Consider the following 57,538-nt stretch of genomic DNA (forward strand, 5'->3'; position numbering starts at 1 on the left):
CGCACCGTAACGGCAAACCGCTTTATCACCAACATGATCTTCGAACCCCATGGCAAGGTCGCCATCGCGGTGGAGAATGGTCGGATCGAGGTCGATACGATCGATTGCGACGTGATGGAGCAGGAATCCATGGACGGCGGCAGCATCGCGCTCGTCGTTTCTCCGGCCCTCCCACGGCACGAGGGCGCGCTGCAGTAACGCGAGAAAACCCACGGCGGCCGATCTTCAATTCCCGCTTCGGAACTGCGGTCTTTCCGTATGCGGCTATGCACAATTTCGAGATTCGTGATACCGTTCATGCGTTCGTCAAGAACATGTTCTCGGGGCGGGGTGCAATTCCCCACCGGCGGTAATCGCCTTTGACACGGCGTAGCCCGCGAGCGCTCCGCCATCGCAACCCGCTTCGCGCGATGGCGGAGGTCAGCAGACCCGGTTGGATTCCGGGGCCGACGGTATAGTCCGGATGAAAGAGAACGGGACGGTTTGCGTCCTTCGCTGCGTGCGAGGACGCTGGCCGTCCTACGCCCTGTTCACACAAACAGGCTGAAGTCCATGAACACCACTACTTCCATCGAAACTCAAGCAGTCGCTTCCTCCGCCGGCAACCGTCCTCGCATCGCGTTCGTCCAGGCCTGCTGGCACCGCGATATCGTCGACCAGTGCAAAACCTCCTTCCTGCAGGCCATCCAGAAGTACGGCTATGTCACCGAAGACATCGACCTGTTCGAGGTGCCTGGCGCCTTCGAAATTCCGCTGCACGCGAAACGGCTGGCACAAAGCGGCCGTTATGCCGCGGTCGTGGCCGCCGGCCTCGTCGTCGACGGCGGTATCTACCGCCATGAATTCGTCGCTCAGGCCGTCATCAACGGCCTGATGCAGGTGCAGCTCGAAACCGGCGTGCCCGTGTTCTCCGCCGTGCTCACGCCGCACCACTTCCACCATGGCGACGAACATACGGGCTTTTTCCGCGAGCACTTCCTCGTGAAGGGCGCCGAAGCCGCTCATGCGTGTGCGGACACGGTGAGCAAGCTGGCTGCGCTGCCGGTGTCGACGCGCTAAGTCACGCGTTTCGCAAGCAGTCCTGCTGACTGCCGGCTACCTTCGTTGCGTAGCCAGCGGTCAGCCTCGGAGCGTACGCGCCTGCGCGGTGCGCTCCATCGCATAGTCACGACATGAACATGCCGCCATCGACGTTGATGGTCTGCCCCGTGATATACGCGGCATCGTCGGAGGCCAGGAACGACACGAGCCCGGCCACGTCCTTGCCGGTTCCCGCGCGCTTCATCGGAATGTTCTCGACCCATTCGGCCATGAGTTCGCCCGGCTTGTAGTCGCCGAGCAGCTTGCCCCAGGCTTCGTCGTTGTAGGCCCACATGTCCGTGCTGATGATGCCCGGGCAGAACGCGTTCACGGTGATGCCCGTAGGCGCCAGTTCTTTGGCGAGGCTCTGCGTGATACCCACCACGCCGAACTTGCTGGCCGCGTAGTGCGGCGTATAGACGAAACCCTGGCGCGCCTGGCCCGACGCCGTATTGATGAGCCGCCCGGCCTTGCCTGCGCGCAGCATGCGCGTCGCCGCTTCCTGGCAGCACAGGAACACGCCCTTCGTGTTGACGGCCAACACCTTGTCCCATTCCGCTTCGCTCAGATCCTCCAGCCTGGCAATGGTGATCACGCCCGCGTTCTGCACGGAGATATCGACCTCGCCGAGCTTCGCGGCCACTTCGTCATAGAGCGCGACGACTTCTGCCTTCTGCGTCACGTCCGCTTCGACGGCGATCGCGTCGAAGCCCGCTTCGCGCAGGTGCGCCGCCGCGTCGTGCACGCTCTTCTCGTTGGCCGATACGCACACCTTCGCGCCTTCCTGCGCAAAGCGCTCCGCGATACCGAGCCCGATACCCCGGCTGCCGCCTGTCACGACCACGACCTTGTTGACGAACCGCTTTGCTTCGTAGACCACGTTGCACTCTCCTGTCACCATCGATTTAAAGACGTCCAATCCACTGCAGCCATTGCGCGTGATTCTGCGCCGCGGCCTGCACGCCGTTGCCGGGCTCCACGCGCCGCGCGACCACCCGCTTTGCCGCCCAGGCATCGAGCGAAGCGATCAGTCCGGCTTCGAGCGATGCCAGCGCGGCAGCCCCCGCAGCCGAAATCTCGCTCAGCGCCAGCGTGCTGACCGGACGGTTCAAGGTATCCGCGAGATATTGCAGCAGGAAGGGACGCTGCACGAGGCCGCCATCCAGATGCAGTTCGCGCAGCGGAATATTCGAGGCCCGCTCCATCACCGTGATCACGTCCTTGATCTGGTACACGATCGATTCGTAGGCCGCTCGCACCACGTTCCGCCACGACGAAGAGAAGCTGAGCCCGACAATCTGGGCTCCACCCGGATACTTCCAGTGCGGGCAGCCGATGCCGGAAAACGCCGGAATCACGAACACGCCGCCGTTGTCGCATTCGGTGAACGCCGCTTCGGCCTCAGCGAAATCGTCGAACAGGCGCAGCTTCTCCTTCAGGAAGGCAGGCGTGGACCCGGCGCTGATGATGATGCCCTCCAGCGCATAATCCACGCGCGCCGCCGTGGCAAAGCACAAGGTCGAGACAAGACCCTGCGCCGCCGTCTGCGGCTGGCTGCCCACGTTCATCATGATCGACGAACCCGTGCCCATGGTGGCCTTCGCGACGCCCGGCATCAGGCATCCTTCGCCCACAGCGGCTGCGTGCGAATCGCCGATCATCGAAACGATCGGGATGGGCTGCGCCAGCAGGCCATCGAAATCGGTCGCCCCGAAATACGCGGCAGACGGCTTGAGTTCGGGCAGACGCAGGCCCTGCAAGCCGAACGCCGCGATCAGCTCGCGATCCCATTCGCGCGACCCGAGGTTGAACAACATCGTGCGCGACGCGTTCGTATAGTCGGTGCAGTACGCCGCCCCCTTCGTCAAGCGATAGAGCAGCCAGCTATCGACCGTTCCGAAGCGCGCGTTGCCCGCCGCCATTTGCGCGCGCACGCGCTCGTCGTTCTCGTTGAGCCAGATGAGCTTGGTGCCCGAGAAATACGGATCGATCAGGAGTCCGGTCCTTGCGGCGATCATATCCGCCAGGCCGTCTCGCTTCAGACGCTCGCAGATCGCGAGCGAGCGCTGGCATTGCCACGACACGGCCGGCGCGATGGGCTTGCCTTCCGCGTCCCACAGCACCACCGTTTCGCGCTGGTTCGAAATGCCGATACCCGCGATCTCGCGAGTCTCGCCCGCAAATTCGGCGAGACACATCGCAACCGACTTCAGCACCGATTCGTAGAGTGCGTCAGGATCCTGCTCGACAAAACCCGTGCGTGGATGCGTGCACGGCACGGCGGCAAACCCGCGCGCATGAACCTGCCCGTGAGCGTCGAAAACTAGCGCCTTCGTGCCGCTGGTTCCCTGATCGATGGCCAGAACGTATTGCATGTGACATTCCACTGAGGAGGGCTGCGTGCCGGCTCACGCGGTCAACGAAACCATGCGCGACTGCAGGCGCTGCTGCAACTGGTCGATGACGACGGCGAAGATGATCACGAGACCCTTGATCACCATCTGCCAGAAGTCGCTGATCCCGCACATGACCATGCCGTCGCCGAGAATGCTGATGACGCAGGCGCCCACGACCGAACCGAACACCGTGCCGCGCCCGCCCATCAGCGCTGTGCCGCCCAGCACCACGGCGGCGATCGCGTTCAGCTCGAAGGTCTCGCCGGTCAGCGGGTGAGCGGTCTGCAACTGCGCGGTAATGACAAGGCCGACAATCGCGGCACAGAAGCCCGAAAACATATAGACGAAGAGTTTCACGCGATGCGTGCGGATGCCGGAAAAGCGCGCGGCCTGCTCGTTGCCGCCGATGGCGTAAATGCGCCGGCCAAGCGGCGTCTTGCGCGCGATGAAGATAGTCACCGCCGCCAGCAGCAGCATGATCCACACCGGCGTGGAAAGCCCCAGAATCGTACCATTGCCGATGAACTCGAAGCCCGTGTTGCCGAGCGCCGCATTACCCTCCAGATCGGCATAGGTGCTGCCGTTGTTGACGAGCAGCGCCGCGCCGCGCACCACGTAAAGCATGCCGAGCGTCGCAATGAACGGCGCCACGTTGAGCGCGGTGATCAGATAGCCGTTCACCGCACCGATCAGCGCACCCAGTACGCAGGCAAGCAAGGCGACGCCCCACGGATTGAAGAACACGACGTAATGGCCAACGTGGACGCCCTCCAGCAGCAGATAGCCGGCGGCCATACCGCTGATGCCCACGATGGAGCCAACCGAGAGATCGATCCCGCCCGTGAGGATCACGAGCGTCATGCCGATGGAGAGAATCGCGACGATCGTCACGTGCTTGGCCATGATCAGCAGGTTGCCCGTCGAGAGGAAATTGTCCGCCGTGATCGAGAACACGATGATGATCGCGAAGAGCGCGATGAAAATGCGCAGCTTGAGCAGGTTCACCGCGATGCGCGAAGCCCTGTAGGCGCCTTGCCGGTTGTGCTTCGCGTGAGCCGGGTGCAGCGATGGATTGCTGCTGTTGGGAGTATTCATGGTGTTGACCTCGGTTGCCTCAAACCACGGCGGTATCGGGTGTCGACGCGCGCACGATGCGCTCGCTGTCGAACTGGGAGCGTTCCAGGACGGCCGTGAGCTTCCCGCTGGCCATCACGAAGACACGATTGGAAACGGCCATTGCCTCGTCCAGCTCGGAAGTGGCGTAGATGACGGCAATACCCGATTGCGCGAGCAGGCTGATGGTCTTGTAGACGTCTTCTTTCGCGCCGACGTCGATGCCGCGCGTAGGCTCATCCATCAGGAGTACTTTCGGCGCGGTGAGCAGCGCCTTGCCGATCACCACCTTCTGCATGTTGCCGCCCGATAGCGACGTGATGGGCGCATCGACCGAAGCGGCCTTAATCGCGAGGCGCTTGACGATATCGTTGGCGGCCTCCACCTGCCGCTCGCGCCTGAGTGCGCCCAGCGCGAAGCGGCTTGCGAATTTGCCGAGACTCGAGAGTGTCATGTTTTCGAGTATCGACATGAGCTGCACCATGCCCTGCTTCTGCCGGTCCTCGGGCACGAGCGCGATGCCGGCTTCGATGCGCCCGGGAATCGGCAGGTCTTCAATGGCTTTGCCGGCCAGCTCGATTTCGCCCAGTGCGAGCGGCTGCGCGCCCAGCAGCGATTCGAGCAGTTCGGTGCGCCCGGCGCCCATCAGCCCGTAGATGCCGATCACCTCGCCGGCGCGCACCGAGAAAGACACATGATCGACCGCATAGATGCCGTTCGGCCGCTTGAGCGCGAGGTCCGTCACCTTCAGAACTTCGGCGCCGATCTTGTGCTGCTCGAAAGCGAAGCGCTTCTTCGACGAGCCGACCATGGCTTCGATGATCCACGGAATGTCGATCCGGGCGATATCGTCTTCCGCCACGAGCCGCCCGTTGCGCAGCACCGTGATGCAGTCGCCGATCGCCATGATCTCTTCGAGACGATGCGAGATATAGATCACCGTCACGCCCTCGTCCTTGAGCTGGCGAATGATTTTGAAGAGGATTTCAACCTCGTTGCGCGACAGCGCCGAGGTGGGCTCATCCATGATGAGCACCTTGATGTGCTTCGAGAGCGCCTTCGCGATCTCCACGAGCTGCTGCTGGCCGACATAGAGGTCGCCAAGACGCGTGCGCGGAGGGATAGGAATCTGCAGACGATCGAGCAGCGCCTTGGCCTGCCGGTTCTCGTCCTTGCCGCGTATCACGCCCGCGCGCGTCGGCTCGTTGCCGGCGAAGATGTTCTCCGCCACGCTCATGTCGGGAAAGAGATTCAGTTCCTGGAAAATGATGCCCACGCCGTGCGCTTCGGCGCTGCGCACGTCGCTGATCTGCGCCACGGCGCCGTCGATGCGGATCTCGCCGGAAGTCGCCGTCTCGGCGCCGGCAAGCAGCTTCATCAAGGTGGATTTTCCCGCGCCGTTCTCGCCGATCAGCACGTTGACCTTGCCGCGGCGCACCTTGTAATCCACCTCCACGAGCGCCGCGGTGCCGGGATAGATCTTCGAGAGCCCGCGCGTCTCGATGACGTTCGCGGAGTTCGTCCCCGGGTTGATCCCCGGGTTGATCCCTTGCAATGCGTTCATTTCCAGGCCACCGGTATCGCGCGAATTTCGCCGGAAGGTTCGCTCCAGCCGCTGTAGACGGCCGCCACGTCCACGCTCTCGCCCACCTGGAGCTTGAGCGACTGCTCCGCACGGGCCACCACGAGCTTGTTGAGCGCCTGGCCGAAGGCGGCAAAGCGCGTCTGATCGTCGAAGTCGCTGTATTTCACGCCGGGGAAGCCGTCGCGCACGCCCGTGCCGATCACGACGGGCCCCGTTTCCAGCGCCACGTGTATCGCGTCGCCGCCGCCCGGCGGGCTCACGTCCACATAGGCCTTGCCCACGCGCGAGGCGGTGTCGATGCGCGTGACCTTGCCCTGCACGCGTATCCAGAAGTTGCACGGAAACGCGGCACTCTGGCGAAAGCCGTACTGCTTGCACGCGTCGTCGAAATTCTGGCTGAGCGCGCCGATAACCTGCGCCGCCGGCTTCGCGTTCTTTTCCGCGTAAGGGATCACCTGCTCGCTGAAGATCTTCGCCGGATCGGGGCCGTGATGCTGGCCCTGGCTGCGAATCGCGGCCAGCTCCTGATCGGTCACGACGTGGCAGCCTCCGGCCGAGACGATTTCCAGCAGCACCAGCGCGCCAATCGCCGCGATGAAAACAGAGGAGCGCAAAGCGCTAAGGGATGAAACCATGACGACCTCACTTGAAGACTTCCACGGGCGCGCGGTGCCGGCGGCGCGCCCGTAGCACACCCAAAGACCGTTACTTGGTGTAGTAGAAGTCGTTCACCTTCGAGGCATTGTCCTTCGTGATCAGGATGCCGCGGAACAACTGACGCTCGGGCTCGCCGGTCTTGCCGGTACGAATATAGCGGTCGAGCAGGTCGACGCCATGAATGGCGATCGTCTGCGCCTGCAGCATGACGGTCGCCTTGAGCTTGCCCGCCAGAACCGAATCGCGCTCGTCGTTGCTGCCGTCGATACCCATCACGACCACGTCGCTGCGGCCCGCCGAATCGAGCGAGGCGATGGCGCCGAGCGCGACGGGACCGTTACCGCAGATCACGCCCTTGATATGCGGGTGCTCCTGCAGAATCGAATCCATCGCCTGCTTGCCCGGCAGCAGCGCACCCTTCGCGTCCTGGCGCGCGACCATCTTCAGGTCCGGATACTGGTCCAGCACCTGGTGGAAGGCCTGCGAGCGCGTCACGCAGTTCTTGTCCGCAAGGTTGCAGGTCAGTTCCACGTATTCGCCCTTCTCGCCGATCGTGTCGACAAAGCGCTGCGCAACCTCGGTGCCGGCCTGCAGATTGTTATGGCTGAGCTGTGCGATGGCGATGCCGTCCTTCGGGATCTCGCGGTTGATCAGCACCACCGGCACATGCTTTTCCTGCGCGGTGCGCACCGTGGCAACGCTGCTGTTCGAATCCGCGTTATCCAGGATGATGCCCTTCACGCCCTTGCCGATCACGAGATTGACCAGTTCGTTCTGCTTGTTGACGTCCTCGCCATGCGACAGCACGATGGTGTCGTAGCCAAGCTTCTTCGCTTCCGTGTCCGCCCCCTTCGCTTCCGCGGCGTAGTACGGATTATCGAGCGCGTTCACGAGAATCGCGATCGTGCCTTTACCGGCTGCCAGCGCATCGGCCGGCTGCAGGGCCATCACGAAAGACGCGGCAACCGCTGCCGTGACTGCAAGCTTCTTCCACATGTTTGTCTCCGGGTTCACTTTCTATTTCTTCGATGAAGATGAAACAAACGGCCCCCGCCACCGCGAAGGCCGCACGAGCACAACGAACTCAGCAAATGGTGTAACCGCCGTCGATCATGATGTCGGCGCCGGTGATCATGTCCGCGCCGTTCGAGAGCAGGAACAGAATGGCGGCGGCAATCTCGTCGGTATAGGCGAAGCGGCCCACCGGAATCAGCTTTTTCATGGCTTCGCCCTTCTCGCCTTCCCAGGCCGCCGCACCCATGGGCGTCAGCACGACGGTGGGCGAAACGGTATTGACGGTGATGCCGCGGCCGGCCCACTCTTTCGCGAGAACCTTCGTCATCCCGATCAATCCGGCTTTGGCCGAGGTGTAGGCACAATGCTGGTCGATCGCGACGGTCGCGGCCTGCGAGGCAATATTGACGATCTTGCCGCCGTGCCCGCTCGCGAGCACGTGACGGGCGAAATGCTTCGCGCAGAGAAACGGTCCGGTGAGATTGACGCCAATCTGCTTCTGCCACTCGTCGAAGCCGATCGCCTCGGCCGGCGTGAGCGTAATGCAGCCCGCCGCGTTGACGAGCAGATGCAGATCGCCGAAATGGGCAATGGCCGCCTGCATGGCGCGTTCGACGTCGGCCTCGCTGGCGACGTCGCAGGCAAAAGCCTTCGCGTTCTGCGCCCCCAGTTCTTCGATCGCGGCCTGCACGCGCGGCGCCTCGAAGCTCGGGTAGAAGATGGCGACGCGCACGCCCTTCGCGATCAACGCGGCGTTCGTGGCCATGGCGATGCCGCCAAGGCCGCCGGTCACGACCGCCACCTTGCCGTCCAGCCGAAAATCGAAATCGACGCCGTGACGCAGCGTCATGTCGTACTGAATGCTCATCCTGTCTGTCTCCGTGATAGGGCCTGGTGCGCCTGCCGCCGCGCTTTCAGCGCGCGAGCTGGGCGCGCACGGCCGCTACGATGCCCTCTGCGTCGATGCCGTAGTGGCGGCGAATTCCCTTGCGCGTGCCGTAGCGTGCGAACTCGCCTTCGGTCACGCCCAGCGTGGTCAGGCGGCGGTGGATCTGGCGCCGCGCCATCAGGAGCGCGACCGTCGCGCCCACGCCGCCGTGCAGCGAGTGCTCTTCCACAGTCACCACCGCGTCGTGGCGCTCGACGATCGACGCCAGGGCATCCTGATCGAGCGGGCGCAGCGACGAAAGATTCACGAGCGTCGGATGGATATCGTCCTGCTGCAGTTGCTCGCAAGCGTCGAGCGCTTCGCCCACCACCGACCCGAGCGCGATCACCGCCACGCCGCTGCCCTGAATCAGCACGTCGGGACGGCCCGGCTCGAACCGGTACGTGGCGTCGTGCACGACGGGAAACTTCGCGTTGTCGAGGCGGATGTAGACCGGCCCCTCCATCGCCGCTGCGTAGTCGATCATCTGCACGACTTCCACCTCGTCGCACGGCGCAAAGATCTGCACGTTGCCAAAGCCGCTCATGATCGAAATGTCGTCGATCGCGTGGTGGGTGGAGGCAAGCGGCCCATAGGCCACGCCCGCGTTGAGCCCGAGCATCTTCACGTTGGTGGCGCTGTAGCAAATGTCGTTCTTGACCTGCTCGTTGGCGCGTCCCACAAGAAACGGTGCGGCATTCGCCGTAAAGACGACATGCCCGCCCAGCGCGAGGCCGGCAGCCATGCCGACCATGTTTTGCTCGGCAATGCCAACGTTGATCACGCGCTCCGGGTAGCGGTCGAGGAAAGGCGCGATCTTCGCGGTCGAAGTGGAATCGGCCACCATCACGACAATGTCTTGCCCCTCTTCGGTCAGACGGCTCAACGCGCTCACCGCACCGTCGCGCAGATCCGCGAAGTTACGCATGGTCCAGCTCCTTCAATGCCTGCTTCAGTTGTTCTTCGTCCGGAAACTTGTGGTGCCAGGCGGGAACGTTCTCCATGAACGAGACGCCGCGCCCCTTGACCGTATGGGCGATCACCACCTTGGGCTTTCTATTTTTGTAATCCAGACTTTCTATTAGTTTCCAAATAGCGTCAGAATCGTTTCCATTGACGTCGTGAACTTCGAAACCGAAAGCCCGAAACTTCTCGTCGAGCGGATCGAGATCCATGATGTTGTGCGTGAAGTCCGCCAGTTGCAGACGATTGCGGTCGACGATCGCGACGAGGTTGGCGACCTCGAAGTGCGCCGCCGACATGGCGGCTTCCCAGTTGGAACCCTCTTCGAGCTCGCCGTCGCCCGTCAGCACGAAGACCCGGCCCGGCACGCCTTCGGTGCGCGCCGCATGGCGCTGTTTCGCCATCGCAAGACCGGCCGCGATGGGCAGGCCGTGGCCGAGACCGCCCGTGTTGACCGTCACCCAGCCAGGCAGCTTCTGGCGGACCGGATGACCCGGCAACCGAGAATCGTCCCGCAGATAGGACAGCAACTCGCGCTCCTCGAGCCAGCCCAGTTCCGCGAAACACGAGTAGAGACCGCCCACGCCATGACCCTTGCTGAGAATAAATTCGTCATGCCAGGTGACGGCGCCGTTGCCGTCCCGGTTCGCGTTGACTTCATAGCGCAGCACGTGGAAGTACAGCGCAGCCAGAATGTCCGCCTCGGACATGTCCCCGCCCGTATGGCCGCTCTTCGCCGCCGCGTTCATGACACAGATCTTCTTGCGGATCTCCTGCGCGCGCCGGTGAAGCGCCTCGCCGGACTGCTTGAAGGGATTTTCCATTCCCTGCTCCCGGGCTTCCTGTTTGCTTGAATCGTAGCTTCCTTTTCTTTCTTTAGAAAGTCAAAGAGAAATTAAAAGAAACAGGGAAAATACCAGGGAGCGCCGCCGGGCGTCCGAATCGGGCAAAATACAGCCTGCAATGTCTAATGCCCGCCAACCTTGGCGGTTTGCGGGGAAATGGGAATGGATCAAAGGACCAGAACAGAAAAGATTCTCGAAAGGGTGCAGGCCGCAAGGCTCGTCAAGCTCTCCGAGCTTTCGAACGAATTTGGCGTATCCATGCCGACCATCCGGAAGGACATCGACGAACTGCAACGCCTCGGCCGGGTCGAGCGCGTGCATGGCAATGTGCGCCTGAAGTCCGAGCCTGCCCCAACGGCGCGTCGCCCCTACGACGCCCACATTCTTCCGACCAGCGAGGAAAAGGCGCAGATCGGACGCATGGCGGCCGGCCTCATCGAAAACGGCGACTCCGTCATTCTCGACTGCGGCGCGACCACCACGGAACTCGCGAAGAATCTGCTGGAGCGGCAGAACCTGCGTATCGTGACCAACGCGCTGAACATTGCGATTCTGCTGGGCGCGGAGCCGACCAATCGCGTCATGCTCACAGGGGGCATCTTCAAACCGGAGACGATCGCGGTTTCCGGCGAAAAGGCGTCGACTTTCTTTGAAGGCATGTTCGTCGACAAGCTATTTCTGGCGGCCGGCGGCGTCTCGATCGAGTCCGGCATTTCCTATCCGGACTTCATCGACCTGCACGTCAAGCGCGCGATGATCGATGCGGCAAAGACGGTCTGGCTATTGGCCGATTCGAAGAAGTTCGGCAAGCGGGAGTTTGCGACCTTCGGCGCGATGGACCGGGTCGACTTCCTCGTGACCGACAGGGGATTGAGCGCGGAGCACGCCGCCTGGCTGCAACGCCTCGGCATCGAAATCATTTATGCCGAGGCAGCAGGGAGCTGAGGCGCACGCGGTCTGGGCAGCGTTGCGCCGTACGTCTTGCGGTACGTCTATTTCGCGGCGTTGAGCGCCTGCACGGCGTCCAGCGCGCCGCCCACCATTTCGCGCAGCACGGGCTGCACCTTGTCCGCCAGCGCCGGTGCATAGTCGAACGGCGCGGTCTCGTTCATATAGGCCGACTGGCACATTTCGAGCTGGATGGCATGCACGCCGTCCCGCGGCGCGCCGAAGTGGCGCGTGATGTAGCCGCCCTTGAAGCGCCCGTTCGCCACCCACGTATACGCGCTCGCCGCCGCCGCGTCGACAGCGGCCGCCTGCACGTCCGGAGCCGCCGTGCGCCCGTCCTGCGTGCCGAGGTTCAGGTCCGGCAGCTTGTTCTCGAAGAGCCGCGGCAGCACGCTCGCAATCGAATGCGCTTCCCACAGCAGCACGTTTGCATGCTGCGCGCGCAGGCGCTGCAGTTCCGCGCGCAAGGTGTCGTGATACGGCTGCCAGTACGTCGCCACGCGGCGTTCGCGCTCCGCCGCATCGGGCGCGCAACCCTCGCGATAGATAGGCTCGCCGCGAAAAGTTTCGGTCGGGCACAGCGACGTGGTCGTCTGCCCCGGATAGAGGCTCTCGTCGTTCGGCGGGCGGTTCAGGTCGATCACATAGCGCGACACGCGCGCACCGAGTATCGTCGCGCCCAGTTCCTTCGCGAACGCGTAGAGACGGTCGAGATGCCAGTCGGTATCCGCGACGGTCAGGGCAATATCGGTGTACTGATCACGCAGCGCGTCGGGAATCCGCGTGCCGAGATGGGGAATCGAAATCAGCAGCGGCGCGGTGCCGCGTTCGAGCGTATAGAGGTCGGTCATGGTTCGTCGAAATCGGAAGGGCGGATCGGCTCAGGCGTTGGACAGCAGACGCGCAAGCGCCTTGCGGTAATCCGCATACAGGCGGTCTTCGTGACAGTGGCGACGCTGCTTCACCACGCGTTCGCCGCCCGCGTATACGTCGAGCACGGGCGTCTCGCCATGCTCGCAGAACACGGCCGACGAAAGCCACGTACCGACGGCCTGCTCCGCGAGGTTCGGGTGCTGCGGATCGAGCACGATCCAGTCCGCGCGCGCGCCCTCGACCAGCGCACCCGTGCTGCGCCCCGTGGCACGGGCGCCGCCCGCGAGCGCGCCTGCGAACAGGCGGTCGGCGACCTGCACCGTCTGCGGCGACGCGAGCACGTTGCGCTGGCGCCGCACGAGCCGCTGGCCGTATTCGAGCAGACGCAGTTCGGCGCGCCAGTCCACGCCGATGTGGCTATCGGAGCCGATGCCGAACGCACCGCCCGCGTCGAGATAGTCGTGCGCAGGGAAAATGCCGTCGCCGAGATTGGCCTCGGTCGTGAGGCAGAGCCCCGCAACCGCCCCGCTCTTCGCGAGCGCGCCGGTCTCGGCCGGGTCGACGTGCGTGGCATGCACGAGGCACCAGCGCGCGTTCACGTCGAAGCGCTCCAGCAGCCATGCTACGGGACGCGCGCCCTCGGTCGCGAGGCAAGCTTCCACTTCGGCCGTCTGCTCCGCAATGTGGATATGCACCGGCGCGCCGGGCAGCATGGCGTCGAGCCCTTCCAGCATCGCGCGCAGCGAGGCCTGCGAAACGGCTCGCAGCGAGTGCGGCGCCACGCCATAGCGCAGCGCGCCGTGCTCGGGCCGTGCGGTTCGCAGCGTATCGATGAGCGCGAGCAGTTGCTCAGGCGTATTGATGAAACGCCGCTGGTCGTCGCGCGAAGGCTGCGCGCCGAAGCCGCTGTACTGATAGAGCACAGGCAGCATCGTCATGCCGATGCCGGTCTCGCCCGCCGCATCCACCACGCGCTGCGCCAGCTCCGCGGGGTTGCCGTACCGGCGGCCGTCCTCGGCGTGATGGACGTAATGGAATTCGCAGACGGACGTGTAGCCCGCTTTCAGCATCTCCGCATAGAGCCAGTGCGCGATCGCTCCCAGGTCGTCGGGCGTGATGCGCGCCGCGAAACGGTACATCAGGTCGCGCCAGCTCCAGAAACTGTCGGTGGGGTTCGCGCGATATTCGGTCAGGCCCGCCATCGCACGCTGGAACGCATGCGAATGAAGATTAGGCATGCCAGGCAGCAGCGGACCGGCCGCGTGCGTCACGCCCTCGGGCGCCTGCACGAGATCGGGCGTAACGGCACGCAAGGTGCCCGTTTCGTCCCATTCGAGCAGGACGTTGCGGCGCCAGCCGCCGGGCAGATACGCGTGCGCCGCGAAGAGCGCGCGTGAAGTCGGATTCAGGGTCATGATGGAGTTCATGCGTTCGGACGGCGCTCGAAGACGGTCTCGCCGGCACGCACGACCCGCTCGCACAGCGGGCGTCCGATCCAGTAGGCCAGCTCCGCGAGCGATTGCACGCGCCAGACCGCGAAGTCGGCGGGACGGCCCGCCGCCAGCGTGCCGTGCCGTTCGCTGTCGCCGAATGCGCGCGCCGCGTGTTGCGTTACGCCCAGCAGCACCTCGGGCACGGTCATGCGGAACAGCGTGCTCGCCATGTTCATCATGAGCAGCAGCGAGGTCGTGGGCGACGTGCCCGGGTTGCTGTCGGTCGAGATCGCAATGGGCACCTCATGGCGCCGCAGGAGTTCGAGAGGGGGCAACTGCGTTTCGCGGATGAAGTAGTAGGCGCCCGGCAGCAGCACGGCCACGGTGCCCGCGGCTTTCATGGCGGCTACGCCCGCTTCGTCCAGAAACTCCAGATGGTCGGCGGACAAGGCGCCGCAGCGGGCCGCCAGCGCCGTGCCGCCGCTGTTCGAAAGCTGCTCCGCGTGCATCTTGACGGGCAGGTTGCGCCGCGCCGCGGCCTCGAACACGCGCTCGCTCTGCGCAAGCGAGAAGCCGATGCGCTCGCAGAACACGTCGACGGCGTCGACGAGGCCCTCGTCGGCGAGGGCGGGGAGCATGTGCTCGCAGACTGCGTCGATATAGGCGTCCGCGCGCCCCGCGAACTCCGGCGGCAACGCGTGGGCGCCGAGGAAGGTCGTGCGCACGGTCACGGGATAACGTTCGCCGAGGCGCCGCGCCACGCGCAGCATCTTGCGCTCGGCCGCGAGTTCGAGGCCATAGCCCGACTTGATCTCCACGGCGGTCACGCCTTCCGCCAGCAGCGGTTCGAGGCGCGCGGCCGACTGCGCGAACAGTTCGTCCTCGCTCGCGGCGCGCGTTGCGCGCACGGTCGAAACGATGCCGCCGCCCTGGCGCGCGATCTCCTCGTAGCTCGCGCCCGCGAGCCGCTGCGCGAATTCGTCCGCGCGCTGGCCGCCGTAGACGAGATGAGTGTGGCAATCGACGAGGCCCGGCGTGACCCACGCGCCGCCGAGATCCTCGCGCGGCCACGCGGCATGGTGCGCAGGCACCTGCGCGGCGGTGCCGAGCCAGGCGATCCTGCCGTCCTCGACGGCGATGGCCGCGTCGTCGAGCGTCTCGCGCGGGTCGCCCTGCGCGCACAGCTTGAGGTTGTGCCAGAGAGTCTGTTTCATGGGGTGCTTCGTTGTGTATCGAGTGCGATGGCCAGCACCGCGCCTTCGCCCTGCGTTTCGATGTCGATGGGTTGTACCGCGTCGATGCGCAGCGTGTCACCGGCTGCAAGCGTCACTGGCTCGGCGTTATCGACTCGCGCCTCGACGTGCCCACGCGCGCAGTACAGCAACACTGTCTGCGCCGTGAAGCGATGCTCCGTTGCCGTGCGCCACACGTCGAGCGTGCCGCACGCCGCGCCACGGCGCACCATCAGATTGAAATCGCGCGTGGGCCCGTCCACGAGCCGCGCCTCGATCGCCGCTTCGCCCGCGAAGCGCGCAACGTCCAGCGGTTGCGTAAGCGCATGCGTGCGCGCGGCCGGTCCGGCCTCGTCGAGCAGCATGCCCGCGCCTTCGAGCAGCACCAGCGTGCGGTCCACGTCCTCGAAGCGCGAGAACGGGCCGGCTTGCGCAACGTCGGCCACACTCACGCGCCATGCAAAGGCGTCGAGCCCGGCACCCGCCCCGCCGGCGGGCGCCGAACCGACCACCACCGCGCCGGCAGACGCCGCCGCGATCTCGCGCGTGACGCCGCCGCCGTTCTTCCACGGCGACGCCACCAGGTCCGCACCACGCAGAAGCGCGACGCGCGTGTCACCCTGCAATGCGTGCGCGCCGCTCATCGGCCGAGCATCGGCAGCTTCAGGCCCGCCTCGCGCGCGGTCTGCTGCGCGAGTTCGTAGCCGGCGTCCGCATGGCGCATCACCCCCGTCGCCGGGTCGTTGTGCAGCACCCGGCCCAGACGCTCGTGCGCCGCCGCCGTGCCGTCCGCCACGATCACCACGCCCGAGTGCTGCGAGAAGCCCATGCCCACGCCGCCGCCGTGATGCAGCGACACCCACGACGCGCCCCCCGCCGTGTTCAGCAGTGCGTTGAGCAGCGGCCAGTCGCTCACCGCGTCCGAACCGTCCTTCATCGCTTCCGTCTCGCGATTCGGGCTCGCCACCGAACCCGTGTCGAGGTGATCGCGGCCGATCACGATCGGCGCCTTCAGCTCCCCGTTCTTCACCATCTCGTTGAACGCCTGGCCCAGACGATAGCGGTCCTTCACCCCCACCCAGCAGATCCGCGCCGGCAGCCCCTGGAACGCAATGCGCTCGCGCGCCATGTCCAGCCAGTTATGCAGGTGCGGATCGTCGGGGATCAGCTCCTTCACCTTCGCGTCGGTCTTGTAGATATCCTCAGGATCGCCCGAGAGCGCCACCCAGCGGAACGGCCCCTTGCCCTCGCAGAACAGCGGGCGGATATACGCCGGTACGAAACCCGGGAAGTCGAAGGCGTTTTCGACGCCCATCTCCAGCGCCATCTGGCGGATGTTGTTGCCGTAGTCGAGCGTCGCCGCGCCGCGCGCCTGCAGCGTGAGCATCGCGCGCACCTGCTGGGCCATCGATGCCTTCGCGGCCTGGACGATGCTCTCCGGCGCCACCTTCTGCGCCTCGCGCCACTGTTCGACCGTCCAGCCCTGCGGCAGGTAGCCGTGGATCGGGTCATGCGCGCTGGTCTGGTCCGTCACGCAGTCCGGCACGATGCCGCGCGCCACGATCTCCGCGAACACGTCCGCCGCGTTGCCGAGCAGGCCCACCGAAACCGGCCTGCCGGTCTGCTTCGCTTCCTCGACGATGGCGAGCGCCTCGTCCAGCGTCTTCGCCTTGCGGTCCACGTAGCGCGTCTTCAGGCGGAAGTCGATGCGCGTCTCGTCGCATTCCACCGCGATCATCGAAAAGCCCGCCATGGTCGCCGCGAGCGGCTGTGCGCCGCCCATGCCGCCCAGTCCGCCCGTGAGGATCCAGCGGCCCTTCGGGTTGCCGTTGAAGTGCTGGTTCGCCACCGAGTAGAACGTTTCGTAGGTACCCTGAACGATGCCCTGCGAGCCGATGTAGATCCAGCTGCCCGCCGTCATCTGGCCGTACATCATGAGGCCCTTGCGGTCCAGTTCGTGGAAATGCTCCCACGTGGCCCAGTGCGGCACGAGATTGGAGTTCGCGAGCAGCACGCGCGGCGCGTCCGCGTGCGTGCGGAACACGCCCACCGGCTTGCCCGACTGGATCAGCAGCGTCTCGTCCTCGTTCAGGTCCTTCAGCGACGCGAGAATCTGGTCGAAGCATTCCCAGTTGCGCGCGGCGCGGCCAATGCCGCCGTACACCACGAGCGCGTGCGGATGCTCGGCGACTTCCGGATCGAGATTGTTCTGGATCATCCGGTAGGCCGCCTCGGCCAGCCAGGTCTTGCAGACCTTCTCACTGCCGCGCGGCGCGCGGATCGTGCGGGTGGGATCGAGGCGGGGATCGGCAAATTTCGGATTGTTCATGGCGTCGGTGCGTAACGAGGTGAGTCGGTGCTGAGGGCAACGCCAGCGCGGAATCACACGGCCGCAAGTCTGGTGTTGCAACGTGGACCCAGTCTAACGCCACCAAGTTGTATATACAACTCGTTTATAGAGATTTCTCGTAGGGGATTACCCTGAATGATTTCCCTAAATAGACGAGCGATTACTGACGGGACACGCACGCGTATTCATTGGCATGTTGACTAGTCAACGCAGCCCAAATGAACTCATCAAGTAGAAGCTCGCGCGGCATCTCGTGCGCGCCTGAACAGAAAGCGGCGACGCCCGCCTGCCCAGGCCGGCGCGCCGCTCGAAGCGGGAAAGAACGGATGCGGGCCCGGAGAACCCAAAGGACCCGAAGGACTCAGACGGTCCCGGCGAGATGAAAGCGCGACGACGGATGCCACAGCCGCACCGAGGTCGCCACATGCGGGCCCACCCAGGTGCGCCGGATCAGCAGCAGGCAAGGCTCGCCAATCTCCATTTCGAGGTACTGTCGCACGCGCGCCTCGGGCTTCTGCGCGTAGATGCGGAACTCGGCGCGCTGCACGGGCGCGACGCGCACCATGTAGTGCGTCGGCGTCTCCTGCATGAAGTCCTGCTGGAGATACAGCGGAAACACCGCCGGATTCACGTAACGGTCCTCGTACTGGATCGGCTCGCCCTCTTCGCTGTGTACGATGCGCGAATGGAATACCGGCCCCGATTCGACTTCGAGGGCGGCGAGCGCCTGCGGATCGTCGCTCTCCTCCAGCGAGAGGATGCGCGCCGTATGGTGGTGGCCGCGTGCGGCGATCTCGTCGGCGATATTGCGGATCTGCAGCACCGTCGATTCGTACTGCCGCGGCGCCACGTACGTGCCCGATCCGCGCACCCGGTTCAGCACGCCTTCGGCCATCAACTCGCGCAGCGCCCGCGAGACCGTCATGCGCGCCACGCCGAATTCCTTGACCATCTCCGTTTCCGAGGGCACGACGTCCCCCGGGCGCCAGGCGCCCTTTTCGATCTGCTCGAGGACGTAACGCTTGATCTGTTCGTAGGCGGGCAACGCGGTGCTGCGGGCCAGTTTGTTTTGCATGGGTTCGTTCTGGGCAAAGGCAAATGAGGGCAGATGAGCGGCCGACCGGATCCAGCCGGCCCTCATTTTACCGTCGCCGCGCGGCCGTGCCTCCCCGTACCGTTCCGGATGGCCCGCCCCGGCTCACTTCGGCTGCGCGACGTAGCGCAGGTAGGGCTTCAACGTTCTGAACCCTTGCGGATACTTCGCTTTCGCGGCCTCGTCCGAAACCGAGGGCGGGATGATCACTTCGTCGCCCGGCTTCCAGTTCACCGGCGTCGCGACCGTGTGCTGCGCATTCATCTGCAATGCGTCGAGCAGGCGCAATACTTCGTCGAAATTGCGTCCCGCGCTCATCGGATAGACGAGCATGGCCTTGACCTTCTTGTCGGGTCCGACGATGAACACCGAACGCACGGTGGCATTGTCGGCCGCGGTGCGGGGACCGCCGCCGCTCGCGCTCGGGTGAATCATGTCGTAGAGCTTCGCGACCGTGAGATCGGCGTCGCCGATGAGCGGATAGTTGATGGCCGCGCCCTGGGTTTCCTCGATATCTTTGACCCAGTTGCGGTGATCGCTCACCGGATCGATGCTTAGCCCGATGATGCGCGTGTTGCGGCGGTCGAATTCGGGCTTCAGGCGCGCCATATAGCCAAGCTCCGTGGTGCACACGGGCGTGAAGTCCTTCGGGTGGGAAAACAGAATGGCCCAGTGATCGCCAATCCATTCGTGAAAGCGGATCGTGCCTTCGGTCGTTTCCGCCGTGAAATCGGGTGCGTCTTCACCTAGACGAATCGTCATATCAAGCCTCCAGTTGGGCATTGAGGGCGCGAGGCGCGCCTCGCGCAAGCGTGCCTTGCTGTTGCATTGTAGACATCGCGCGCCGGGTTACAGGCATTACAGGCGGCATTACAAGCTATAGGCCGCCCTGCTATCGTTTGTCCCGGGCGCCGCGTTCGGAGCTGAAAACGTTATGAAACATCGTTCTGCGAAACGACTCGGGAGAGTGAGCGGGCTCACAGGTCTCGCGCCGCCTCTCGCCCCCTCCGCGGATTTCCGGTTCAGCGCCGACGGCCGCGATTTTCTGCTGCGCGGCGAGCCATTCCAGATCCGCAGCGGCGAACTACATCCCGCGCGCATTCCACGCGCCTACTGGGCGCACCGCATTCGTATGGCCAAAGCAATGGGCATGAACACCATCGCCCTGTACGTGATGTGGAATTACCACGAGGCACAGCCCGGTGTCTTCGACTTCGCGAGCGAGAACCGCGACATCGAAGCATTCATCCGCCTGTGCCGGCAGGAAGAACTTTGGGTGCTGCTGCGCCCAGGGCCGTACGTGTGCGCCGAATGGGACCTGGGCGGCCTGCCGCCGTGGCTGCTGGCCATCCCCGATATCCGGCTGCGCTCGGCAGATCCGCGCTACTTGCAGGCCGTCTCGCGCTACCTCGCCGAACTCGCGCGTCGCGTCACGCCGCTCTTGATCGCGAATGGCGGTCCGATCCTGATGATCCAGATCGAGAACGAATTTGGCTCGTATGCGCACAACCCGACGTATCTCGAAGCGCTCTGCGCGCTATGGCGGCAAAACGGCATCGGCGGCCCGTTCTACACCGAGGACGGGCTCATGCAACTGCAGCAGAACCGCTCGAACGTGTCCGGCGGCGCGATTGCGCTCAGCAACGGCAACGCGGAACAGATCGCACAGGCGCGCAAGGCGTATGCCGGCGTGCCCGTCATGGCCGGCGAGGTTTACCCGGGCTGGCTCACGCACTGGGGCGAGCCGGCGCTGCAGGGAACGGCCGTCGATCTTTGCGCGACGCTGCACGCCTTCATGCGGGAGCAACTCTCGTTCAATCTCTACGTCATCCACGGCGGCACGAACTTCGGGTTCCATGCCGGCGCGAACGTGGATCCGCAAACGCGGGATTACCAGCCCGACATCACGAGCTACGACTACGCAGCGCCGATCAGCGAGCAAGGCGTGGCGACCGCGAAGTTCCATGCGTACCGGCACATCATCGCGTCGTATCTGCCGTCCACACCGCCCACACAGCCGCTGCCCACCGTTCCCGCGCCGATCCCCACCTTCTCGCGCAGCGGTGCCGATGCCCTGCGTCCCGCTCCCTGGGCCTCGCTGTGGGACAACCTGCCCGCGCCGCTCGCGCTCGAACCCGGCAACGCTGCGCTGCCGTTCGAGCACTACGGCCTTTCGTATGGATTCGTGCTCTACCGGAAGCGGCTCGATCATGACGACGGCGGCGTGCTGTCGATCGATGCGGTCCATGACTACGCAACGGTATTCATAGGCGGACGCTATGTGGGCGCGCTCTCGCGCGCTCGCGTGCAGGAGGCATTCGCGCGCGAGCTGGGACTGGTTCACGGCGCAACGCTCGCCTTGCCGCCCGCGGAGCCCGATACGAACGGCAGCGTGCTGCTCGAAATCCTCGTGGAAGGCATGGGCCGCGTGAACTACGGCCCCGAACTGGCGGACCGCAAAGGCCTGATTGGCGAAGTCGCGCTACACGATCGCGCGGGCAGGCGCCGCGTTCTGACCGGCTGGGACGTCACGCTGCTGCCGATGGATCGCGATTACGTCGCGCAGTTGCCGGCTGCCGCCACGACGCAACGCAACGCGGCAAAGCCAGGACGGTTCTATCGGGCAACGCTGCAACTGGACGGGAACGCGCCCGCCGACACCTACCTCGACATGCAGCACTGGACCAAGGGGCTCGTCTGGGTCAACGGGCATGCGCTCGGGCGCTACTGGCGCGTCGGTCCGCAGCAGCGCCTCTTTTGCCCGGCCCCGTGGCTCGTGGCGGGCGAGAACGCCATCACGATCTTCGATCTACACCAGCTCGAACCGATGCCGGTTGCACTCGAACGTACGTTGAACTGAATGTCGCTTCAGCCCGTGGAGGCCCGCGCCTGTAGCTCCAGTACCAGCACTTCGAACGGCGCGAGCCGCACGGCCTGCGGACGGTCGGCGTCGAGCTGCGCAGGCAGGTCGCCCGCGTGCGAGCCCCACGGATCGCGCACCGCGAATTGGCTCGGCGCGCACGCCGGCAAGGCCAGCTCGCGCCGCAGATCGAGAACGAAGGTCTGCGCGCGCTCGTGCGGATTGCGCAGCGCGACGATGGCAGCCGTCTCCGTCCACGCAGCCCAGCCGTAGACTTCAAGCGCATCGGGCGCGCCGCCCACCCAGTGAGTGTCGCGCAGGACCCGCGCCCGCGAGCGCGACCAGCGCGCCGCGGCCGCGAGCACGTCCCAGTCGTCGGCATCGAGCAGTGCGGGCGTGATATAGAGCTCCTGCAATTGCGTCCCGCTCGCGAAATACGAGCGCACTTCATGGCGGAACGCCTCCCCCTCGCGCCGGTTCAGCCGCGCATTCCTCTGCGCGAAGATCACGCCGTGCAGCATCAGCGAGTTCAGCGGAAAAAGCGGACTTGCGCGCACGACGTTATGCCAGGTCTGGGCATCGCGATACGTGATCCAGCGCTCGCGCGCGTTGCCTGCGCCGGCTTCGCCATTGTCGGCACCGCCGCGCCAGACCGAATCGACGTGGCGCAACCAGAACGGCGACGGCACCGTGCCGGTCGAGAGATTGACGAACGTGGCGGGCCGCACCGCGCGAATCGCATCGATCAGGTGAATCGCCGCGTCCCAGTCGCTGTCGAAGGCACTGTCCGGTACGACGCAATCGGCGTTGCCCGTGCCGTCGAACTTGAAGTGGTTCACGCCCTGCCTCTCCAGCAGGTCCATGACGACCTCGCAAAAGCGCCGGTAATAGCGCGGACCTGAGAGCGCGAAGCCGTTCCCGACCGTTTCGTAGCCGAGCGCGCGACCGTGCGCGACGCGTGTCTCGCGCGGCTCGCAATAGCCGCCCCACGGCGAGAGCCAGACGCCCGGCGCCGCGCCGAAACGCGCGGCCGCATCGCGCAGCGGCACGAAGCCCTCGGGAAACGCCGCGCTGAAGCGCCAGTCGCCGCCAAGATCGTCCCAGCCGTCGTCGAAGAGAAACGAATCGATTTGCACGCCACGGCGCTCATGGAGTTCGCGGCCCACGGCCGCGATGCGATCGAGCGCCTCCCCCTGCGTATAGGGCGTGAGATAGCCGATGTCGTACCAGGAGTTGTAGTGCAGGAAGGGGGCATACGGCCGGGCACGCGTGGCTTCGAGGTAGCGTGCGAAATCGCGCCGCAACTGCCCTGCGCGCGCCACGCCCACGACGGCTGAAAGTACGATGTGCTTGCCGCGCGACAGCGGCAATGCGCGCCTCAGCGTGAAGCGCGTGCCCGCGTCGGCAGTCTCTGCCTGCGCAAGCGGGCTTTCGATGCCCAGATAGAGATCGCCCACGACAACCGGCACGCCCGCATGAACGCCGCACACGCGCGCCTGCGGCGCTTCGGCGTGCAGCATCGTCACGGCCGCCAGAGACGCGTCGCTCGCAAGGGCCGTGATTTCGAGGCTCATGCGCAGCCAGGCTTCGCCGTCGCGCTGTTCCGCATGCCACCCGATCTGCAGGCGACGCGTAGCATCGACGAGCGTCGCGCTCACGCGCAAGCCCGGCTTGCGCGCTTCCAACCGCGTGGCACCCGCATCTGCCGCCAGTGGCACCGCGCGATAGCCGTCGAGCAGATCGAGATCGGCGAAGCCGACCGTGGCACCGTCGGCAAACGTCAACTGGAACGCCGCGACGAGCGGCACGGTACGCCCATGGGCACGATCGATCAGCGCGAACGCGCCGGCGCGTCCGTTCTCGACTCGCCAGGTCAACGCCACGGCGGCGTTGCCGAACGCCAGGCCCTCGCCGTTCTGATCGAATCCAGCCGCCCCGGGCTCCACCAGCGCCGCTTCGTCTTTCGTCAGCATGAACTCGACCTCCCGATCGAAGCGCGACGCGAGCTTACGAACATACATCGCGCCGGCGCCGTCAGGAAGCGTCGGCCACATGTCTTTCACAATGCTTTCGTTTTCATCGCACAGGAAACCGCAGCCAACCTCCCGGCTCATTGCGTTACGATCTTGACATCCTTCAGGCAGGCGACGAACATTGCGCGGTTCGATTAACGAAACGATGTTCTAATTTCGAACATTCGATAAAAAAGCAGGCCGTCTTCCCCCCGCGAAGGCACGACATGAACCGCTGCGCCGTGGCCAACCCGTCGCCGCACGCGACCAGAACACAAGCATGAAACGAGACAGCTATTCCACCCCCAACACGCCGTCCACCGGCGGCCGCGGCATCGTCGCCGCCCTCGTCTACCTCTTCGAGCGGGTCATGCCCGACCCGTTCGTGCTATCGGTCGGCCTCACGCTGCTCGTCGCGCTGCTGGCGCTCGCCGTCGCACCGCACGGCAACGTGCCGACGCTGCTCGACGCCTGGTACACCGGCACCTTCGGCATCCTCGGTTTCGCACTGCAGATGATCCTGATCCTCGCCACGGGCTACGCGATCGCCAACGCGCCTGTCGTGCAGCGCGGTCTGCGCGCGCTTGCGTCCCGGGCCCAGACTCCCGCGCGCGCCGCGCTGCTGGTGTTTCCGGTGGTCGCCGTGGCGGCATGGCTCAACTGGGGGCTCGGCCTGATCGTGGGCGCGCTGCTCTCGCGCGAGATCGCGCGGCGCGTACATGTGGATTTCGCGTGGCTCGTCGCCGGCAGCTACTCGGCCTGGTCGATCTGCAACAGCGGCCTGTCCAGCTCGATCGCGCTCTCCCAGGCCTCGCACGGCAATGCGCTCAATCTCGTCGAGAAAGCGACGGGCCAGGTCGTGCCGCTTTCCGCCACGATCTTCGCGCCGTTCGTGTTCATCCCCACCGTGCTCGTGGTGGTCGTGATGACGTTCATCTTCATCCGCATGCATCCGCAGGCGGACCAGGTCGTCTCGTTCCAGCAGACGGCCGAAGCCGAAAGCGATGCGGGCAACGACGACCCGCACGCGAAAAGCGGCAACACGCCCTCGCTCGCGACGCGCCTCGAACAATCGATGCTCGGCACGCTCGTTCTGCTCGTGCTCGGCGTGGGCTATCTCGTGATGGAGTGGAGCGAAAAAGGCTTCGATCTCGACATCAACACAACGATCCTGATCTTCCTGCTGATCGGCCTCGCGCTGCAGCGCACACCGATCGCCTACGCGAACGCCATTCGCGGCGCGGCGCGGCAGACCGGCTCGATGCTGCTGCAGTACCCGGTCTATGGCGGCATCATGGGCATCATGAAGGGCACGGGACTCGCCTCGATGATCGCCAAAGCGTTCGTCACCATCGCTACACCGCTCTCGCTGCCGCTGTGGAGCTATCTGAGTTCGCTCATCATCACGCTGCTCGTGCCGAGCGCGGGGGGCCACTGGGCCGTGCAGGGACCGTTCGTGCTGCCGGCCGCGCTGAGCCTGCATGCCTCCGTGCCGCGCACGGCGATGGCCGTCGCGATGGCCGAGAACGTCTCGAACATGCTGCAGCCGTTCTGGGCCGTGCCCATCGTCGCCATCGCGGGCATCCGCATTCAGCGCGTGATGGGCTACACGGCTGTCACGTTTGCCGTGTCGCTCGTGATCTACGCGGCCGCGCTCTGGCTCGTGCCCTGATCGAGCCCCGAAGCCGGGCTCGTGCTGCGGTGCAACCACGGCGGGCCTGCCTGGCTGAAACAGCAGTGAAACGGCAGGCCGCCCGGCAAGCTACCGCTCCCCGGTAGTCATTCGGCCTCCCTGGCAATTCGCCGCGCATGACACGGGCTCCGCGGCGCGCCCGTTCCTGGTGTCAGTCCTGATTGGCGCGCACACGCGAGCCAGGCGACGCTATTCCTGCCACCCGCGTTTGCGCCGCCATTCGGGGGGCGGAATTTTTGCGCGCGACGTGGTATCGTTCAATCGTCGGAGTCGAACGTTCTGGCTTGCCCGTCCATCGACCGCTGTTACTTTCGCGAGCGTCGCCATGAGTGATGTACGCCAATACCTGAGTCCGCGCGACCGCGTGGAACTGCTCTGCTGGCTCACCTGCGGGAGCCTCGGAGCGTACTACCTCAACGAAGCCTGGCCGAATGCGGCTTTCCACGTCCAGGCTGCGCACAAGTGGCTGGACCGCCACAGCCGCGAAGCCGACTGGCTCGCCATCGCGAAGCTCACCGCGCTCGCGCAGGGCATTGCGCAGCAACACGCGTGGTTCGTCGACGCCGCCTGGGCGCGCGACGCCGTCGAAGAAATTCTCGATACCGACGACCTCAATTACCAGGCCAAGCTCGTCCTCCAGGTGCTGGCCGACTGCGAGCGCGCGCTGGCCGACCGGCGCCCCGCCGATTAAGCGGTGACTGCGTCCTGATCGCGCGCGCCAGGCGAAAACCGGCTGGGGAAAGGGCACGAGCAGACACAGCCAGGTCCCAGCACGCCCAGCCGCGATCGTTCCCTGCTATGACTGTGCCGCGCTCGCGGCAGCCGGAGCCGCCGGCCCCGGCTGGCCCGTATTGGCCTTTGCATCGACGGCCGGCGTCCAGCCGTAACCCAGCGCCTTGTACAAGGCGACAATCTGCGCGAGTTCCTGATCCTGCAGCGCCGATTGCTGAAGCTGCGCGGTAAAGAGACTGCGTTCGGCATCGAGCACTTCCAGATAGCTCGTGTACCCGCCCTCGAACAGATCGCGCGATAGCGACGTGTAGTCCGAAAGCGCAGCCACCTCGCGCGTGGTCGCCTGCAGTTGTTCGCGCGTCTGGGTAATGCCCACCAGCGCATTCTCGACGTCGGCAAATGCCTGCTGGATGGTCTGCTGATAACTGAGCAGCGCCTCCTGGTGCACCGCTTCGGCTTCATGCACCGAACCCCAGATCGCACCGCCCTCGAAGATCGGCTGCGTAATCGAGCCCGCGAACGACCACACCCGCGCCGGCCCCGTCCACAGCCCCGTAAGCGCCGTGCTGGCCGCACCAAAAAGACCCGTGAGCGAGATATCCGGGAAGTATTGCGCGCGCGCCGCGCCTATCGATGCATTCGCCGCGATGAGCGTCTGCTCGGCCTGCAGGACGTCAGGCCGCCGCTCGAGCAACGACGAAGGCAGTCCCGCCGGAATCGCCGGCGCCGTAAGCTCCGTGATCGGCTTGCCGCGCGGAATCGGGGCCGGATTCTGCCCGAGCAGGAGCGAGATCGCGTCTTCCTGCTGCGAAATCTGCTGCTGGATCGAATGGACCGAAGCCAGCGCCGATTCGTATTCCGAACGCGCCTGGCTCAGTTGCAGCTTCGACACCACGCCGCCGCCGAAGCGCTCCTCGAAAAGATGCACAGCGTCGTCGCGGCTCTTGAGTGTCTCCTGCGCAATGAGGAGCTGATTGTCGTAGTCGCGCAGTTGCAGGTAGGCCGTGGCGACGTTCGCGATCAATGCGATGCGCGTGGCCTCCTGCGCGGCCTGGGTGCCCAGATAGTTCGCGCGCGCCGCTTCGGTCAAACGCCTGAGACGTCCGAACAGATCGAGTTCCCACGACACCGTGCCTTCCAGTTGCACCTGATTGCCGACCACCGGCGGATAGCCCGGCGCCAGCACGCCACGGCTGCGCGAGGCGCCGAAATTCGCGCCCACCTGCGGGAAGAGCCCCGCACGCGTGACGACATAGCTTCCGTAGTACTCCTCCACGCGCGCCGCCGCGATGCCCAGATCCTGGTTCTGTGCGAGCGCCTTCACGATGAGATCGTCGAGCACGGGATCGTTGAACTGTTTCCACCAGTCGAGGGAGGTATCCACGACTTCGGCATTGGACGCGGCAAACCGGAACGTGGACGGCGTATCGACGCTCGGACGATGATAGTCGGGCCCCACGGTACAGGCCGCGAGCCACGCACAGCAAGCGGTCAGAACGAGCGGACCGACGCTTCGGGTGATGGCGGGCTTCATCGTTCAGCCCTCCTGCGAAGGAGGAGCGGCGGGCGGCAGCGCCGCGGGAGGCGGTGCGGCGGGTCCAGCCTTCGCCTTGCTGCGCGAGGATAGCGTCTCCAGCCCCCAGAAGAACATCGGAATGAAGAAGAGTGCGATCAGCGTAGCGCCGAGCATGCCGAAGATCACACCCGTACCCAGCGAGCGGCGGCTCGCCGCCGACGCCCCGCTCGCGATAGCGAGCGGCACGCAGCCCAGGATGAACGCGAGCGAGGTCATGATGATCGGACGCAACCGCAGCTTCGCGGCGGCCAGCGCGGCATCGTAGGGCGTCATGTTTTCCTTCTCGCGCATCTCCACGGCGAACTCGAAGATCAGGATCGCGTTCTTCGCCGCCAGGGCGATCAGCACGGTCAGGCCGATCTGGAAGTACACGTCGTCTTCCATGCCGCGTATGAGAATGCCCACCAGCGCACCGAAGATCGCGAAGGGCACGGCGAGCAGCACGCCGATCGGCAGCGACCACTTTTCGTACTGCGCCGCGAGAATCAGGAACACCATCAGCAGCGCGAACGCGAACACCATGCCCGCGGTCGAGCCGGCCTTCTTCTCTTCGTAGGCCTGACCGCTCCATTCATAGCTGTAGCCCTCGCCCAACGTCTCCCGCGCGATTTCCTCCATCGCCGCGATCGCTTCGCCCGAGCTGTGGCCCGGCGCGGCATCTCCCGTGATCTTCGCCGCCGGGAAATTGTTGAAGCGGTTCACGATGTCCGAACCCGGTACGAACCGGAACGTCGTCACGGCCTTGATCGGCACCATCTGGCCGCTCATGTTGCGTACGTAGAGCTGCTGGATGTCGTCGGGTTGCGTGCGGTATTGCGGCTCCGCCTGCACGATCACCTGGAAGAGACGGCTACCCTTCGGAAACTGGCTCACGTACGACGAACCGAACATCGTCTGCAGTGCCGAATAGACGTCCTGAACCGGCACGCCCAAGGTTTCGCAGCGCTCGCGGTCCACTTCCACGAGCAACTGGCGCGAACGCGTATTGATCGTGGAATTCACCCCGCGCAATGCCGGATTCTGGCGCGCTTTCGCGATCATCTCGCGCACCTTGCCTTCGAGCTGCTGATAAGTACCGTCACCGGTGCTCTGCAGCCAGAACTCGAAGCCGCCTGTCGTGCCGAGACCAGGAATCGAAGGCGGATTGAGCGGCACGACCACACCGTCCTTGAAGCCCGAGAACGCTTTGCTCGCGTCGCGAATCAGGTCCTGTGCGGTGCCGTCCTTGCCGCGATCGCCAAAGCCCTTGAGCGTAATGAAGAGCGTGCCCGCATTCGACTTGTACTGCGAATCGATCAGGCTGTAGCCGATCGGCGCCGCTACCGATTTCACGGCGGGCTGCTTCGCGAACCAGTCTTCCGCCTTCTTCGAAAGGTCGCCCGTGCGGTCGAGGCTCGCCGCGTCGGGCAGCACGACCGCGCCGAGCAGATAGCCCTGGTCTTCCACCGGCACGAACGACGTGGGGATGTGCTTGAAGAGGCCACCGGTGGCGAGCACCATCACCAGGATCAGGCCGATGGAGAGCATTACACGCCGGATCGCGCTTTGCACGCCCCTGCCGTAGCCCGCGGTGAGCTCTTCGAACTTTTCGTTGAACCAGGTGAAGAAGCGATTCTTCCTGTGCTCGCCCGGCTTGAGCAGGATGGCGGCGAGCGCCGGCGACAGCGTCAGCGCGCAGATACCCGAAAGCACCACCGACACCGCAATCGTCACGGCGAACTGCTTGTAGAGCTGGCCCGTAATGCCCGAGAGGAACGCCACCGGAATGAACACCGCCAGCAGCACGAGTACGATAGCCACCACCGGCCCGCTCACCTCGTCCATCGCGCGCTTGGCGGCTTCCTTCGGCGGCAGCTTGAATTCGGTCATGTTGCGCTCGACGTTCTCGATCACCACGATCGCGTCGTCCACCACGATACCGATGGCGAGCACCATGCCGAACAAGGTCAGCATGTTGACCGAAAAACCGAATGCCATCATGCCGATGAACGCGCCGATGATCGACACCGGCACGGCAAGAATCGGCACGAGCGTCGCGCGGAAACTCTGCAGGAAGATGAACACCACGAGAATCACGAGGATCACCGCGTCGCGCAACGTGTGCACGACCTCGCCGATCGACTCGCGCACGAACTCGGTCGTGTCGAGCGCGACCTCGTACTTGAGGCCCGGCGGGAAGCTCTTCTTCAGTTGTTCGAGCGTCTCGCGCACCTGTTTGGCCACCTGCAGCGCGTTCGCGCCCGGCTGCTGATAGACGGCGAGGAGCGTGGCCGTCTTGCCGTTGTAGCGCCCGCGCAGCGAGTAGTCCTTGGCCGCCAGTTCGGCATGGCCGATGTCCTTGATGCGCACGATCGCCGCGTTGTCGGAGCTTGCGCGCAGGATGATGTTGTCGAAGTCGGCCGGCTCGGTGAGGCGCCCCTTGGTCGCCACCGGGAAGGTCTGCTGCACCGGACCGTTGGTGGGCGACTGGCCAAGCCGCCCCGCCGAGAACTGCTGGTTCTGCGCGCTGATGGCATTCTGCACGTCGGAGACGGTGATGCCGAGCTTGGCCATGCGGTCGGGCTTGAGCCAGATACGCATGGCATAGTCTGCAGAACCGAAGATTGCGGCCTGGTTCGCGCCCGGAATGCGCTTGAGCGCATCGAGCACGTACACGTTCGCGTAATTCGCCACGTAGGCCTGATCGTAGGCGTTATCGGGCGAATAGATTGCGATCACCATCATGAACGCCGACGAACGCTTCTGAACCGAAACGCCTTGCGCCGTCACCGCGTCGGGCAGCGTGGGCAGCGCGAGGTTCACGCGGTTCTGCACGTCCACTTGCGCGAGCGACGGGTCGGTGCCGATGTTGAAGTACACCGTGAGCGTCATATTGCCCGTCGAGGAACTCGACGAGTTCATATACATCATGTTGTCGGCGCCGTTCACCTGCTGCTCGATCGGCGCGGCCACGTTCTGCGCGACGACCTCGGCACTCGCACCCGGATACGTCGCGCTCACGGTGATCTGCGGCGGCGCGATGTCGGGGAACTGCGCGATCGGCAGATTGAACATCGCCACGAGCCCCGCGACAACGAGGATGATCGATATGACCGACGCAAAAATGGGCCGGTCAATGAAGAAGTGGGAGAACTTCATCGATCAGCCTCCCGTCGCCTGGGTGAGCGTCACGTCGACGCGGCGAGACTTGTCGGGGGCATCGTTGGCCACGATCTTCGCGGGCTTGCGCATCTCGATGCGGGCATTCTCCACGCCCGCGACGATCAGCGCGGCTCGCACCGTTGCCGCGCGTGCTTTGGCGAGGCGTTCGTTTTCGGCGAGCGAGCCGCTCGGGTCGGTGTAGCCGGAGATCACGACACGCGCGCCGGGAGACGCAACGAGCTGCTTCGCAACCGCCGCGAGCGCCTCGGCCGACTGCGCGTCGAGACTGGAACTGCCGGGTGCGAAGTAAAGCGAGGTGAGTTCGCCGCTAGCAGGCACGGCGGAGAGATTCGTGCTGTTCGAACCGCTCGTGCCGTTTGTGCTATTCGCAACGTTCGTACTGCTTGCCGCATTGGCGTTAGCACTGCCGCTGCCGTTGGACCCGGCGTTGGACCCGACGTTGGCGCCGGCCGCCGCACCCTGTGCACCCGCGGCACCCGCCCCGCTCGCGGCCCCTGGCGCCGCGGCATTGCCGCCTGCCGTGTCGTCCGGCGCCGTACCCTGGGCCGCCACGTTGACGCTCGGCGCGGGCGCCGGCACGAGATGCACATTGAGAGGCGCACCCGGCATGAGGCGCAGCGTGTTGTCGAGAATGACCTTGTCGCCCGGATGCAGGCCCGCTTTGATGACCCAGTCGTTGCCGTTCCACTCGCCGGTCTCGACCGCGCGCTGCTGGGCCTTGCCCTGCGCATCCACGGTCCAGACGAATTCGCCGCGCGCGCCCTGCTGCACCGCATCCTGCGGCACGGCAATCGCGTTCGGACGGACCGCGCCCACGAGCTTGATCCGCACGAACTGGCCCGGCCGCAACGCGCCGTCTGCGTTCGACACGGCCGCGCGGATCAGATAGGTGCCGGTTTCCGTGCTGAGCGCGGCATCGGTGAACGCGATATGACCGCGCTGCGGGTAGATGCTGCCGTCGGCAAGCACGATGACGGCCTCCAGCTTGCCGCGCTCCGGCAGCCTGAGTGTGCCGTTGCCCGTCTGCGCACGCAGATCGAGCAACTCGCTCTCGGAGAGCGAGAAGTTGATCCACATGGGGTCGAGCTTCGCCACGTAAGTCAGCAGGCTGTTGGCGGCGTCGATATACGTGCCGTCCTGCTTCTTCGCGAAGCTCGAAAGCCCCGTTACCGGCGCGGTGATGGTCGTATAGCCGAGGTTCAGGCTCGCGCTCAGCACGTTCGCGCGCGCCTGATCGAGCGCGGCGGCGGCGGCCTGCTGCTGGCCGATCGAATCGTCGAGATCTTTCTGGCTCAGCGCGCTCTTCGCCGCGAGCGGGCGCACGCGGTTCAGGTTCGCCTGCGCCGTGTCGAGCCGTGCCTTCTGCTGCGCGTATTCGGCCTGCGCGGCATCGAGCGCGGCCTGGAACGGCTTCTTGTCCATGACGAACATGACGTCGCCTTCATGGACGAGCGAGCCTTCCTGATAGACGCGCTTCTCGAGGAAGCCGTTCACGCGAGCCCGGATCTCGACCTGCTGCGAGCTTTCGGTCTGGCCGACGTAGTCGAAAACCACCGGCACGTCGCGCAGGGCGACGTCGATGACATCCACGTTGGCGGGCGGTGGCGCCGACGCGGCGGGCTTATTGTCATGGCAAGCAACGACTGCAGCCAGCAACCCCAACGACAGGCACAACCGGACAACCCGAATTCCGCATGTCATGCTGTTCTCCGTAGCCGACGATCTACGCTGGACCGACGAACCAAGGCAGACTTCGGGACGACCCGAAGGCAAACCGCGTCCTTGGCGCTCGCTCAGATACTACTGTTTTTCCGGGCGACGCAGAACGTGTTTGCCAACCTGTGCGCGCGTTTCGGTCAACTATTCACAGCCCATCAAAACAATGGGCTGCATCGTTTTAATTTCCGAAACGACCGATTGGCGACGGTGTGGAGAACAAGGGATGCGCGGCAAGCCGCTCGCGTCGCGTGCTAGGGTCTTTCCAGCAGACGAATGGTGCCGAACTCGGCGCTGGTGACCGTGCGGATCAGAACGGCCATCGCCTCGCTCACGCGCGTGCGTTCGAGTTCGATATGCAGGCAGGCCAGATCGCGGCGTCGGTCGATGTCGATGGTATGGATACCTAACGCGCTACCCAGCATGCGATGCAACGCGCGGCGCGCCGTTTCGGCATCGCGCGGCGCTACGCGCACGACCATCTGCACGCTGACGCGAGCGGCTGCCGCATGCCGGCTCGCGCGTGCGGGAGCTTTCGCGAGGGGAGAGGCAATCGATTGAAACGCGGACTTCGAGACGGCCTTGACGGTCTGACGTATGGGGAGGGTTTGCATCGTCTGCGTGCGCACCACGACGGAGGACGGCGCGCGTACTGTTGAACATGAAACCGATTCTACGAAGCCGCGTGCAAAGAACCCGTAAAGACTCGCCGTGCGGGCGGCAAAATCGTGTAGCGCCCGACGCTCAGATCTGGATCAGCCGCGCCAGCACGGCTTCGCGCCTCAGGCGCGCAAGAACCGTTGGGCGAGCTTCACCCAGTACGCCGCGCCCGCCGCGAGGCAGTCGTCGTTGAAATCGTAGCCGGGGTTGTGCACCATGCAGCCGCCCTCGCCGTCTCCGTTGCCGATGATCAGATAGCTGCCCGGGCAACGCTCCAGCACGAACGAAAAATCCTCGCTGCCGGTGAGCGGCGCCATGTCCTCGATCAGACCCGCCTCGCCCACCCACTCGCGCGCGACCTCCTGCGCGAAGGCGGTCATCTGCGCGTCGTTCACGAGCACAGGATAGCGACGCTGATAGTCGATGCGCGCCGTCGCGCCATAAGAGGCGGCCTGCGCGTGCACAAGCGCCGTGATGCGCTCCTGCAGCAGATCGCGCACCTCCGGGCGCAGCGCGCGCACCGAAAGCTTCATCTGCGCGGTCTGCGGAATCACGTTCGGCGCGTCGCCCGCGTGAATGGCGCCCACGGTCACGATCGCCATGTCGAGCGGCGGCACGTTGCGCGACACGACCGTCTGCAGCGCGAGCACGATGCTCGCGCACACCACGACCGGATCGATCGCCTTGTGCGGCACGGCGCCATGCCCGCCCCGGCCGTCGACGTCGACGATCACGGTGTCGGACGACGCCATGAACGGTCCCGCGCGAAAGCCCAGTTTTCCGGTTGGAAACCCCGGCATGTTGTGCATGGCAAAAACGGCATCGCACGGAAAGCGCTCGAAGAGGCCTTCGTCGAGCATGCGCTTAGCGCCGCCCAGGCCCTCTTCGGCCGGCTGGAAAATCAGGTGCAGCGTGCCGTCGAACGAACGCGACTGCGCGAGATGCTTCGCCGCCGCGAGCAGCATGGCCGTATGACCGTCGTGTCCGCAAGCGTGCATCTTGCCGGGAATGCGGCTCGCGTAGTCGAGCCCCGTGGCCTCAAGGATCGGCAACGCGTCCATATCGGCACGCAGGCCGAGCCGGCGCGCTCCGTCGCCCATCTTCAGCGTGCCGACAACGCCTGTGCCGCCCAACCCGCGATGCACCTCGTAGCCCCACTCGGCGAGCCGTGCCGCAACGAGGTCGCTCGTCACGAACTCTTCGAAGCCAAGTTCCGGATGGGCGTGGATTGCGTGGCGCAGCGCGATCATCTCTTCTTCGATCGCGGCAATTGCAGGCGGGATCGTCATCGTATTCATGTCGTGTCTTCCATGGGCTTGCCGTAGCACCCCAGAATAACGACGCACCCGACTCGACAACAGATCTACAATGGTTGGCCCGCCAACCAGAGGTAGGCATCCGGGTTTCCCCTCATGAAGTTCCACCAGTTCAGGGCGCTCGTCGCCATGGCCGATACCGGCAGCATCCGCGCGGCCTCGCGCCAGCTCGGCATTTCGCCCGCTGCGGCCACCAAGGCCGTGCGCGAGCTGGAAGCCGAGCAGCAGATCGCGCTCGTCACGCGCAATGCGAACGGCATTGCATTCACCGAAGCGGGGCAGGCGCTGCTCGTGCACGCGCGGCTGATCGTGCAGCAGATGTCGCGTGCCCAGGACGAGCTCGACGCGCGGCGCGGGCGTGCCGGCGGCAAGCTGTCGATCGGCGTGACGCCGTGGCTTGCGCTCTCCTTCGTGCCCGACGCCGTTACGCTCTTTCGCAAGCGCATGCCCGGGATGCAGCTCGAGTTTTATGAAGGCCTCCTGAACATCGTGATGCCGCGCCTGCGCGACGGGTCGCTGGACTTCTCGCTAGGCAAGCCGGGGCCGGCCTCGCTGCATGCGGAGTTCGTGCAGACACCGATATTCGCGACCGAATCCGCCGTGGTCGTGCGCAAGGATCATCCGCTCGCACAAGCGCATTCTCTGGCCGAACTTCAGGACTGCGAATGGCTGCTCAACTGGGATCCGGGCAGCAAGGACATGATCGCCGACGACGTCTTCCGCCGCCACGGCCTGCCGCTGCCGCAGACGGTCCATCTGGCGCATTCGTTCATCGTCGCCATGGGGCTCATCATGAACACCGACATGGTGAGCATTTTTCCGTGGCCGCTCGTGGAGACGCGCTTCGCGCGCGAGAACCTGCGAGCGCTCGTACTGCGGGAGGAAGTGGACCGCACTGTGGTCAGCGTGGTAGCCCGGCGCGGCGTGCCGCTTCCGGCCGCCGCAGAGTGCTTCCTCGACTGCCTGAAGGAGGCGATCCGTTCGGGCGAGGCATCGCGCGATCCCGAGCGCCGACGGCTCTATCACTCGCTCGAGCTTCTGATCTAGAGATTGACGGGGAAACCAGCCGGAAGAAAAAAACGGCGGGAGTAGCGGCGAACGCCGCAAAGACAGGAAGACCAACGAAACAACGCATCCGGGGCCTCGTCACGCCAGTGACAGGCCCCGGAACTGTGCGTTTAGAACGACGTACCGATCTGGAACTGGAACTTCTGGTACTGGTCGCCCGTGTGCTTGACGATCGGGAAGCCGAGGTCGAGCTTGAGCGGGCCGATCGGCGAAATCCACTCGAGACCCATACCATAGCTGTAACGCAGGCCGTTCGCGCCGATACTCGTGCCTTCGTCGCCCCAGACGTTACCGCCGTCCACGAAGGTGAAGACGCGCAGCGTGCGGTCGTAGCCCGTGCCCGGCAGCGGGAACGTGAGTTCAATGCTGCCCACCAGCATCTTCGAACCGCCGATCGGGTCGCCCGTGCTCACGTCGCGCGGACCGAGGGAGCCCGGTTCATAGCCACGCACCGAGCCGATACCGCCCGCGTAGTAGTTCTTGAAGATCGGGTACGGCTTGCCTTCGAGGCCGTTGCCGTAGCCGCCCTGGAAGTTCAGGCCCAGCACGAAGCCGCGTGCGAACGAATAGTAGTACTGCGACTGAATATCGGCCTTGTAGTACGAGACACCCGTGATCGGCGTGCCGTACTCGGCGTTGGTCTGCAGGAAGTAGCCCTTGCTCGGCACCAATGCGCTGTCGCGGTTGTCGCGCGACCAGCCAACCGTCAGCGGCACGATGTTCGACACGCGGCCGAAATCGTTCACGTAATCGATGTAGCTCTGCGGCGTCGTGGAGTCGATGTCGAGACGATCCTGTTCGATGCCGAGACCGAAGTACACCATGTCGGTTTCGGAGAACGGAATGCCGAACTTCGTGTCCGCGCCGTACGAAATGATGCGGAAGCTCGTGTCGGTCGTGCTCGAGTAGTACAGCGGCTCGGTGGTGCGGTAGTAGGCATCCGTGATGCGCTTGATGCCGTCGATCGTAAAGTACGGATCGACTTCGGTCACCGACAGCGTGCGGAACGTCGTCGCCGTGTTCACGTTCAGCGAAAGGCTGTTGCCCGAGCCGAACACGTTGTCCTGCGAAATACCCGCCGACAGGATCGGGCCTTCGCCCGAGCCGTAGCCCACGCCGAGAGACAGCGTGCCGGTGGGCTTCTCGGTCACCTTCACGTCGACGTCCACCTGGTCCGGCGTGCCCTCCACCGGCACCGTGGTCACGTCCACGTCGGTGAAGTAGCCAAGACGGTTGATACGGTCCTTCGAGAGCGCGAGCCGGCTCGAGTCGAACCACGAGCTTTCGAGCTGGCGCATTTCGCGGCGGATCACTTCGTCGCGGGTGCGCGTATTGCCGGCGATGTTCACCTGACGCACGTACACGCGGCGGCCCGGATCGACCTGCAGCGTGAGCGCCACGACGTGATGCTGCTGGTCGATCTGAGGCTCGGCGTTGACGGTCGCGAATGCATAGCCGTATTCGCCGAGCTTGTCGACGAGCGCCTTCGTCGTGTCCTTCAGCTTGGCCGCCGAAAAGCGCTGGCCCGGCTTGATCGTGATGAGCTTCTTGAGCTCCGCCTCGCGATTGAGCAGGTTGCCCGCGAGCGAGACGCCCGAAATCGTGTACGGCTCGCCCTCATGGATCCCGATCGTGAGATACATGTCCTTCTTGTCGGGCGAGAGCGACACCTGGGTCGAGTCGATGTTGAACTCGAGGTAGCCGCGGTCCAGGTAGTACGTACGAATGTTCTCGAGGTCGCCCGTGAGCTTGTCCTTCGAGTACAGGTCGTTCTTCGTGTACCACGAGAACCAGTTCGGCGTGGAAAGCTGCATCTCGTCGCGCAGCGTGCCTTCGCTGAACGCGTGATTGCCGATGAAGTTAACCTGGCGGATCTTCGCGCTCGGCCCTTCGATCACCGAAAACAGCAGGCCGACGCGGTTGCGGTCGATTGGCGTGACGGTGGTCGTGACCTCGGCCGCGTAATAGCCGCGCGTGAGGTACTGGCGCTTGAGCTCCTGCTCCGCGCGGTCCACGAGCGCCTTGTCGTAGCTGCGGCCCGGCGAAAGCCCCACCGACTTGAGCGCCTTGGTGAGCGCGTCCTTGTCGAATTCGTGGATGCCGGCGAAGTCGATCGTGCCGATGGCCGGTCGCTCCTGCACCTGCACGACGACCACGCCGCCTTCGGTGGAGATCCGCACATCGCTGAAGAAGCCCGTCGCATAGAGTGCGCGGATGGCGTCCGACGCCTTGTCGTCCGTAAAGGTATCGCCCTGCTTGATGGGCAGATAGGCGAACACCGTGCCGGGCTCGATGCGCGAAAGCCCGTCGATACGGATGTCCTGGACCACGAAAGGCTCGGTGGCGCTCGCGGCGGTGGCAACGAGGCCGAGGCCGGCGAAGGTCAGCGCGCGGGTGTAGCGCGCCGTGGTAGTTGAAGCCGTCATGCGGGAATTTGTATTTAAGGCCAACAAGAAAACCGCGAACCCGTTCGCGGCCGGAACGACGCGGCGCGTCGCGCGTTCACTGCGTCTTACTGCATGTTCACGCCGCCCGGATTTTACCGTACGCTCATGCCGCCCGGACGAAGAACCATCGCGAGCCCCGTCGTCGCGAGCGTGAGCACTTCGGTCATGTGCGCGGCCTGCACGCGAAGCCGCTCAGACTACCATGATTACCTGCGCGAAGATTCTAACAGAAGGAATCCGGCTGCAACAGAACCTGCTATGGGCAAGCAGCGCAGACTCTATCACACCTCAACCTTTCAGAAACAATTCAGAGGCGTGGTTCGACCGACTAGATCTGTAAGAATTCAAGCGCTCTCCTGCCCCGCTGCACGCGCATCGGGGCCCGCGCCGCCCCACGTCATCCACGCTACAATGCGGCTCTCGTTCGATCCGTCCCTTGCCGCCGCTTCCCCAACATGCAGAAATCCGACCGGGCCTTCCTGCTGGGCCCGTTGCTCAAAGGCGTTTCCCGCTCGTTCTATCTCACGTTGCGCGTGCTGCCCGCGGGGATGCGCGATCCGGTGGGTGTGGCCTATCTGCTCGCGCGCGCGGCAGACACGATCGCCGACACCTCGCTGATCCCGCCCGAGCAGCGCCTCGCGCTGCTGCTGTCGCTGCGCGAGCGCATCAACGGCGCCGCGGACGACGCCGCCGGCCCGCGGCGCATCGCCGACGAGGTCGCGGGCCAGCAGACCCAATCGGACGAAAGGCAGTTGCTCGAATCGCTGGGTGGCGCCCTGGAGGTGCTCGCGCAACTGGACGAGGCCGATCGCGCCGCGGTGCGCGAAATCGTGACGACGCTCACGCAAGGCATGGAATTCGACCTGCGCACCTTCCCCGACGAACGCTCCGGCCAGATCGCCGCGCTTGCCAGTTGGGACGAGCTCGACCGCTACACGTATCTGGTGGCCGGCTGCGTGGGCGAATTCTGGACGAAGATGACGTACCAGCACGTCCCGGGCGCGCTCGATCCTGCGTTGCGCGAAACGATGTACCGGCGCGGCGTGCGCTTCGGCAAAGCGCTGCAGATGGTGAACGTGCTGCGCGACTGCGGCAGGGACCTGCGCATCGGCCGCTGCTATCTGCCGGCTTCGATGCTCGCGCAGGCGGGACTCGCCGCGCAGGACCTGCTGCGGCCCGAGTCGTCCTCGCGGGCACGCGGCATCTTGTACGAACTCGTGCGCATCGCGCTCGATCACTTCCGCGCCGCGATCGACTATACGTTTGCGCTGCCGCGACACTCGCTGCGGCTGCGCCTCGCCTGCCTCTGGCCGATCCTCATCGGACTCGAAACGCTCGAGCGGCTCGTCGCGAACGAGCAATGGCTCGATCCGGCGAAGACGTCCAAGGTAACGCGCAATGACGTCTATCGCATCCTCGCCGGCTCGACGCTGCTCGCGCCGTCCGATGCCCTGCTCGAACGGTGGTTCAGGCGGCTCTTCGCGCGCGTGGAAGCACGCATCAAAACATAAGCGGCTCGCAGCGCGCGCTGCGAGCCGTGCCCGCCGCTATTCCTTCTCGCCGCGATACAGCTTGATAACGGCGGAAAAGTCGAGCTTGCCGTCGCCGCGGCTGCTCATGGCCTGGTAGAGCTGCTGCGCGAGCGCGCCCATGAACGCCGGCTGGCGCACGCCCTTTGCCGCATCGGTCGCGAGGCCGAGATCCTTGAGCATCAGATCGGTGCCGAAGCCGCCCGTATAGCCGCGCGACGCAGGCGCCGTCTCGATCACGCCCGGATACGGGTTGTACGTGTCCGAGCTCCAGCAGCGGCCCGTCGAGGTGTTCATGATGCCGCCCAGGACCTTCGGGTCGATGCCGAGCGACTCGCCCAGCGCCATCGCTTCCGCGACGCCCGCCATCGTGACGCCGAGCACGAGGTTGTTGCAAATCTTCGCGACCTGCCCCGTGCCGGTATCGCCGCAGTGGACGATGTTCTTCCCCATGCCTGAGAGCACCGGTTTCACGCTCTCGTACACGGCCGCCGTGCCGCCCACCATGAAGGTCAGCGTGCCCGCCACCGCGCCGCCCGTGCCGCCCGATACCGGCGCGTCGACAAAGGTGTTGCCCCGCGCCGCCGCCAGCGCCGCGAATTCGCGGGCGCTGGCGGGATCGATCGTGCTCGAGTCGATGATCGTCACGCCTTTCGCGACGCCCGCCAGCACGCCGTCCGCCGCGGTGAGCACCGTGCGCACATGCGCGGCCGCGGGCAGCATCGTCACGACCCATTCGGCGCCGCTCGCCGCGTCCCCTGGCGAGGCGGCGCGTTCCGCGCCCGCTTCGGCGAGCGTCTGCAAGGCCGCTTCGCTGAGATCGAACACCTTGAGCGTGTGCCCCGCCTTGAGCAGATTGAGCGCCATCGGCGCGCCCATGTGACCTAGTCCGATGAAGCCGATTTTCATTAGTCTGTCTCCTGCAACGTCGTTGCCGCTTTCGTTGCGAATTTTGTTGCGCAGGCAACCTTGCCGCGTCAGCGCAGGCTGATCGTGGTGTTCACGCCGTCGCTGACGGTGGCGTCGTCGAACCAGCGCGCGGTGACGGTCTTCGTCTGCGTATAGAACTGCACGACCTGCTTGCCGTACGGGCCGAGATCGCCGAGCTTCGAGCCGCGCGAGCCCGTGAAGCTGAAATACGGCACCGGCACCGGAATCGGAATGTTGATGCCCACCTGGCCGATGTCGATCTCGCTCTGGAATTTGCGGGCCGCCGCGCCGCTCTGCGTGAAGAGGCCCACGCCATTGCCGAACGGATTGGCGTTGACGATCGCGATTGCCTCGTCCAGATTTGCCGCGGTCAGCACCACGAGCACCGGGCCGAAGATTTCATGCGTGTAGATGTCCATGTCGGTCTTCACGTTCGTGAACACCGTCGGCCCGACGAAGTTGCCCTCCTCGTAACCCTTCACCGTCACGTCGCGGCCGTCGAGCGCCAGCGTCGCGCCCTGCTTCACGCCCGATTCGATGAGACCCAGAATACGCGCCTTCGCAGTACGAGAAACCACCGGACCGACGTCGGTGCCCGGCTCGTGGCCCGCGTTGACCTTCAGCGTCTTCGCCTTTTCGACGAGGTCGGGCAGCCACTGCTGCGCCGCCCCGACCAGCACGACCACCGAAGTCGCCATGCAACGCTGCCCCGCCGCGCCGAACGACGCGCCGACGAGCGCGTTGATGGCCTGCTCGCGGTTCGCGTCGGGCAGAACGACCGCGTGGTTCTTCGCGCCCATCATCGACTGCACGCGCTTGCCGTGCTCGCTGCCGAGGCGATAGACATGCGTGCCCACCGCCGTCGAGCCGACGAACGAGATCGCCTTGATGAGCGGGTGAGAGCAGATCGCGTCGACCACTTCCTTGCCGCCATGCACGACATTGAGCACGCCTTTCGGAATGCCGGCTTCGAGCGCCAGCTCGACGAGCTGCATCGTCGAAAGCGGATCCTGTTCCGAGGGCTTCAGCACGAAGGTGTTGCCGCAGACGATGGCCATCGGGAACATCCACAGCGGAATCATCGCGGGGAAGTTGAACGGCGTAATGCCCGCGCACACGCCAAGCGGCTGCTGCAGCGTGTACGTGTCGACGCCGCCCGCCACGTTCTCGGCGAACCCGCCCTGCTGCAGCGTGCCGATCGAGCAGGCGTGCTCGACCACTTCGAGGCCGCGGAAGATGTCGCCTTCGGCATCGGGCAGGGTCTTGCCCTGCTCGGCGGTGAGCGTCTTCGCAATGCGCGCCATGTTCTCGCGAATCAGCGCCTGGAATTTCAGCATGATGCGCAGGCGCGCGCCGATCGGCGTGTTCTTCCACGTTGCGAACGCAGCCTGCGCGCTCTGCACGGCCGCATCGACTTCGGCCACGGTAGCGAACGGCACGCGCGCGAGCACTTCCTGCGTGGCCGGATTGACGATGTCGCGCCATTCGCCCGTCTTCGACTCGACGAATGCGCCGTCGATCAGCAGCTTGACGGTGGGGACATGGGCATTCGATGCCTGGGTGACTGCGTTCATCTTGGACTCTCTTGCATGGGTTGAAGGGAACCGGTTCGGACCGGGTAATCAGGAATACGATAAAAAATCATCCGTCGTGCCGCGAGCGCATCAGCAGCGTGCAGATCAGCGCGATCACGCCGAGCGCCACCATATAGGCAACCACGTAATGCGGCCTGCCGCCGCCGTAGGCGAGCAACGCGGTCGCGATCATCGGGGCGACGCCGCCGCCCAGCACGCCCGCCAACTGCACGGACACCGAAATGCCGCTATAGCGGATCTCCGCGGGAAACTGCGCGGCAAACAACTGCGATTCGGGCGCATAGAGAATCGGGAACACCACGCCGACGCCCAGGACCATCGCCCACCACACCGCCACGGGCTGCAGCGTTTCCAGCATCGAGAAAAACGGCGCAACAAACAGGCCCATGATCACGAGGCCGGCGAGAAACAAACGCTTCTGGCCGATCCGGTCGCTCAGCCAGCCGCAGAACGGCATCGTCGCAAGCGAGAGCACGGCGCCGGCGGTGATGGCGTGCAGAATTTGCGCCTTCGGAATCTTCAACTGATTGGCAGCATAGGCGAGCGCGAACGCCACTACCAGATAAAACCAGGTGTTCTCCGCCGTGCGCGCGCCGATGATGAGGAGAAGCTCGCGAGGCTGGCGGCGCAGCACTTCGAGCACCGGCGCCTCCACGGGGCGGCCGGTCTTTTTCACGCGTTCGAAGTCGGGCGATTCGGGCACCCGCACGCGAATCACCCAGCCCACCAGCACGAGCAGGATGCTGGCGAGAAACGGAACGCGCCAGCCCCACGCCAGCAGGTCGGCTTCCGGGAGCGCCGTCACGGCGGCCATCGCCAGCGACGAAAGAATCAGCCCGAAGCCCACGCCCGTTTGCGGCAGGCTGCCGAACAAGCCCTTGCGGCCACGCGGCGCGTGTTCGACGGCCATCAGCACTGCGCCGCCCCACTCGCCGCCCACGGCCATGCCTTGCAGGAACCGCATCGCGACGAGCAGCGCCGCCGCCCCGTAGCCGATGCTCTGGTACGAAGGAATCAGCCCGATCGCCATGCTGGGAATGCCCATCAGCAGCAGCGTGGCGAGCAGCATGGACTTGCGGCCGATGCGGTCGCCGAAGTGGCCGAACACGATGCCGCCCATCGGGCGCCCGATGAAGCCGACGCCATAGGTCGCGAAAGCGGCGAGCGTGCCAAGAATGGGGTCGAGCGTCGGGAAGAAAACCTTGTTGAAGACCAGGGCGGCAGCCGTGCCGTAGAGGAAGAAGTCGTACCACTCGATCGTCGTGCCGGCCATGCTGGCCCAGCCTGCAAGCAAATAATCGCGCGCGCGCTTCGGAACCGGAACGGCCGCGGCGGCCCTTTCGGGGGTCGACTGCATGTGCATCGTCTGTCTCCATCCTTGTTGTTTGCAGACCGTCTTCGGAGCTTCTGTCCCAGGGTCTGCAAACGAGTATATTTATTCGAATATCCACGGTATAGAGACGAAAAAGCCCATCCGATATGCAAAAAAGCACAACGAACAAGCTGGAGACGCTGAACTGGGACGACCTGCGCTATTTCCTCGCGGTGGCCCGCACGCAGCGGGCGAGCGCCGCGGCGAAGAAGCTGGGCGTGGACCACACGACGGTCGCGCGCCGCGTGCGGGAGCTGGAGACCGCGCTCGGCACGGTGCTGTTCGACAAGTCGCGCTCGGGCGGCTTCGTGCTGACCGCGGAGGGACAGCGGCTGCTCACCCATGCCGACGCGGTGGAAACCACCGTGCAGTCCGTGAGCGAGCAGTTCGCCATGGGCGCGCAGTCGCTGTCGGGACACGTGCGGGTGGGTTCGACGGAAGGCTTCGGTTGCTTCTTTCTCGCGCCGCAGCTCGCGCGCTTCTCGGGCCAGCACCCGGACATGTCGATCGACCTGCTGCCGGTGCCGCACTTCGTGAGTCTCTCGAAGCGCGAGGCCGATCTCGCGATCATGCTGGAGCGGCCCGAGCGCGGCCAGTACGTGTACACCAAGCTCACCGACTACCGGCTCAGGCTGTACGGGACTCCGGACTATCTGGCGCAGCAGCCGCGCATCCGCACGCCGGCGGACCTGCGGCACCACGCGTTCGTCAGCTATGTCGCCGATCTCGCGTTCAGCCACGAACTGCTCTATCTCGAACGCACGGCGCCAAACGTCAAAGCGAATCTCTGCAGCACGAGCGTGATTGCGCAATACCACGCCGCGCTGCAAGGCAGCGCGCTCGCGATCCTGCCGTGCTTCATGGCGGAACCGGACCCGCGCCTCGTCGCGATCCTGCCCGACGAGATCGTGGTGACGCGGCGCTTCTGGCTCTGCAGCCGCGAAGACTTGCGCAAGCTGCGGCGCATCACGTCGTTATGGGACTATCTGCGGGCCGCCGCCGAGGCGAACCAGCCGCTGCTGCTGGGCGACTCGCCGCAGATGCATTACGTCGAGCCTTGAAGAAAACGCATGGCGGTCAGCTCGCGAGCTGGGATTTGACCCAGCGATAGAACTGCTGAATCGCGGCCTCGCGCGGATGGCCCTCGCGCCACGTGAAGTAATAATCGAGCGACGCAGGAATACGTACCTGGCTTAGCAGTATCAGTTCGCCTCGCTCGATGTAGCCGCGCGCAAGCTGAAGCCGCGCGGTCGCGGCTCCCTGCCCGGCAACGGTGGCCTGCAGCAGCAGCCCCGCGTCGTCGAATATGGGGCCGCGTTCGGGCTCGTCGCCCGCCACGCCGGCCGCCTCGAAGAAGTCGCGCCACGAGCGGCGCGAAAAACGCAGCAGCGGCATTTTCGCGAGGTCTTCCACGCGAAAGTCCGGATAGCGCACGAGCAGCGCCGGGCTGCAAACGGCCACGACCTGGTCGTCCAGCAACTTGCGGATCTGGAAGCCCGGCTCGTCCACGCGGCGATGCCAGATGCCGATATCGAACGGATAAGGATCGGGCGGCGTCACGTCCGCATGCATGCGTAGCGAAAGATCGACGTCCGGATGCCGATCGTAGAAGTCGCCAAGACGAGGGATCAGCCACACCGATGCAAAATCGGACATCACGCTCAGTTCCAGCCGCGTGACGCCGCTCACACCGGGACGCGTCGCGTCGAGCGCCTCGCGCAGCTCGCCCAGGCTGCGCCGCACGCGTTCGGCGAGCTGCGCGCCGGCGGCCGTGGGAATCATCTGGCTGCCCGCGCGGCGAAACAGCTCGACGCCCAGCTCGCTTTCGAGCCCCCGCAGGTGATGGCTCACGGCACTGTGCGTCAAATGCAGTTCTTCGGCAGCACGGCTGAAGCTGCGCCGCCGCGCCGCTGCTTCTAGCGCGCGCAGGGCCTGGAGGGGAGGAAGCGATCGGGACATGACGTCAAATTCTACTCACAATCCCGTCCGAAATCTCTCGCTGGCCTGGCGCCCGGGAATCGCCAATAATCGTCACCCAGGCATTCATTCCCCTTTCGCGCCGCTTCCGCATCATGACTTCACTCAGATTGCGCGTTTTCGCCGTCTTTGCACTCGGTTACTTCGTCTCTTATCTCTTCCGGGGCGTCAATCTCGGCTTTGCGCCGTTTCTGACCCATGAACTGGGCATGACGGCCACCGATCTCGGCACGCTCACGAGCCTCTACTTCCTCGGCTTCGCCGGGGCGCAGATTCCCGGCGGCGTCCTGCTCGACCATTTCGGGCCGCGCCGCGTCACCGCCAGCGTCATGCTGGTCGCCGCCGCCGGCGCGCTCGTCTTCGGCCTCTCGCACAGCATCGGCATGATGATGGTCGGGCGGCTTCTGATCGGCGTCGGCGTTTCGGTCTGTCTCGGCGGCGCTTTCAAGGCCACGGCGCAGCACTTCCCCGTGGAACAGCTCACGCTCGTGAACGGCCTCGTGATGGCGGTCGGGGGACTCGGCGGCGTGGCGGTGGGCGCGCCGCTGTCGTGGCTGCTCTCCGTGGCGCCGTGGCGCGGCGTGAGCCTCGGGCTTGCCGCCCTCACCGCCATCGTGGCCGCGATCATCTGGATCGGCGGCCCGCGCACGCGCGACACGCACCATCAGGCAACCGTCTTCGAACAGTTCAAGGGCACCGCGCACATCCTGCGCAGTCATGCATTCTGGAAAACGGCGACGTTTTCCGCGCTCACCCAGACCGTGTTCTACGCCATGCAGTCGCTGTGGGTCGGCGCATTCCTGCGCGATGTCGTGCCGGCCGGCACCGTCGACGTCGCAACGCGCGCCGCATCGCTCGTGTCGGTGCTGGGCGGCGCGTTCATCGCGGGCAATATCGGCTTTGGCGCGCTCGCGCGCGCGTTCGAGCGGCGCGGTGTGAGCGTACAACTCTTCTCGGGCGTGACGATGATGCTCTTCGTCGTCGTGCAGGTCTTGCTCGCCGCGCGCGTGCCGTTGCCCGCGCCTCTGCTGTGGGCCGCCTATGGCGCGCTGGGCGGCACCGGCATCCTCACTTACGCGGTGCTCGCCGAATACTTCCCGCCGCGCATGATCGGGCGCGTCAACACGACCTTCACGCTCGTCATCTTCGTCGGCATCTTCGTCGCGCAGATCGCGGTCGGCGCGGTGCTCGGGCACTGGACGGCGGTCGACGGCCATTATCCCGCCGTCGCGCATCAGACCGCGTGGGCCGGCCTCATCGCACTGCAGCTCGCCGGCGGCATCTGGTACTTCATGCCGGCACGCCGCGCAGCGGCCACGGCCATGGATGCGCACTGAATCCGCTCGGTGACGCTGCGATACTATCGTTCGCTGTACTGACCGACCCATCGGGCCACGGCGCTTGGGCCGCGTTCGACACCACATGCCAATGGATACTCATTGGCCTCTCATCCGCCGGTAGCCGCCCGACCGGTTGGTCGACAATGCCTGCGCAAAGGCACGCCCGCATGCGCCTATGGCAAAGCCCTGATGGCGTGAGAAAATGCGTCCGCGAATGCACCGGCGCGAAAACGCAAAGGCGCGCAAAGACGACGACAGGAAAACGGGAAAAACTGGACGCAAGCCGGTGCTTTTCCGACTTCTTGCTGTCAAGCCAGCGTAACCTCGCACCGGTTCAATTCGACTGTGCCGATTCACGACAAAGAGAGAAACATCCATGCCCGAACATAACCCCTCGCACGACAATCACTCCGACTCGTGCGGCTGCGGCGATCTGCTTCATCTGCTCAATGGCGTGGACGAGTTCAGTCATCGCGTGTTTCCGGGCAACAAGGAGCTGTTTCATAGCCTCGCCCATAACCAGGCGCCGCATACGCTGTTCATCACCTGTGCGGATTCGCGCGTCTCGCCCGAGATGGTGACCCAAACGCGCCCCGGCGAGCTGTTCGTCTGCCGCAATATCGGCAACATCGTGCCGGCCTACGGCGAGATGCTCGGCGGCGTTTCGGCCGTGGTGGAATTCGCGGTGCTCGCGCTCAACGTGCGCCAGATCGTCCTGTGCGGCCATACCGACTGCGGAGCCATGAAGGGTCTCGCCGCCGGCGGCGCCGCCACGGCGGAGATGCCGACCGTCCAGGCGTGGCTGCGCAACGCCGAGGCGGCACGCAGCGTCGTGCAGACGCGCGGCCTGAACGAAGATGAGATCGTGCAGGCGCTCGTGGAGGAGAACGTGCGCCTGCAACTCACGCACCTGCGCACGCACCCGGCCGTCGCGGCCCGCGTGGCCCAGGGGCGGCTGGCGCTGCAGGGCTGGGTCTACGACATTGGCCACGGCAAGGTCACGGTCTTCGACGAAGGCATCGGACACTTCCAGACCCTTGGCGAAGCACGCGCCCGGTTGCGCAAGCGCGCCGAGGGTTAATATCCGCAGCGCATAAATCCGGCGGCAACCTTCCCTCTTTTGCAACACTGAATTGGCGCTGAATCGAAAAATAGGTATTTACCCTGGGCTCTAACGCGACTATACTGCGCCCCGTACTAGAAGCGGCTCCCCGCCGCAACGGAAAAAGCTTCAGCCGTTCGCAGTCCCGCCGTCGCTGTGGCAGTACCCCAGGATCCTTGCAATACCTCTTTGCAGTGCCAAGTTCGACCGCGTGACACCGTCTCGCGGCACGCAAAGCCCGTCGTCGTCGACCTTCTGGCGCCGGCGGGCCAATCAGGCCCACTTCACGTCCCTGGCCGATCCGGACCGCGCTTCATCGCGCGGCGGGCGGCACGCGCCATCTTGCGCGGGAGGCCGGTAATGGGCTCTTCGCCCCACGAGGGCACCGAACCCGTTGACCGAGGAAAACGACAATGCAATACCTGCCGAAACCGCCCGCCAAAGTCGAAGTGAAGCTGCAACTCCACCCGAACGACCATCGCCGCGCGCTGGCCATCGCGAAGGCCGCCAATCTGCCCGTGCGCGACTTCTTTGCCCTCGCGATTCACCTGGGCGCTGCCCAGATCCTGAGCTCCGCCGACAAGCGTTAAACACTGCGGCGCGCGGCTTGCCGCACGCCGTTCCCTGCTCACCCGCAACGGATCACCCGCAATACGGCTTCAGACCGGCGAAGGATTGCGCTCGGCAAAACCCTCCTGATGCCAGTACGGATACGCGGGTCGGACCGCGCTGGCCGCATCCAGCTTCGCCACCTGCTCGGGCGTGAGATTCCAGCCCACTGCGCCGAGATTCTGCCGCAGTTGGGCTTCGTCTCGCGCACCGATCAGCACGGTGGAAACCGTCGGCCGTTGCAGCAGCCAGTTGAGCGCAATCTGCGGAATCGTCTTGCCCGTTTCCTGCGCAACCTCGTCGATGGCGTCGATCACGCGGTACAGGTACTCATCGGGCACCGGCGGCCCCATGTCCGCCGTCTTGTGCAGACGGCTCTTCTCGGGCAGCGGCTGGCCACGGCGGATCTTGCCGGTCAGACGCCCCCAGCCGAGCGGACTCCACACCACCGCGCCCACGCCCTGGTCGAGTCCCAGCGGCATCAGTTCCCATTCGTAGTCGCGGCCGATCAGCGAATAATAGGTCTGGTTCGCGACATAGCGCGGATAGCCATAGCGATCCGCCACGTCGAGCGACTTCATCAGATGCCAGCCCGAAAAATTCGACACGCCCGTATAAAGGATCTTGCCCGCGCGCACGAGATCGTCGAGCGTCGAGAGCACTTCTTCGGCCGGCGTTCTCGCGTCGAAGCCGTGTAGCTGGAACAGGTCGATATAGTCGGTCTGCAGGCGCTTGAGCGCCGCGTCGACCGCACGCTTCAGATGCGCGCGCGACGAGCCCACGCTGTTGGGCCCGTCATCGAAGCGAAAGGTGGCCTTGGTCGAAATGATGGCCTTGTCTCGGCGTCCCTTGAGCGCCTCGCCCAGCACCGATTCCGACGCACCGCTCGAATAGATGTCGGCGCTGTCGAACATCGAGACGCCTGCGTCGAGGCAAATGTCGACGAGACGCCGCGCCTCGGCGACGTCGGTCGCGCCCCAGGCCTCGAAGAACTCGCCCTTGCCGCCGAACGTGCCGGTACCGAAGCTCAGCACCGGCACCTTGAAGCCCGATGCGCCCAGAAAGCGGTATTCCATTGCGTAGCCTCCACGAAAGAAGTGGTTGAGGAAAGAGCGATTCAGTGTACGCGGGTCGCATCCTGCCTGCCGGAAACGAGCCAGCGCGGGAACGCTGTACAGAAGCGCGTGCGTATTGGAAACTCTCTGGAAACTGTCGCCTTTCGGCCCCGGGAGCGCATGAGGAATACCCGGGGCGTCGCCTACGGAGATCCCATGACCCGCACGTCCGCACGCGCCCCGGCCATCGGCTGGCTGCCCTACGTTGTGGCCGCAACCTTCTTCATGGAGTATCTCGACACCACCGTCATCGCCACGGCGCTGCCACAGATGGCCCATTCGTTCGGCATTGGCCCGAACAGCCTGAGCCTCGGCGTCACCGCCTATATGCTCGCGCTCGCCATCTTCATCCCCGCGAGCGGGTGGGTAGCCGACCGCTGCGGGTCGCGCACGGTGTTCTTCAGCGCCGTCGTAACGTTCACCGTGGCTTCGGTGCTGTGCGGGCTGTCGCAGAACGTCGGCGAATTCGTCGCGGCGCGGGTGCTGCAAGGCATGGGCGGCGCGATGATGGTCCCGGTCGGACGCATGATCGTCGTGCGCAGCACCGACAAGAGCCGCCTCATGCAGGCCATCTCCACCATTACGTGGCCCGCGATCGCCGCGCCCGTGGTCGGGCCGCCGGTGGGCGGCTTCATCACGACCTATGCGTCGTGGCGCTGGATCTTCCTGCTGAACGTACCGTTCGGCCTCGCCGTACTCGCCGCCGTCGTCGCGCTCGTGCCCAATCTGCGCGGCGAGAAAAAGCGGCCGCTCGATCTCGCCGGCCTCGCGCTGAGCGGCGCCACGCTCACCGCGATCCTCTACGGCGCCGAACTGGCCAGCCAGCCCGGCAAAGACCCCTGGATGGCGGCCGCGATCGTCGCGGCGGGCCTCGCATTCGGCGTGATCGCCGTGGCGCATGCGAAGCGCCATCCGCATCCGTTGATCGATGTTTCCACTTTGAGAATCCCGACGTTCTCGGTGACGGTCGTCACCGGTTCGTTCACGCGCATCGGCATTGGCGCCGTGCCCTACCTGATGCCGCTCCTGTTCCAGATCGGCTTCGGCCTCTCGGCTTTCAAGTCCGGCCTGTTGCTGCTCGCAAGCGCGGTCGGCAACCTCGGCATGAAAGCGCTGACCACCCGCATCCTCGAACACTGGGGCTTCCGGCGCGTTGCAATCGTCGACGTCGCCATCGCCGGCTTCGCGACGATCGCATGCGGGCTGCTCACGCCCGAGATTCCGCTCGCTGTGGTGCTGATCGTCGTGTTCATCTACGGCGTCACGCGTTCGATGCAGTTCTCGACGCTGGCCACGCTCGCCTACGCGGACGTTGCGCAGCCGCAGATGAGCGCCGCCAGCACGCTCTGGAGCGCGGCGTCGCAGATGACGAATGGCCTGGGGATTGCCTTCGGCGCGGTCGCGCTGCGCGCGGCGGCCGCCTGCCACGGCGAGACGAGCGGCCATGCGTTCACGCTCGACGACTTTCGCCTCGCATTTCTGGCGGCGGGCCTCCTGACGCTGGCCTCGATCTGGGGCTACGCCCAGCTCGCGCGCGATGCCGGGCAGAACGTGGGCGGCGGGTCGCGGCGCCAGCGCGCCTGAGTCCGCCGTTGCGCCGGCGGTTGCGTGCGCACGGAGCGCGCAGGAAGCGTGCAAAAAGCGTGCAACGTACTACTTCGACAAGCTCGCGCGCACGGTGAACGCTTCTTCGGCGCCCGATTCGGGCGGCTCGCTGTCCCGCGCATGCGCGGCATGGAATTCGGCCGAAAGCGGCTCGACCGGATAGCCGTGGCGCTCCCACGCGTCCAGGCCGCCCTTGAGCGCGTGCGCGTGATAGATATGCTTGTTGCGCATCTGGTTGACGATGCGCTTGGCCGTTGCCTCGTTCGGGCACACGCAATACACGACGATCGGGCGCTCGAGCAGTTCGGGCGGCAGCGCCTCGTTCGAGTCCAGATTCAGCGGTCGGGCGCCGGGAATCCGGTACGCCTCCTTCTCGCGCACGCTCTGCGGCCGCGCGTCCAGCACGAGCGGCGGCGTGTGCGATTTCAGCATCTCGTCGAGCTGGTCCGGCGAAATGCGATGCGTGGCCAGCCAGCGGCGGAACTGCCAGCGGCGCAGCCAGCGCCAGGCGAGAAACAGCACGAACGCCACGGCCAGCACGTCGAAAATCGTGCCGCCGTTGGCGCGCACGAACGTCACGAAGCGCGCGATCTGGGCATTGAGCGCCGCGCCGCCCAGAAGCCAGGTGGCCGCCCACAGCGTTGCACCCAGGGCATCCCAAAGCAGGAAAATACGCGTATTGATCGAGGTCGTACCGAGCAACGGCGCCGAGATCAGGCCGAGCCCCGGCACGAACTTCGCCACCGAAAGAATCGGCGCACCATAGCGCTCGAACACGTTGCGCGCCATGCGGATCGTCGTATCGAGCGACAGCGAGAAGCGCACGAGCCCGTTCAGCAGCCGCCGGCCACGCATCCTGCCCGCCGTGAACCAGAGCGAGTCCGCCAGCAGCGTGGCAAACACCGCCGCCGCCAGCAGGTGCACGTAGGACACCTCGCCGTCGGCCGCCATGGTCCCGGCCAGCACGAGCACGGGCGCAGCCGGCACCGGCACGCCGAGTTGTGTCACGAGCACGCTGAGAAAGACCACCCCGGCGCCGAAATCGGGCGGAATGGCCGTCGGGAGAGTCCACATTGCGGGAGTTCCTGCGCTTGAGAGGCCTGACGAAAAACGACACACACAATAATGCGGCGCGCTCGCGCGAGCCGGAGTGGGGAGATTACCCCAAACCTGTGAAACCTTGCTTGCCGTGCCGATGAAAGGGTCTTTTGCATGGCGGCAACAAGCCATCACCCCGGCCGACCCGATCCGCCCCTTTTCGGCTGTCCGAGGCTGGCGAGGCGGTTGCGCATAATCCGCGCACGAGGTGCTAATCTTGTAAAAGTGTTTTTTCTCCCGCGGTTTTCCGTTACGAAACATGCGTTACTGGCGTCTCGACCGGCCGAAGCCGACAGGCCAATTCGACTTGTCACGCGTCACGAACCTCGTTTCGGCCATTGGCCGCGACGACGCCAACGCGCTCGCCACGGAAGTGCTGAACCTGATCGGTCCCGCGGCCTCGGTTTCGCAATGCACCGTGTTCGCCTACGAATTCGGCAGCCGGCCACGCACCGTCTCGGTCGCGGACCATCGCGGCGGCCGCTTCCTGCGCGATGTCGCCGACACCTACGCGCGCCTCTTCTACGCGCTCGACGGCAACCAGCAAGTCGTCACGGGCGCGACGGGCGGACCGCCGGGCTCGTCGCTCGTACTGCACTGGCAGTCGAGCGACGACATCGTGCACGAGGGTTACCGCAATGCCTGCTACGCGGCGCCCAATGTGTCCGACCGGCTTTCGCTGCTGCTGCAACCGGCCGCCGACATCTGGCTCTCGGTGAACCTCTACCGCGAACGCGACGCCGGCGTTTTCCGGCCCGGCGAGATCGAGCTCGTCGAAACCCTCTCGCCACTGATCGGCGAAGCCGCGCGGCATCATTACGCCCTGCACGGCCAGAGCCAGATGGGCATTCCGCAAATGATGCTCGCGCGGCTGCGCGGCCTGTGTCCGACGCTCTCGAAGCGCGAGCTCGACGTGCTGCGCGGCGTACTCGAAGGATTCAGCGCGGCCGAGATTGCCGAGCGCATGGGCGTCAAGCCCACCAGCGTCGTGACCTACCAGAAGCGGGCGTACCAGCGGCTCGGTATTTCCAGCCAGCGGCAATTGTTCGCGCTGTGCCTCGCCGCCGACCAGGCCTGAGCACCGTCCCCGACCCCGTCTTGATCGCCGTACCGTCCGGCGTTTCCGATACGACCTCGCTGTACCCAAATTGAGGACAGCGCGCGCGCTGTCACGCTCCATACTGCCTCCATCGCCGCCGTATCTTCTACAGGAACACACGATGAGCGCAGCATTCAAGCCGTATCCGTTCGAAGCCAGGCAGTACGCCGCGCGGATACCCGAACTCGATAACGACCGTGAAACTCACCGCCATGCGGTCACGATCGTCGGCGGCGGCCCTGTTGGCCTGGCCGTCGCCCTGGGCCTTGCGCGCCACGGCGTGCGCCCGGTGCTGATCGAAGCCGACGAATCGGTCTGCTACGGCAGCCGCGCGATCTGCATCTCGCGCCGCAGCCTCGAAATCGTCGAACGACTTGGCGCGCTCGACGGCTTTCTCGCGAAAGGCCTGCCGTGGACCGGTGGCCGCAGCTACTACCGCAACGACGAAGTGCTGCATTTCCAGATGCCGCAGGACGAAAACCAGAAGCTGCCGCCCATGGTCAACCTCGCGCAGTACCACATCGAGCAGTTCCTGCTCGACGCGGCCGAGGCCAGGGCAGACCTCATCGACATCCGCTGGCAGACGAAAGTCACCGCGCTGCGCGAGGACGCACAGGGCGCGACGCTGCAGCTCTCGACGCCCGAGGGCGACTACGAAATGCAGACCGACTGGCTCGTGGCGGCGGACGGCGGCCGCAGCACGATCCGCGAAGCGCTCGGCCTGAAGCTTGCCGGAACGAGCTACGAAGGCCGCTACGTAATCGTCGATATCCTGCTCGACAGTGCGCGCCCGACCGAACGCCTCGCGTACTTCGATCCCGCGTCGAATCCGGGTTCGACGGTGCTCGTTCACAAGCAGCCCGACAACGTCTGGCGCATCGACTATCAACTGCGCGACGGCGAGGACGCCGAAGAGGCCGTCAAGCCGGAGAACGTCATGCCGCGCGTGCAGAGCCTGCTCGACATGATGGGCGAAACGGCGCCGTGGTCGCCCATCTGGATCACGATCTACAAGGCCAACGCCCTGACGCTGGAACGCTATCGCCACGGCCGCGTGCTGTTCGCAGGAGACGCCGCGCATCTGGTGCCGATCTTCGGCGTGCGCGGCGCGAATTCCGGCATCGACGATGCCGACAATCTGGCGTGGAAGCTCGCGTATGTCGTAAAGGGCCGCGCGACGGACGCGTTGCTCGACAGCTACTCCGACGAGCGCGTGTATGCGACCCACGAGAATCTGGGCTACGGCACGAAGAGTACGGAGTTCATGGCGCCGCCTTCGTTCGCGTTCGATCTCATGCGTACCGCCGTCCTGAGCCTCGCGCGCCGGCATCCTTTCGTGCGCCCGCTCATCAACCCGCGCCAGACCTCGGCCATCACGTACGGCGCCTCCCCGTTGAACGCAGCAAGCTCCACGCCGTTCGCAAACGGTCCGGTGCCTGGCGCCGTGCTGCCCGAGTGCCCACTGACGATCGTCGGCGCCGGGGCCTCGCGCGAAGGGCATCTGACCGATCTCGTCGAACCGCGTTTCACGGCATTCTGGTTCAGCACGGATGGCTCGGTGCCCGCCGCGTTGACCGCGCTGGAAAGCACGCTCGCCGCTCGCGACGTGCCCTTCGCCGTCGTGCCGCTCGCCACCCGACGGCCGCCGGACAGCGTGCGCGCAACCGGCTGGGACCACACGGGGCGTCTCTTCCCGATGTATGGCGCCACGGCCGGCACGCTCTATCTGGCGCGGCCGGACGGCCACGTGCTGGGCCGCTGGCAAGGCGCGGCCGATACGCTCGCGGCCCATGCGCTCGCCACCATCGACCACACGCTGCGGGCCTGACCCGTGGCAGCCCGAGGAGACTTCCATGACCGACAGCGAACTCGATACCGTCTATACCCGCCTGTGCAAGACCATGACCGAAGTGGGCGAGACGCAGGCGCCGCTTTTTCTCGCGCGCTTCGCGCTGCTCGCAATCGAGCGGATTGGAAACGCGGATGCCGCGCTGGGCCTGATCGCCGCAGCGCATGAAGACCTGCCCGCGCCAGGCGCGCATTGAGCCTGGCCGCGGACCGCCCCATCATCTCAGGTCACGGAATTAAGCGCGAAACGCCGCGGCCGCGCGGATCGGAAACCGGGTCCGGCGTATCGCCGTCGATCTTGATGGCCTGGATATCGCCGCTGAAGTCCTGCCCCTTCAGCACATAGCCCTTCGCTTCGACCTGCTTCGCGAGATCGCCGTTGATCGGCTCGTACGGCTCCCAGAAGATCGTGTTCGGCGGCAGCAGTTGATGATGGAAGCGCATCGAGGCAACGGCGTCCTTCAACGGCATCTTGAAGTCATACACGTTGTTGATCACCTGGAAGATCGACGTGAAGATGCGCGAGCCGCCCGGCGTGCCGATCACGAGCGCCACCTTGCCGTCCTCCGTGAGGATCGTCGGCGTCATCGACGAAAGCGGGCGCTTCTTCGGGGCAATCGCATTCGCGTCGCTGCCCACCACGCCGAACATGTTCGGCACGCCCGGCTTGGACGAGAAGTCGTCCATCTCGTCGTTGAGCACGATGCCCGCGCCCGGCACGACCTCGCCCGAGCCAAAGTAGCCGTTGATGGTGTAGGTATTCGACACGGCGTTGCCCCACTTGTCGACCACCGAGAAGTGCGTCGTCTCCGCCTTCTCGGGCATCGACGTGCCAAGGCCCGGTTGCACGCTCTTCGTGTCGGAAGGCTTGTCGGGGTCGACTTCGGCGGCGCGCTTCGCCAGGTAGGCATCGTCCGTGAGCTGCGCGACCGGCACCTTGTAAAAGTCCGGGTCGCCGAGGTATTGCGCGCGGTCCGCGAACACACGCTTTTCGATCTCCGCGATCAGATGGATGTACTGCGGCGAATTCAGCCGCACGTCCTTGAACTGCGGCGCAAGCATCGCCTTCATCTTGAGCAGTTGCACGAGGCCGACACCGCCCGAGCTCGGCGGCGGCGCGGTGATGATCTCGTAGCCATTCCACTTCGCCTCGACAGGCTGACGCCAGACTGCCTTGTACTCCTCAAGATCGCGCTTCGTGATGAGGCCGTTGCCCTCCTTCATCGCGGCGGCGATGAGGTCGGCGGTCCTGCCGTCGTAGAAGTCCCTGGCGCCCTCGTTCGCAATGCGCGTGAGCACGGCGGCCAGGTCGGGCTGTTTGAACGTCGTGCCCTCCTTCATGTCGCCGAAGTACCGGTCGAAGTTGGTCTTGCCGCCGAACTCCTTCGATGCCTCGTCGCGCCGCTTCGCAAGCTGTTCGTCGACGAGGAAGCCGTCACGCGCGTAATGGATCGCGGGCGCGAGCACCTGCGTCCACTTGAGCTTGCCGAAGCGGCGCTGCGCCTCCCACATGCCGTCCACGGTACCCGGTACGCCCACGGCATCGTAGCCGTAAAGGCTCTTGCCTTCGATCACGTTGCCCTTGTCGTCGAGGTACATCGTGCGCGTGGCGGCGAGCGGCGCGCGCTCGCGATAGTCGAGGAAATACGGCTTGCCGTTCACGTACAGCGTCATGAAACCGCCGCCGCCGATATTGCCCGCTTCCGGATAAGTCACGGCCAGCGAGAAGGCGATCGCCACGGCCGCATCGACGGCGTTGCCGCCTTCCTTGAAGATCTGCTCGGCGGCATCGGCGGCGTACTTGTCCGCCACGGCCACCGCCGAGGCGGTCAGCACGGCAGGCTGCTGCGTTTCCTTCGCAAAAGCGGGAGAGGCTTCGAGGAAGCCCGCCGAAAGCGCGGAGAGCGAAACGAGCGCGACGGCGGTGGATATTTTCGTTCTTTCGACCAACTTCATTGCGTGTCCTCCATGGTCCGGTTCATCAACGGCGCTTCGATCAGCTTGGGTCTGCTTTGGCCTGCTTTGGCCTTATATAACATGCTGACAAAACGATTGCGATCCAGCCGTCCGCCACGGGATGCGCGATATGAGAACACTCAGGCCCTGGCGCGTCGGCCGCGCGCGATCTCGTCGCCGGCATTGGCGGGCAGCCGCATCGTCACGGGAATCGATGCCACCGAGAACAGCCCCACCACGAGGAACGCAGGCCAGAAGTCGGACCAGACAATGGTGGGATGACCCTGCAACTCGTGCGAGATCTGCAGCACGATGCCGGCAATCGTCACGCCAAGCCCGAGCGACACCTGCTGAATCACGCTCGCCACGCTCGTCGCGCGGCCGATGTCGCGCGTCGGAATGTCGGCATAGGCCAGCGAGTTGAGCCCCGTGAACTGCAGCGAAGGAAACACGCCGCCGAGCAACACGATGAGCCAGATGACCCAATGCGGCACGCCGGGAAAGAAGAGCCCATAGATGGCGATCGACATGCCGGCCAGCATCGCATTGACGATCAGCGTGCGGCGAAAGCCGAAGCGCCCGAGCACGCTCGATACGATCGTCTTCATGAA

Annotated in this window: 47 protein-coding genes and 1 riboswitch (2 of these 48 cut by a window edge); of the genes, 16 read left to right on the forward strand and 31 right to left on the reverse strand. The window is 65.2% G+C overall.

The genetic code is table 11. From position 1 onward, the window contains the following. Positions 1 to 198 carry the 3' portion of a hypothetical protein gene (locus V8683_RS10905; protein WP_411191105.1) on the forward strand. It extends 99 nt beyond the left edge of the window, so the window shows 198 of its 297 coding nt (coding positions 100-297); its start codon lies beyond the left edge, outside the window; its stop codon occupies positions 196 to 198. A gap of 114 nt (positions 199 to 312) precedes the next feature. Then, positions 313 to 479: riboswitch (FMN riboswitch) on the forward strand. A gap of 73 nt (positions 480 to 552) precedes the next feature. Continuing rightward, entirely contained in the window at positions 553 to 1,059 is a 507-nt protein-coding gene (locus tag V8683_RS10910; RefSeq protein ID WP_411191106.1) for a 6,7-dimethyl-8-ribityllumazine synthase, read from the forward strand. Positions 1,060 to 1,165: 106 nt separating this feature from the next. On the opposite strand, the gene V8683_RS10915 is transcribed toward V8683_RS10910, so the two are convergent. From V8683_RS10915 to V8683_RS10955, 9 genes are all read right to left on the reverse strand, one after another. Beyond that, the gene (locus V8683_RS10915; RefSeq protein WP_411191107.1) at positions 1,166 to 1,960 is read right to left on the reverse strand and encodes a glucose 1-dehydrogenase; all 795 of its coding nucleotides are present in this window, start codon (positions 1,958 to 1,960) and stop codon (positions 1,166 to 1,168) included. 25 nt (positions 1,961 to 1,985) lie between these two features. After that, a complete protein-coding gene (locus tag V8683_RS10920; RefSeq protein ID WP_411191108.1) occupies positions 1,986 to 3,455 on the reverse strand; it encodes an FGGY family carbohydrate kinase in 1,470 nt (489 codons plus the stop codon). Positions 3,456 to 3,488: 33 nt separating this feature from the next. Further along, entirely contained in the window at positions 3,489 to 4,571 is a 1,083-nt protein-coding gene (locus V8683_RS10925) for an ABC transporter permease (protein ID WP_411191109.1), read from the reverse strand. 19 nt (positions 4,572 to 4,590) lie between these two features. Beyond that, the gene (locus tag V8683_RS10930) at positions 4,591 to 6,153 is read right to left on the reverse strand and encodes a sugar ABC transporter ATP-binding protein (protein ID WP_411191110.1); all 1,563 of its coding nucleotides are present in this window, start codon (positions 6,151 to 6,153) and stop codon (positions 4,591 to 4,593) included. Next, positions 6,150 to 6,809, reverse strand: coding sequence for a DUF2291 family protein (locus V8683_RS10935; RefSeq protein WP_411191112.1), 660 nt, complete (start codon positions 6,807 to 6,809; stop codon positions 6,150 to 6,152). The genes V8683_RS10930 and V8683_RS10935 overlap by 4 nt, the downstream gene beginning before the upstream one ends. A gap of 70 nt (positions 6,810 to 6,879) precedes the next feature. Beyond that, complete coding sequence (locus tag V8683_RS10940; RefSeq protein WP_411191113.1) at positions 6,880 to 7,827, reverse strand: D-ribose ABC transporter substrate-binding protein; 948 nt, start codon at positions 7,825 to 7,827, stop codon at positions 6,880 to 6,882. A gap of 88 nt (positions 7,828 to 7,915) precedes the next feature. Then, the gene (locus V8683_RS10945) at positions 7,916 to 8,713 is read right to left on the reverse strand and encodes a GolD/DthD family dehydrogenase (RefSeq protein ID WP_411191114.1); all 798 of its coding nucleotides are present in this window, start codon (positions 8,711 to 8,713) and stop codon (positions 7,916 to 7,918) included. A 46-nt stretch (positions 8,714 to 8,759) separates the two neighbouring features. After that, positions 8,760 to 9,701, reverse strand: a complete 942-nt coding sequence (locus V8683_RS10950; RefSeq protein WP_411191115.1) for a transketolase family protein — start codon at positions 9,699 to 9,701, stop codon at positions 8,760 to 8,762. After that, positions 9,694 to 10,560 carry a transketolase gene (locus tag V8683_RS10955; protein WP_462847852.1) on the reverse strand — a complete coding sequence of 289 codons (867 nt, stop codon included), beginning with the start codon at positions 10,558 to 10,560 and terminating at the stop codon, positions 9,694 to 9,696. Before V8683_RS10955 ends, V8683_RS10950 begins: the two co-directional genes overlap by 8 nt. A gap of 183 nt (positions 10,561 to 10,743) precedes the next feature. On the opposite strand from V8683_RS10955, the gene V8683_RS10960 reads away from it, so the two are divergent. Then, a complete protein-coding gene (locus tag V8683_RS10960) occupies positions 10,744 to 11,526 on the forward strand; it encodes a DeoR/GlpR family DNA-binding transcription regulator (RefSeq protein ID WP_411191118.1) in 783 nt (260 codons plus the stop codon). A gap of 47 nt (positions 11,527 to 11,573) precedes the next feature. On the opposite strand, the gene hutG is transcribed toward V8683_RS10960, so the two are convergent. The 7 genes from hutG to V8683_RS10995 all read right to left on the reverse strand — a co-directional run bounded on the left by hutG (position 11,574) and on the right by V8683_RS10995 (position 19,272). Further along, on the reverse strand, positions 11,574 to 12,380 hold the full coding sequence (gene hutG / locus V8683_RS10965; protein WP_411191119.1) for an N-formylglutamate deformylase: 807 nt from the start codon (positions 12,378 to 12,380) through the stop codon (positions 11,574 to 11,576). A gap of 30 nt (positions 12,381 to 12,410) precedes the next feature. Next, positions 12,411 to 13,817 carry a formimidoylglutamate deiminase gene (locus tag V8683_RS10970; protein ID WP_411191120.1) on the reverse strand — a complete coding sequence of 469 codons (1,407 nt, stop codon included), beginning with the start codon at positions 13,815 to 13,817 and terminating at the stop codon, positions 12,411 to 12,413. Between the two features lie 8 nt (positions 13,818 to 13,825). Beyond that, positions 13,826 to 15,049: an imidazolonepropionase gene (hutI, locus tag V8683_RS10975; RefSeq protein WP_411191121.1), complete on the reverse strand. Its 1,224-nt coding sequence runs from the start codon at positions 15,047 to 15,049 to the stop codon at positions 13,826 to 13,828. Next, positions 15,046 to 15,711 (reverse strand): HutD/Ves family protein, encoded by a 666-nt coding sequence (locus V8683_RS10980; protein ID WP_411191122.1) that lies wholly within the window; start codon positions 15,709 to 15,711, stop codon positions 15,046 to 15,048. The genes hutI and V8683_RS10980 overlap by 4 nt, the downstream gene beginning before the upstream one ends. Next, positions 15,708 to 17,396 (reverse strand): urocanate hydratase, encoded by a 1,689-nt coding sequence (gene hutU / locus V8683_RS10985; RefSeq protein WP_411191123.1) that lies wholly within the window; start codon positions 17,394 to 17,396, stop codon positions 15,708 to 15,710. The genes V8683_RS10980 and hutU overlap by 4 nt, the downstream gene beginning before the upstream one ends. Before the next feature lie 382 nt (positions 17,397 to 17,778). Then, positions 17,779 to 18,492, reverse strand: coding sequence for a histidine utilization repressor (hutC, locus tag V8683_RS10990; protein WP_411191124.1), 714 nt, complete (start codon positions 18,490 to 18,492; stop codon positions 17,779 to 17,781). A gap of 123 nt (positions 18,493 to 18,615) precedes the next feature. After that, complete coding sequence (locus V8683_RS10995) at positions 18,616 to 19,272, reverse strand: peroxiredoxin (RefSeq protein ID WP_411191125.1); 657 nt, start codon at positions 19,270 to 19,272, stop codon at positions 18,616 to 18,618. Between the two features lie 172 nt (positions 19,273 to 19,444). On the opposite strand from V8683_RS10995, the gene V8683_RS11000 reads away from it, so the two are divergent. Next, positions 19,445 to 21,370: a beta-galactosidase gene (locus V8683_RS11000; protein ID WP_411191127.1), complete on the forward strand. Its 1,926-nt coding sequence runs from the start codon at positions 19,445 to 19,447 to the stop codon at positions 21,368 to 21,370. An 8-nt stretch (positions 21,371 to 21,378) separates the two neighbouring features. Here V8683_RS11000 and V8683_RS11005 read toward each other — a convergent pair whose 3' ends face one another. Continuing rightward, positions 21,379 to 23,391 (reverse strand): enterotoxin, encoded by a 2,013-nt coding sequence (locus V8683_RS11005; protein WP_411191128.1) that lies wholly within the window; start codon positions 23,389 to 23,391, stop codon positions 21,379 to 21,381. 271 nt (positions 23,392 to 23,662) lie between these two features. Here V8683_RS11005 and V8683_RS11010 point away from each other — a divergent pair, with 271 nt between their 5' ends. Together V8683_RS11010 and V8683_RS11015 are read left to right on the forward strand one after the other, a co-directional pair. Beyond that, on the forward strand, positions 23,663 to 25,054 hold the full coding sequence (locus V8683_RS11010; protein ID WP_411191129.1) for a TIGR00366 family protein: 1,392 nt from the start codon (positions 23,663 to 23,665) through the stop codon (positions 25,052 to 25,054). 346 nt (positions 25,055 to 25,400) lie between these two features. Further along, entirely contained in the window at positions 25,401 to 25,766 is a 366-nt protein-coding gene (locus V8683_RS11015) for a hypothetical protein (RefSeq protein ID WP_411191130.1), read from the forward strand. A gap of 105 nt (positions 25,767 to 25,871) precedes the next feature. Here the strand turns inward: V8683_RS11015 and V8683_RS11020 are convergent, their stop codons facing one another. The 5 genes from V8683_RS11020 to V8683_RS11040 all read right to left on the reverse strand — a co-directional run bounded on the left by V8683_RS11020 (position 25,872) and on the right by V8683_RS11040 (position 34,219). Beyond that, positions 25,872 to 27,341, reverse strand: a complete 1,470-nt coding sequence (locus V8683_RS11020) for an efflux transporter outer membrane subunit (RefSeq protein WP_411191131.1) — start codon at positions 27,339 to 27,341, stop codon at positions 25,872 to 25,874. A gap of 3 nt (positions 27,342 to 27,344) precedes the next feature. Then, the gene (locus V8683_RS11025; protein ID WP_411191133.1) at positions 27,345 to 30,521 is read right to left on the reverse strand and encodes an efflux RND transporter permease subunit; all 3,177 of its coding nucleotides are present in this window, start codon (positions 30,519 to 30,521) and stop codon (positions 27,345 to 27,347) included. A gap of 3 nt (positions 30,522 to 30,524) precedes the next feature. Beyond that, positions 30,525 to 32,135 (reverse strand): efflux RND transporter periplasmic adaptor subunit, encoded by a 1,611-nt coding sequence (locus V8683_RS11030; protein WP_411191134.1) that lies wholly within the window; start codon positions 32,133 to 32,135, stop codon positions 30,525 to 30,527. A gap of 380 nt (positions 32,136 to 32,515) precedes the next feature. Beyond that, positions 32,516 to 32,875: a hypothetical protein gene (locus tag V8683_RS11035; RefSeq protein WP_411191136.1), complete on the reverse strand. Its 360-nt coding sequence runs from the start codon at positions 32,873 to 32,875 to the stop codon at positions 32,516 to 32,518. A 168-nt stretch (positions 32,876 to 33,043) separates the two neighbouring features. Beyond that, on the reverse strand, positions 33,044 to 34,219 hold the full coding sequence (locus tag V8683_RS11040) for a M20 aminoacylase family protein (RefSeq protein ID WP_411191137.1): 1,176 nt from the start codon (positions 34,217 to 34,219) through the stop codon (positions 33,044 to 33,046). Between the two features lie 114 nt (positions 34,220 to 34,333). Here V8683_RS11040 and V8683_RS11045 point away from each other — a divergent pair, with 114 nt between their 5' ends. Next, positions 34,334 to 35,284: a LysR substrate-binding domain-containing protein gene (locus V8683_RS11045; protein ID WP_411191138.1), complete on the forward strand. Its 951-nt coding sequence runs from the start codon at positions 34,334 to 34,336 to the stop codon at positions 35,282 to 35,284. Positions 35,285 to 35,415: 131 nt separating this feature from the next. Here V8683_RS11045 and bamA read toward each other — a convergent pair whose 3' ends face one another. Next, positions 35,416 to 37,731, reverse strand: a complete 2,316-nt coding sequence (bamA, locus tag V8683_RS11050; RefSeq protein WP_411191139.1) for an outer membrane protein assembly factor BamA — start codon at positions 37,729 to 37,731, stop codon at positions 35,416 to 35,418. Between the two features lie 476 nt (positions 37,732 to 38,207). Here bamA and V8683_RS11055 point away from each other — a divergent pair, with 476 nt between their 5' ends. Then, positions 38,208 to 39,263 (forward strand): phytoene/squalene synthase family protein, encoded by a 1,056-nt coding sequence (locus V8683_RS11055; RefSeq protein ID WP_411191140.1) that lies wholly within the window; start codon positions 38,208 to 38,210, stop codon positions 39,261 to 39,263. Between the two features lie 36 nt (positions 39,264 to 39,299). On the opposite strand, the gene mmsB is transcribed toward V8683_RS11055, so the two are convergent. The 3 genes from mmsB to V8683_RS11070 all read right to left on the reverse strand — a co-directional run bounded on the left by mmsB (position 39,300) and on the right by V8683_RS11070 (position 43,169). Further along, positions 39,300 to 40,190: a 3-hydroxyisobutyrate dehydrogenase gene (mmsB, locus tag V8683_RS11060; protein ID WP_411191141.1), complete on the reverse strand. Its 891-nt coding sequence runs from the start codon at positions 40,188 to 40,190 to the stop codon at positions 39,300 to 39,302. Between the two features lie 68 nt (positions 40,191 to 40,258). Beyond that, the gene (locus V8683_RS11065; protein ID WP_411191142.1) at positions 40,259 to 41,785 is read right to left on the reverse strand and encodes a CoA-acylating methylmalonate-semialdehyde dehydrogenase; all 1,527 of its coding nucleotides are present in this window, start codon (positions 41,783 to 41,785) and stop codon (positions 40,259 to 40,261) included. Positions 41,786 to 41,852: 67 nt separating this feature from the next. Further along, positions 41,853 to 43,169: an MFS transporter gene (locus tag V8683_RS11070; protein ID WP_411191143.1), complete on the reverse strand. Its 1,317-nt coding sequence runs from the start codon at positions 43,167 to 43,169 to the stop codon at positions 41,853 to 41,855. A 116-nt stretch (positions 43,170 to 43,285) separates the two neighbouring features. Between V8683_RS11070 and V8683_RS11075 the strand changes: the two genes are divergently transcribed. Next, positions 43,286 to 44,239, forward strand: a complete 954-nt coding sequence (locus V8683_RS11075; protein WP_411191144.1) for a LysR family transcriptional regulator — start codon at positions 43,286 to 43,288, stop codon at positions 44,237 to 44,239. A 16-nt stretch (positions 44,240 to 44,255) separates the two neighbouring features. On the opposite strand, the gene V8683_RS11080 is transcribed toward V8683_RS11075, so the two are convergent. Further along, positions 44,256 to 45,137, reverse strand: coding sequence for a LysR substrate-binding domain-containing protein (locus V8683_RS11080; protein ID WP_411191145.1), 882 nt, complete (start codon positions 45,135 to 45,137; stop codon positions 44,256 to 44,258). 113 nt (positions 45,138 to 45,250) lie between these two features. On the opposite strand from V8683_RS11080, the gene V8683_RS11085 reads away from it, so the two are divergent. From V8683_RS11085 to V8683_RS11095, 3 genes are all read left to right on the forward strand, one after another. Next, positions 45,251 to 46,492: an MFS transporter gene (locus tag V8683_RS11085; protein ID WP_411191146.1), complete on the forward strand. Its 1,242-nt coding sequence runs from the start codon at positions 45,251 to 45,253 to the stop codon at positions 46,490 to 46,492. 379 nt (positions 46,493 to 46,871) lie between these two features. Then, the gene (locus tag V8683_RS11090) at positions 46,872 to 47,576 is read left to right on the forward strand and encodes a carbonic anhydrase (protein ID WP_411191147.1); all 705 of its coding nucleotides are present in this window, start codon (positions 46,872 to 46,874) and stop codon (positions 47,574 to 47,576) included. A 434-nt stretch (positions 47,577 to 48,010) separates the two neighbouring features. Next, positions 48,011 to 48,187, forward strand: a complete 177-nt coding sequence (locus V8683_RS11095) for a hypothetical protein (protein ID WP_411191148.1) — start codon at positions 48,011 to 48,013, stop codon at positions 48,185 to 48,187. A gap of 69 nt (positions 48,188 to 48,256) precedes the next feature. Here the strand turns inward: V8683_RS11095 and V8683_RS11100 are convergent, their stop codons facing one another. Then, positions 48,257 to 49,282, reverse strand: a complete 1,026-nt coding sequence (locus V8683_RS11100) for an aldo/keto reductase (protein WP_411191149.1) — start codon at positions 49,280 to 49,282, stop codon at positions 48,257 to 48,259. 195 nt (positions 49,283 to 49,477) lie between these two features. Here V8683_RS11100 and V8683_RS11105 point away from each other — a divergent pair, with 195 nt between their 5' ends. After that, a complete protein-coding gene (locus V8683_RS11105) occupies positions 49,478 to 50,905 on the forward strand; it encodes an MFS transporter (RefSeq protein ID WP_411191150.1) in 1,428 nt (475 codons plus the stop codon). 69 nt (positions 50,906 to 50,974) lie between these two features. On the opposite strand, the gene V8683_RS11110 is transcribed toward V8683_RS11105, so the two are convergent. Next, the gene (locus V8683_RS11110) at positions 50,975 to 52,000 is read right to left on the reverse strand and encodes a VTT domain-containing protein (RefSeq protein ID WP_411191151.1); all 1,026 of its coding nucleotides are present in this window, start codon (positions 51,998 to 52,000) and stop codon (positions 50,975 to 50,977) included. 283 nt (positions 52,001 to 52,283) lie between these two features. On the opposite strand from V8683_RS11110, the gene V8683_RS11115 reads away from it, so the two are divergent. The 3 genes from V8683_RS11115 (at position 52,284) to V8683_RS11125 (ending at position 55,168) form a co-directional block, all read left to right on the forward strand. Further along, complete coding sequence (locus V8683_RS11115) at positions 52,284 to 53,102, forward strand: helix-turn-helix transcriptional regulator (protein ID WP_411191152.1); 819 nt, start codon at positions 52,284 to 52,286, stop codon at positions 53,100 to 53,102. Positions 53,103 to 53,244: 142 nt separating this feature from the next. Next, positions 53,245 to 54,951 carry an FAD-dependent oxidoreductase gene (locus V8683_RS11120; protein ID WP_411191153.1) on the forward strand — a complete coding sequence of 569 codons (1,707 nt, stop codon included), beginning with the start codon at positions 53,245 to 53,247 and terminating at the stop codon, positions 54,949 to 54,951. Positions 54,952 to 54,976: 25 nt separating this feature from the next. Then, the gene (locus V8683_RS11125) at positions 54,977 to 55,168 is read left to right on the forward strand and encodes a hypothetical protein (RefSeq protein WP_411191154.1); all 192 of its coding nucleotides are present in this window, start codon (positions 54,977 to 54,979) and stop codon (positions 55,166 to 55,168) included. 31 nt (positions 55,169 to 55,199) lie between these two features. Here the strand turns inward: V8683_RS11125 and ggt are convergent, their stop codons facing one another. Continuing rightward, a complete protein-coding gene (gene ggt, locus V8683_RS11130; RefSeq protein ID WP_411191155.1) occupies positions 55,200 to 56,927 on the reverse strand; it encodes a gamma-glutamyltransferase in 1,728 nt (575 codons plus the stop codon). Positions 56,928 to 57,067: 140 nt separating this feature from the next. Next, positions 57,068 to 57,538 carry the end of an MFS transporter gene (locus V8683_RS11135; protein WP_411191156.1) on the reverse strand. 933 nt of this gene lie beyond the right edge of the window, so the window shows 471 of its 1,404 coding nt (coding positions 934-1,404); its start codon lies off the right edge, out of view; its stop codon occupies positions 57,068 to 57,070.

Source organism: Paraburkholderia sp. AV2, assembly GCF_054968425.1.

What these genes read in the sequence shown, in the direction of transcription:
- V8683_RS10910 (WP_411191106.1), top strand. Translation starts at nt 553, where the DNA reads ATGAACACCACTACTTCCATCGAAACTCAAGCAGTCGCTTCCTCCGCC.
- V8683_RS10920 (WP_411191108.1), bottom strand. Translation starts at nt 3,455, where the DNA reads ATGCAATACGTTCTGGCCATCGATCAGGGAACCAGCGGCACGAAGGCG.
- V8683_RS10925 (WP_411191109.1), bottom strand. Translation starts at nt 4,571, where the DNA reads ATGAATACTCCCAACAGCAGCAATCCATCGCTGCACCCGGCTCACGCG.
- V8683_RS10930 (WP_411191110.1), bottom strand. Translation starts at nt 6,153, where the DNA reads ATGAACGCATTGCAAGGGATCAACCCGGGGATCAACCCGGGGACGAAC.
- V8683_RS10935 (WP_411191112.1), bottom strand. Translation starts at nt 6,809, where the DNA reads ATGGTTTCATCCCTTAGCGCTTTGCGCTCCTCTGTTTTCATCGCGGCG.
- V8683_RS10940 (WP_411191113.1), bottom strand. Translation starts at nt 7,827, where the DNA reads ATGTGGAAGAAGCTTGCAGTCACGGCAGCGGTTGCCGCGTCTTTCGTG.
- V8683_RS10945 (WP_411191114.1), bottom strand. Translation starts at nt 8,713, where the DNA reads ATGAGCATTCAGTACGACATGACGCTGCGTCACGGCGTCGATTTCGAT.
- V8683_RS10950 (WP_411191115.1), bottom strand. Translation starts at nt 9,701, where the DNA reads ATGCGTAACTTCGCGGATCTGCGCGACGGTGCGGTGAGCGCGTTGAGC.
- V8683_RS10955 (WP_462847852.1), bottom strand. Translation starts at nt 10,560, where the DNA reads ATGGAAAATCCCTTCAAGCAGTCCGGCGAGGCGCTTCACCGGCGCGCG.
- V8683_RS10960 (WP_411191118.1), top strand. Translation starts at nt 10,744, where the DNA reads ATGGATCAAAGGACCAGAACAGAAAAGATTCTCGAAAGGGTGCAGGCC.
- hutG (WP_411191119.1), bottom strand. Translation starts at nt 12,380, where the DNA reads ATGACCGACCTCTATACGCTCGAACGCGGCACCGCGCCGCTGCTGATT.
- V8683_RS10970 (WP_411191120.1), bottom strand. Translation starts at nt 13,817, where the DNA reads ATGACCCTGAATCCGACTTCACGCGCGCTCTTCGCGGCGCACGCGTAT.
- hutI (WP_411191121.1), bottom strand. Translation starts at nt 15,049, where the DNA reads ATGAAACAGACTCTCTGGCACAACCTCAAGCTGTGCGCGCAGGGCGAC.
- V8683_RS10980 (WP_411191122.1), bottom strand. Translation starts at nt 15,711, where the DNA reads ATGAGCGGCGCGCACGCATTGCAGGGTGACACGCGCGTCGCGCTTCTG.
- hutU (WP_411191123.1), bottom strand. Translation starts at nt 17,396, where the DNA reads ATGAACAATCCGAAATTTGCCGATCCCCGCCTCGATCCCACCCGCACG.
- hutC (WP_411191124.1), bottom strand. Translation starts at nt 18,492, where the DNA reads ATGCAAAACAAACTGGCCCGCAGCACCGCGTTGCCCGCCTACGAACAG.
- V8683_RS10995 (WP_411191125.1), bottom strand. Translation starts at nt 19,272, where the DNA reads ATGACGATTCGTCTAGGTGAAGACGCACCCGATTTCACGGCGGAAACG.
- V8683_RS11000 (WP_411191127.1), top strand. Translation starts at nt 19,445, where the DNA reads ATGAAACATCGTTCTGCGAAACGACTCGGGAGAGTGAGCGGGCTCACA.
- V8683_RS11005 (WP_411191128.1), bottom strand. Translation starts at nt 23,391, where the DNA reads ATGTATGTTCGTAAGCTCGCGTCGCGCTTCGATCGGGAGGTCGAGTTC.
- V8683_RS11010 (WP_411191129.1), top strand. Translation starts at nt 23,663, where the DNA reads ATGAAACGAGACAGCTATTCCACCCCCAACACGCCGTCCACCGGCGGC.
- V8683_RS11015 (WP_411191130.1), top strand. Translation starts at nt 25,401, where the DNA reads ATGAGTGATGTACGCCAATACCTGAGTCCGCGCGACCGCGTGGAACTG.
- V8683_RS11020 (WP_411191131.1), bottom strand. Translation starts at nt 27,341, where the DNA reads ATGAAGCCCGCCATCACCCGAAGCGTCGGTCCGCTCGTTCTGACCGCT.
- V8683_RS11025 (WP_411191133.1), bottom strand. Translation starts at nt 30,521, where the DNA reads ATGAAGTTCTCCCACTTCTTCATTGACCGGCCCATTTTTGCGTCGGTC.
- V8683_RS11035 (WP_411191136.1), bottom strand. Translation starts at nt 32,875, where the DNA reads ATGCAAACCCTCCCCATACGTCAGACCGTCAAGGCCGTCTCGAAGTCC.
- V8683_RS11040 (WP_411191137.1), bottom strand. Translation starts at nt 34,219, where the DNA reads ATGAATACGATGACGATCCCGCCTGCAATTGCCGCGATCGAAGAAGAG.
- V8683_RS11045 (WP_411191138.1), top strand. Translation starts at nt 34,334, where the DNA reads ATGAAGTTCCACCAGTTCAGGGCGCTCGTCGCCATGGCCGATACCGGC.
- bamA (WP_411191139.1), bottom strand. Translation starts at nt 37,731, where the DNA reads ATGACGGCTTCAACTACCACGGCGCGCTACACCCGCGCGCTGACCTTC.
- V8683_RS11055 (WP_411191140.1), top strand. Translation starts at nt 38,208, where the DNA reads ATGCAGAAATCCGACCGGGCCTTCCTGCTGGGCCCGTTGCTCAAAGGC.
- mmsB (WP_411191141.1), bottom strand. Translation starts at nt 40,190, where the DNA reads ATGAAAATCGGCTTCATCGGACTAGGTCACATGGGCGCGCCGATGGCG.
- V8683_RS11065 (WP_411191142.1), bottom strand. Translation starts at nt 41,785, where the DNA reads ATGAACGCAGTCACCCAGGCATCGAATGCCCATGTCCCCACCGTCAAG.
- V8683_RS11070 (WP_411191143.1), bottom strand. Translation starts at nt 43,169, where the DNA reads ATGCACATGCAGTCGACCCCCGAAAGGGCCGCCGCGGCCGTTCCGGTT.
- V8683_RS11075 (WP_411191144.1), top strand. Translation starts at nt 43,286, where the DNA reads ATGCAAAAAAGCACAACGAACAAGCTGGAGACGCTGAACTGGGACGAC.
- V8683_RS11080 (WP_411191145.1), bottom strand. Translation starts at nt 45,137, where the DNA reads ATGTCCCGATCGCTTCCTCCCCTCCAGGCCCTGCGCGCGCTAGAAGCA.
- V8683_RS11085 (WP_411191146.1), top strand. Translation starts at nt 45,251, where the DNA reads ATGACTTCACTCAGATTGCGCGTTTTCGCCGTCTTTGCACTCGGTTAC.
- V8683_RS11090 (WP_411191147.1), top strand. Translation starts at nt 46,872, where the DNA reads ATGCCCGAACATAACCCCTCGCACGACAATCACTCCGACTCGTGCGGC.
- V8683_RS11095 (WP_411191148.1), top strand. Translation starts at nt 48,011, where the DNA reads ATGCAATACCTGCCGAAACCGCCCGCCAAAGTCGAAGTGAAGCTGCAA.
- V8683_RS11100 (WP_411191149.1), bottom strand. Translation starts at nt 49,282, where the DNA reads ATGGAATACCGCTTTCTGGGCGCATCGGGCTTCAAGGTGCCGGTGCTG.
- V8683_RS11105 (WP_411191150.1), top strand. Translation starts at nt 49,478, where the DNA reads ATGACCCGCACGTCCGCACGCGCCCCGGCCATCGGCTGGCTGCCCTAC.
- V8683_RS11110 (WP_411191151.1), bottom strand. Translation starts at nt 52,000, where the DNA reads ATGTGGACTCTCCCGACGGCCATTCCGCCCGATTTCGGCGCCGGGGTG.
- V8683_RS11115 (WP_411191152.1), top strand. Translation starts at nt 52,284, where the DNA reads ATGCGTTACTGGCGTCTCGACCGGCCGAAGCCGACAGGCCAATTCGAC.
- V8683_RS11120 (WP_411191153.1), top strand. Translation starts at nt 53,245, where the DNA reads ATGAGCGCAGCATTCAAGCCGTATCCGTTCGAAGCCAGGCAGTACGCC.
- V8683_RS11125 (WP_411191154.1), top strand. Translation starts at nt 54,977, where the DNA reads ATGACCGACAGCGAACTCGATACCGTCTATACCCGCCTGTGCAAGACC.
- ggt (WP_411191155.1), bottom strand. Translation starts at nt 56,927, where the DNA reads ATGAAGTTGGTCGAAAGAACGAAAATATCCACCGCCGTCGCGCTCGTT.